The organism is Rhizobium johnstonii 3841, assembly GCF_000009265.1.
Lineage (GTDB): Bacteria > Pseudomonadota > Alphaproteobacteria > Rhizobiales > Rhizobiaceae > Rhizobium > Rhizobium acaciae.
This window is the reverse complement of the sequence record NC_008380.1, coordinates 4,887,086-4,944,756: the sequence shown is the minus strand read 5'-3', so window position 1 is coordinate 4,944,756 and position 57,671 is coordinate 4,887,086. Positions and strand designations below refer to the sequence as shown.

Annotated in this window: 47 protein-coding genes, 1 pseudogene and 1 riboswitch (2 of these 49 running past the window's edge); of the genes and pseudogenes, 33 read left to right on the top strand and 15 right to left on the bottom strand. The window is 61.3% G+C overall.

Annotated elements, in window-relative coordinates; genetic code table 11:
* Window positions 1-6,104: the 3' portion of a GH36-type glycosyl hydrolase domain-containing protein gene (locus tag RL_RS23915; RefSeq protein WP_011653989.1), read on the top strand. The gene continues 2,416 nt to the left of window position 1, outside the view; only the last 6,104 of its 8,520 coding nucleotides appear in the window; its start codon lies off the left edge, out of view; the stop codon is at window positions 6,102-6,104.
* A gap of 100 nt (window positions 6,105-6,204) precedes the next feature.
* Entirely contained in the window at window positions 6,205-7,443 is a 1,239-nt protein-coding gene (locus tag RL_RS23910; RefSeq protein ID WP_011653988.1) for an OpgC family protein, read from the top strand.
* Between the two features lie 49 nt (window positions 7,444-7,492).
* Here the strand turns inward: RL_RS23910 and RL_RS23905 are convergent, their stop codons facing one another.
* From RL_RS23905 to RL_RS23895, 3 genes and pseudogenes are all read right to left on the bottom strand, one after another.
* Entirely contained in the window at window positions 7,493-7,846 is a 354-nt protein-coding gene (locus tag RL_RS23905; protein WP_011653987.1) for a VOC family protein, read from the bottom strand.
* 547 nt (window positions 7,847-8,393) lie between these two features.
* Window positions 8,394-8,802 (bottom strand): annotated as a pseudogene (locus RL_RS23900) (IS5 family transposase); the annotation flags it as partial.
* Between the two features lie 119 nt (window positions 8,803-8,921).
* Window positions 8,922-10,685 carry a glucan ABC transporter ATP-binding protein/ permease gene (locus RL_RS23895; protein ID WP_011653986.1) on the bottom strand — a complete coding sequence of 588 codons (1,764 nt, stop codon included), beginning with the start codon at window positions 10,683-10,685 and terminating at the stop codon, window positions 8,922-8,924.
* Window positions 10,686-11,004: 319 nt separating this feature from the next.
* On the opposite strand from RL_RS23895, the gene RL_RS23890 reads away from it, so the two are divergent.
* The 3 genes from RL_RS23890 (at window position 11,005) to RL_RS23880 (ending at window position 16,182) form a co-directional block, all read left to right on the top strand.
* Complete coding sequence (locus tag RL_RS23890) at window positions 11,005-11,760, top strand: helix-turn-helix transcriptional regulator (RefSeq protein WP_011653985.1); 756 nt, start codon at window positions 11,005-11,007, stop codon at window positions 11,758-11,760.
* A gap of 215 nt (window positions 11,761-11,975) precedes the next feature.
* Window positions 11,976-15,440, top strand: a complete 3,465-nt coding sequence (gene pyc, locus RL_RS23885; RefSeq protein ID WP_011653984.1) for a pyruvate carboxylase — start codon at window positions 11,976-11,978, stop codon at window positions 15,438-15,440.
* A gap of 169 nt (window positions 15,441-15,609) precedes the next feature.
* Window positions 15,610-16,182 (top strand): NADPH-dependent FMN reductase, encoded by a 573-nt coding sequence (locus RL_RS23880; protein WP_041936515.1) that lies wholly within the window; start codon window positions 15,610-15,612, stop codon window positions 16,180-16,182.
* A gap of 157 nt (window positions 16,183-16,339) precedes the next feature.
* On the opposite strand, the gene RL_RS23875 is transcribed toward RL_RS23880, so the two are convergent.
* The 4 genes from RL_RS23875 to RL_RS23860 all read right to left on the bottom strand — a co-directional run bounded on the left by RL_RS23875 (window position 16,340) and on the right by RL_RS23860 (window position 19,787).
* Window positions 16,340-17,101 carry an amino acid ABC transporter ATP-binding protein gene (locus tag RL_RS23875; protein WP_003543845.1) on the bottom strand — a complete coding sequence of 254 codons (762 nt, stop codon included), beginning with the start codon at window positions 17,099-17,101 and terminating at the stop codon, window positions 16,340-16,342.
* Window positions 17,098-17,778 (bottom strand): amino acid ABC transporter permease, encoded by a 681-nt coding sequence (locus tag RL_RS23870; protein ID WP_011653982.1) that lies wholly within the window; start codon window positions 17,776-17,778, stop codon window positions 17,098-17,100. The genes RL_RS23875 and RL_RS23870 overlap by 4 nt, the downstream gene beginning before the upstream one ends.
* Before the next feature lie 213 nt (window positions 17,779-17,991).
* A complete protein-coding gene (locus RL_RS23865) occupies window positions 17,992-18,765 on the bottom strand; it encodes an amino acid ABC transporter substrate-binding protein (RefSeq protein ID WP_011653981.1) in 774 nt (257 codons plus the stop codon).
* A gap of 152 nt (window positions 18,766-18,917) precedes the next feature.
* On the bottom strand, window positions 18,918-19,787 hold the full coding sequence (locus tag RL_RS23860; protein WP_011653980.1) for a DMT family transporter: 870 nt from the start codon (window positions 19,785-19,787) through the stop codon (window positions 18,918-18,920).
* A gap of 210 nt (window positions 19,788-19,997) precedes the next feature.
* Here RL_RS23860 and RL_RS23855 point away from each other — a divergent pair, with 210 nt between their 5' ends.
* The 4 genes from RL_RS23855 (at window position 19,998) to hisC (ending at window position 24,453) form a co-directional block, all read left to right on the top strand.
* A complete protein-coding gene (locus tag RL_RS23855) occupies window positions 19,998-20,774 on the top strand; it encodes a DeoR/GlpR family DNA-binding transcription regulator (protein ID WP_027668541.1) in 777 nt (258 codons plus the stop codon).
* A gap of 63 nt (window positions 20,775-20,837) precedes the next feature.
* Window positions 20,838-22,028, top strand: coding sequence for an MFS transporter (locus tag RL_RS23850; RefSeq protein ID WP_011653978.1), 1,191 nt, complete (start codon window positions 20,838-20,840; stop codon window positions 22,026-22,028).
* 96 nt (window positions 22,029-22,124) lie between these two features.
* A complete protein-coding gene (gene ispG / locus RL_RS23845; protein ID WP_011653977.1) occupies window positions 22,125-23,375 on the top strand; it encodes a flavodoxin-dependent (E)-4-hydroxy-3-methylbut-2-enyl-diphosphate synthase in 1,251 nt (416 codons plus the stop codon).
* 16 nt (window positions 23,376-23,391) lie between these two features.
* Window positions 23,392-24,453 carry a histidinol-phosphate transaminase gene (gene hisC, locus RL_RS23840; protein ID WP_011653976.1) on the top strand — a complete coding sequence of 354 codons (1,062 nt, stop codon included), beginning with the start codon at window positions 23,392-23,394 and terminating at the stop codon, window positions 24,451-24,453.
* A gap of 9 nt (window positions 24,454-24,462) precedes the next feature.
* On the opposite strand, the gene RL_RS23835 is transcribed toward hisC, so the two are convergent.
* A complete protein-coding gene (locus tag RL_RS23835) occupies window positions 24,463-25,377 on the bottom strand; it encodes a polyprenyl synthetase family protein (RefSeq protein WP_011653975.1) in 915 nt (304 codons plus the stop codon).
* A 135-nt stretch (window positions 25,378-25,512) separates the two neighbouring features.
* Between RL_RS23835 and mtgA the strand changes: the two genes are divergently transcribed.
* The 5 genes from mtgA (at window position 25,513) to RL_RS23810 (ending at window position 28,685) form a co-directional block, all read left to right on the top strand.
* The gene (gene mtgA / locus RL_RS23830) at window positions 25,513-26,250 is read left to right on the top strand and encodes a monofunctional biosynthetic peptidoglycan transglycosylase (protein ID WP_011653974.1); all 738 of its coding nucleotides are present in this window, start codon (window positions 25,513-25,515) and stop codon (window positions 26,248-26,250) included.
* Between the two features lie 157 nt (window positions 26,251-26,407).
* Window positions 26,408-27,130: a DUF1868 domain-containing protein gene (locus RL_RS23825; RefSeq protein ID WP_041936514.1), complete on the top strand. Its 723-nt coding sequence runs from the start codon at window positions 26,408-26,410 to the stop codon at window positions 27,128-27,130.
* A 13-nt stretch (window positions 27,131-27,143) separates the two neighbouring features.
* Window positions 27,144-27,791, top strand: coding sequence for a glutathione S-transferase family protein (locus RL_RS23820; RefSeq protein ID WP_011653972.1), 648 nt, complete (start codon window positions 27,144-27,146; stop codon window positions 27,789-27,791).
* Window positions 27,792-27,946: 155 nt separating this feature from the next.
* Entirely contained in the window at window positions 27,947-28,132 is a 186-nt protein-coding gene (rpmF, locus tag RL_RS23815; RefSeq protein ID WP_003543812.1) for a 50S ribosomal protein L32, read from the top strand.
* 145 nt (window positions 28,133-28,277) lie between these two features.
* On the top strand, window positions 28,278-28,685 hold the full coding sequence (locus tag RL_RS23810; RefSeq protein WP_003543801.1) for a hypothetical protein: 408 nt from the start codon (window positions 28,278-28,280) through the stop codon (window positions 28,683-28,685).
* On the opposite strand, the gene phaR is transcribed toward RL_RS23810, so the two are convergent.
* Window positions 28,680-29,252, bottom strand: coding sequence for a polyhydroxyalkanoate synthesis repressor PhaR (phaR, locus tag RL_RS23805; protein WP_003543798.1), 573 nt, complete (start codon window positions 29,250-29,252; stop codon window positions 28,680-28,682). The two genes, RL_RS23810 and phaR, sit on opposite strands and share 6 nt — an antisense overlap.
* 238 nt (window positions 29,253-29,490) lie before the next feature.
* Here phaR and RL_RS23800 point away from each other — a divergent pair, with 238 nt between their 5' ends.
* Both RL_RS23800 and RL_RS23795 read left to right on the top strand, forming a co-directional pair.
* On the top strand, window positions 29,491-30,672 hold the full coding sequence (locus RL_RS23800; RefSeq protein WP_011653970.1) for an acetyl-CoA C-acetyltransferase: 1,182 nt from the start codon (window positions 29,491-29,493) through the stop codon (window positions 30,670-30,672).
* Window positions 30,673-30,743: 71 nt separating this feature from the next.
* Window positions 30,744-31,469 (top strand): beta-ketoacyl-ACP reductase, encoded by a 726-nt coding sequence (locus RL_RS23795; RefSeq protein ID WP_011653969.1) that lies wholly within the window; start codon window positions 30,744-30,746, stop codon window positions 31,467-31,469.
* Between the two features lie 592 nt (window positions 31,470-32,061).
* On the opposite strand, the gene RL_RS23790 is transcribed toward RL_RS23795, so the two are convergent.
* Together RL_RS23790 and RL_RS37115 are read right to left on the bottom strand one after the other, a co-directional pair.
* Window positions 32,062-32,322, bottom strand: coding sequence for a YMGG-like glycine zipper-containing protein (locus tag RL_RS23790; protein WP_011653968.1), 261 nt, complete (start codon window positions 32,320-32,322; stop codon window positions 32,062-32,064).
* 27 nt (window positions 32,323-32,349) lie between these two features.
* Window positions 32,350-32,505, bottom strand: coding sequence for a DUF3309 family protein (locus RL_RS37115; protein ID WP_007632343.1), 156 nt, complete (start codon window positions 32,503-32,505; stop codon window positions 32,350-32,352).
* An 811-nt stretch (window positions 32,506-33,316) separates the two neighbouring features.
* Here RL_RS37115 and RL_RS23785 point away from each other — a divergent pair.
* The 5 genes from RL_RS23785 (at window position 33,317) to RL_RS23765 (ending at window position 39,737) form a co-directional block, all read left to right on the top strand.
* Window positions 33,317-36,589, top strand: coding sequence for a helicase-related protein (locus RL_RS23785; RefSeq protein WP_011653967.1), 3,273 nt, complete (start codon window positions 33,317-33,319; stop codon window positions 36,587-36,589).
* 2 nt (window positions 36,590-36,591) lie between these two features.
* Window positions 36,592-36,996 carry an RNA-binding S4 domain-containing protein gene (locus RL_RS23780; RefSeq protein WP_011653966.1) on the top strand — a complete coding sequence of 135 codons (405 nt, stop codon included), beginning with the start codon at window positions 36,592-36,594 and terminating at the stop codon, window positions 36,994-36,996.
* A gap of 194 nt (window positions 36,997-37,190) precedes the next feature.
* Window positions 37,191-37,529 (top strand): ferredoxin FdxA, encoded by a 339-nt coding sequence (gene fdxA, locus RL_RS23775; protein WP_003543777.1) that lies wholly within the window; start codon window positions 37,191-37,193, stop codon window positions 37,527-37,529.
* Between the two features lie 393 nt (window positions 37,530-37,922).
* Complete coding sequence (locus RL_RS23770; protein WP_003543775.1) at window positions 37,923-38,495, top strand: CarD family transcriptional regulator; 573 nt, start codon at window positions 37,923-37,925, stop codon at window positions 38,493-38,495.
* A gap of 378 nt (window positions 38,496-38,873) precedes the next feature.
* Complete coding sequence (locus tag RL_RS23765) at window positions 38,874-39,737, top strand: RNA polymerase factor sigma-32 (RefSeq protein ID WP_012759432.1); 864 nt, start codon at window positions 38,874-38,876, stop codon at window positions 39,735-39,737.
* Window positions 39,738-39,849: 112 nt separating this feature from the next.
* Here RL_RS23765 and RL_RS23760 read toward each other — a convergent pair whose 3' ends face one another.
* Both RL_RS23760 and RL_RS23755 read right to left on the bottom strand, forming a co-directional pair.
* Window positions 39,850-41,394 (bottom strand): M48 family metalloprotease, encoded by a 1,545-nt coding sequence (locus RL_RS23760; RefSeq protein WP_028742650.1) that lies wholly within the window; start codon window positions 41,392-41,394, stop codon window positions 39,850-39,852.
* Between the two features lie 391 nt (window positions 41,395-41,785).
* Window positions 41,786-43,324 carry an MDR family MFS transporter gene (locus RL_RS23755; RefSeq protein ID WP_011653963.1) on the bottom strand — a complete coding sequence of 513 codons (1,539 nt, stop codon included), beginning with the start codon at window positions 43,322-43,324 and terminating at the stop codon, window positions 41,786-41,788.
* A gap of 116 nt (window positions 43,325-43,440) precedes the next feature.
* Here RL_RS23755 and RL_RS23750 point away from each other — a divergent pair, with 116 nt between their 5' ends.
* From RL_RS23750 to RL_RS23735, 4 genes are all read left to right on the top strand, one after another.
* Complete coding sequence (locus RL_RS23750; protein WP_026158935.1) at window positions 43,441-43,968, top strand: MarR family winged helix-turn-helix transcriptional regulator; 528 nt, start codon at window positions 43,441-43,443, stop codon at window positions 43,966-43,968.
* Window positions 43,969-44,025: 57 nt separating this feature from the next.
* Window positions 44,026-44,682 carry a thiamine diphosphokinase gene (locus tag RL_RS23745; RefSeq protein WP_011653961.1) on the top strand — a complete coding sequence of 219 codons (657 nt, stop codon included), beginning with the start codon at window positions 44,026-44,028 and terminating at the stop codon, window positions 44,680-44,682.
* Between the two features lie 3 nt (window positions 44,683-44,685).
* Window positions 44,686-46,503, top strand: coding sequence for an ABC-F family ATP-binding cassette domain-containing protein (locus RL_RS23740; RefSeq protein ID WP_011653960.1), 1,818 nt, complete (start codon window positions 44,686-44,688; stop codon window positions 46,501-46,503).
* Between the two features lie 120 nt (window positions 46,504-46,623).
* A complete protein-coding gene (locus RL_RS23735) occupies window positions 46,624-47,253 on the top strand; it encodes a hypothetical protein (protein ID WP_041936513.1) in 630 nt (209 codons plus the stop codon).
* A 71-nt stretch (window positions 47,254-47,324) separates the two neighbouring features.
* Here RL_RS23735 and RL_RS23730 read toward each other — a convergent pair whose 3' ends face one another.
* Window positions 47,325-49,214 (bottom strand): ABC transporter ATP-binding protein/permease, encoded by a 1,890-nt coding sequence (locus tag RL_RS23730; protein ID WP_011653958.1) that lies wholly within the window; start codon window positions 49,212-49,214, stop codon window positions 47,325-47,327.
* A 114-nt stretch (window positions 49,215-49,328) separates the two neighbouring features.
* Window positions 49,329-49,406, top strand: a riboswitch (SAM riboswitch).
* Between the two features lie 47 nt (window positions 49,407-49,453).
* Here RL_RS23730 and metA point away from each other — a divergent pair.
* The 6 genes from metA (at window position 49,454) to RL_RS23700 (ending at window position 55,488) form a co-directional block, all read left to right on the top strand.
* Window positions 49,454-50,377 carry a homoserine O-acetyltransferase MetA gene (gene metA, locus RL_RS23725; protein WP_003543755.1) on the top strand — a complete coding sequence of 308 codons (924 nt, stop codon included), beginning with the start codon at window positions 49,454-49,456 and terminating at the stop codon, window positions 50,375-50,377.
* 226 nt (window positions 50,378-50,603) lie between these two features.
* The gene (locus tag RL_RS23720) at window positions 50,604-51,626 is read left to right on the top strand and encodes an aldose epimerase family protein (RefSeq protein ID WP_028742645.1); all 1,023 of its coding nucleotides are present in this window, start codon (window positions 50,604-50,606) and stop codon (window positions 51,624-51,626) included.
* 163 nt (window positions 51,627-51,789) lie between these two features.
* Window positions 51,790-52,563 carry a GntR family transcriptional regulator gene (locus RL_RS23715; RefSeq protein WP_041936512.1) on the top strand — a complete coding sequence of 258 codons (774 nt, stop codon included), beginning with the start codon at window positions 51,790-51,792 and terminating at the stop codon, window positions 52,561-52,563.
* Window positions 52,560-53,591: an SIS domain-containing protein gene (locus RL_RS23710; protein WP_011653955.1), complete on the top strand. Its 1,032-nt coding sequence runs from the start codon at window positions 52,560-52,562 to the stop codon at window positions 53,589-53,591. The genes RL_RS23715 and RL_RS23710 overlap by 4 nt, the downstream gene beginning before the upstream one ends.
* Window positions 53,591-54,742 carry an N-acetylglucosamine-6-phosphate deacetylase gene (gene nagA / locus RL_RS23705; RefSeq protein ID WP_011653954.1) on the top strand — a complete coding sequence of 384 codons (1,152 nt, stop codon included), beginning with the start codon at window positions 53,591-53,593 and terminating at the stop codon, window positions 54,740-54,742. Before RL_RS23710 ends, nagA begins: the two co-directional genes overlap by 1 nt.
* Window positions 54,743-54,759: 17 nt before the next feature.
* Window positions 54,760-55,488: an SIS domain-containing protein gene (locus tag RL_RS23700; RefSeq protein WP_011653953.1), complete on the top strand. Its 729-nt coding sequence runs from the start codon at window positions 54,760-54,762 to the stop codon at window positions 55,486-55,488.
* 123 nt (window positions 55,489-55,611) lie between these two features.
* Here the strand turns inward: RL_RS23700 and efp are convergent, their stop codons facing one another.
* Window positions 55,612-56,181 carry an elongation factor P gene (gene efp / locus RL_RS23695; RefSeq protein WP_011653952.1) on the bottom strand — a complete coding sequence of 190 codons (570 nt, stop codon included), beginning with the start codon at window positions 56,179-56,181 and terminating at the stop codon, window positions 55,612-55,614.
* Window positions 56,182-56,329: 148 nt separating this feature from the next.
* Between efp and epmA the strand changes: the two genes are divergently transcribed.
* Both epmA and RL_RS23685 read left to right on the top strand, forming a co-directional pair.
* On the top strand, window positions 56,330-57,391 hold the full coding sequence (gene epmA, locus RL_RS23690; protein WP_011653951.1) for an EF-P lysine aminoacylase EpmA: 1,062 nt from the start codon (window positions 56,330-56,332) through the stop codon (window positions 57,389-57,391).
* Window positions 57,388-57,671, top strand: the start of a protein-coding gene (locus RL_RS23685) for a lysine-2,3-aminomutase-like protein (protein WP_011653950.1). 769 nt of this gene lie beyond the right edge of the window; 284 of the gene's 1,053 nt are visible here — the first part of the coding sequence; the start codon lies at window positions 57,388-57,390; its stop codon lies off the right edge, out of view. The genes epmA and RL_RS23685 overlap by 4 nt, the downstream gene beginning before the upstream one ends.

Genomic DNA, 57,671 nt, shown 5'->3' with positions numbered 1-57,671 from the left:
GCTCGCTGACGCCGATCGCATGGTTCTTCGCCTCAGTGCTCGGCTGGTATTTCATGGGGCCGCTCGGCGCGCTCATCTGGCAGATTCTGCTGATCTTCTGCCTCTTCGTCGCGCCGACGCTCTCGCTCATCAACGGCATCATCCCGCGCACCAGCGATATCATCGCCCGCGCTCATCTCTATACGGTCTGGGCCGACATCACGGCCGCCAATGCGCAGGTTGCGCTGCGTATCGTCTTCATCGCCGATTCGGCTTGCATGATGGCGGATGCCATCGGCCGTTCGCTCTACCGCCTGTTCGTCAGCCGCAAGCTGATGCTGCAGTGGCGGACCGCCGCCAGCGTTCAGGCCGGCGGCCAGGGTACGTTGATCTCCTATTACAAGGCGATGTGGCATGCACCGGTGCTGGCACTGCTGGCGCTCGGTTTTGCTGCCCTTCCCGGCGACAACGCCTTCCTCGTCGGCATTCCCTTCGCGCTGCTGTGGATCCTGTCGCCTGTTGTCGCCTGGTATGTCAGCCAGTCGGCGGAGACCGAGGATCGGCTTGAGGTCGCCGATTCCGTGTCGAGCGAACTGCGCAAGATCGCCCGGCGCACCTGGCGTTATTTCGAGACCTTCACGACGGCCGAGCAGAATTATCTGCCGCCGGACAATATCCAGGAAACGCCGCATGTGATCGTCGCGGCGCGCACCTCGCCGACCAATATCGGCGTCTATCTGCTTTCCGTCGTTTCCGGACGGCATTTCGGCTGGTTCTCCTTCGAGGAGACGCTCGAGCGGCTGGAGCAGACGATCGCGACGATCGACAAAATGGAGAAATTCCGCGGTCACCTGTTCAACTGGTACCACACCGATACGCTGCAGACGCTTGGTCCCCGTTACGTCTCGGCCGTCGACAGCGGCAATCTCGCCGGCCATCTGATCGCCATTTCGTCGGCCTGCCGCAACTGGGCCGAGGCACCGTCCGCCCATATGCAGGGCAATCTCGACGGCGTCGGCGACACGGCCGGCATTCTCGGCGAAGTGCTGGCGGACCTGCCCGACGACCGCAAGACCGTGCGCCCGCTGCGCCGACGCCTAGAGGAGCGTATCGTCGGCTTCCAGAGCGCCCTCGCCGCCGTCAAGCGCGAGCACGAATTCGCCTCGATCCGCATCATCAACCTCGCCGTTCTCGCGCGCGATATCGAGAAGCTCGCCGCCAATCTCGACCATGAGGTCAAGTCGAAGCAGAGCGAAGAGGTCACCTTGTGGGCTGCATCGCTGGTAAAGGTCTGCGAGGCGCATATTTCCGACAGCACCTTCGACCTTTCCAAGGTCGATGCGCTGAGGCCGCGGCTGGTGGCGCTGCGCGACAAGGCACGCGATCTCGCCTTCTCGATGGATTTCGGCTTCTTGTTCCGGCCGGAGCGGCGTCTGCTGTCGATCGGCTACCGCGTCGAAAGCGGTGAACTCGACCAGGCCTGCTATGACCTTCTCGCCTCGGAATGCCGCCTGACCAGCCTCTTCGGCATCGCCAAGGGCGACCTGCCGACGGAACACTGGTACCGCCTCGGCCGCCAGGTCGTGCCCGTCGGCTCACGCGGTGCGCTGGTTTCCTGGTCCGGCTCGATGTTCGAATATCTGATGCCGCCGCTCGTCATGCAGGAGCGCGGCGGGGGGATTCTCAACCAGACGAACAATCTGGTCGTTGTCGAGCAGATGAACTACGCCCGCAAGCTGGGTATTCCCTGGGGCATTTCGGAAGCGGCCTTCAATGCCCGCGACCATAACCTCAACTATCAGTACACGAATTTCGGCGTGCCGACGCTCGGCCTGAAGCGCGGTCTCGGCCACAACGCCGTCATCGCGCCCTACGCCTCGCTGCTCGCCGCCCAGTACGACCCGCCGGCCGCGCTGGAAAACCTGCAGAGGCTGCGCAAGGTCGGGGCACTCGGCAAGTTCGGCTTCCATGACGCCGTCGACTTCACGCCGACGCGCGTGCCGGAAGGCAAGAAATGCGCCGTGGTTTACAATTATTATGCCCACCATCACGGCATGTCGATCGCGGCGGTCGCCAATGTCGCCTTCAATGGTCATCTGCGCGAACTCTTCCACTCCGATCCTGTCATCGAGGCAGCGGAGCTGCTGCTGCAGGAAAAGGCGCCGCGCGACATTCCGGTCATGAGCGGCAAGCATGAATCCGATACGCCGGCCAGCATCCAGGACGATCTCCTGCGGCCGGAACTCAGGAAGATCAGCGATCCGGCTTCGCGCGACCGCGAACTCGTGTTCCTGTCGAACGGCCATTATTCGCTGATGCTGACGGCGACGGGCGCCGGTTATTCCCGCTGGAACAATCTTTCCGTTTCCCGTTGGAAGCCTGATCCGACTGAAGACCGCTGGGGCAGTTTCATCTTCCTGCGCGACACCGCCACCAACGAATGGTGGTCGGCGACATCAGAGCCGAAGGGCGTCGAAGGCGAAAAGATCAAGGTCGAATTCGCCGACGAGAAGGCGCAGTTCACCAAGATGGTCGGCGACCTCACAAGCGAAGTGGAATGCATCGTCGCGACCGAGCATGATGCCGAGGCCCGTCGCGTCACGCTGCTCAACATGGGCACGGAAGACCGTTTCATCGAGGTTACCTCCTATCTCGAACCGGTGATCACCTCCGACGATACCGACAATGCGCATCCGGCGTTCGCCCGCATGTTCGTCAAGACAGAGATCGGCAAGCGCGGCGACGTCATTCGCGCCGAACGCAACAAGCGCGACCCGAACGAGCCGAACATCAGCATCGCACATCTGATCGTCGACAATGCCGGCGATACTCGCCATACCGAATTCGAGACTGACCGGCGCAAGTTCATCGGCCGTGGCCGCAGCCTTGCCGATGCGGCGGCCTTCGATCCGGGTGCAACGCTTTCCGGCAGCGACGGCTTCATGCTCGATGCCGTGATGTCGCTGCGCCGCACCGTCCGCGTGCCGGCCGGCAAGAAGGTCAGCGTGATCTTCTGGACGATTGCGGCGCCAAGCCGCGAGGAAGTCGACAAGGCGGTCAACCGCTATCGCCACCCCGACGCCTTCACCCACGAGCTCGTCCAGGCCTGGACACGCACGCAGGTGCAGATGCGCCATGTCGGCGTCACCTCCCAGCAGGCGGCGGCCTTCCAGCATCTCGGACGCTATCTCGTCTATCCCGACATGCAACTGCGCAAGGACGAGGCGACCGTCGAGGCCGGCCTGCAGTCGCAATCGGCGCTCTGGCCGCTGGCAATCTCCGGCGACTTCCCGATCTTCACGCTGCGCATCAACGACGACATGGATCTCGACATCGCCCGCGAGGCGCTGCTGGCGCAGGAATATCTGCGCTCGCGCGGTGTCACCGCCGATCTCGTCATCATGAACGAACGCGCTTCGTCCTATGCGCAGGACATGCAGCATGCGCTCGACGCCATGTGCGAAAACGTGCGCCGCATGGGCCAGGCCGACGGGTTGCGCCAGCATATCTTTGCGGTTCGCAAGGACTTGATGGAGGAGAGCACCTATCACGCGCTGATAGCGGCTTCCCGCGTCACGCTGCATACAAAGAACGGCAAGGTGGTCGACCAGATCAACCGCGCCGTCGCGCTGTTTGCGCCCTCCAAGGAGGAACTGCAGGAGATGGAACGGGCCGAGCGCAACAAGGCCCCCGTCAAGCGTGTTGCGCCGGTGCCGCCACCTGTCGTGCCCACCGTCGTCATCGAGGAGGAAGGCGATCTCGACTTCTGGAACGGCATCGGCGGCTTTGCCCGCGACGGACGCGAATATGTCGTTCGGCTGCCTGGAGGTCATGCGACGCCGCAGCCCTGGATCAATGTCATTTCCAACGACAGCTTCGGCTTCCACGTGTCGGCCGAGGGCTCGGGCTTCACCTGGAGCGTCAATTCGCGCGACTATCAGCTAACCTCCTGGTCGAACGATGCCGTGGTCAACCGTTCGGGCGAGGCGTTCTATCTCACCGATCTCGACAGCGGTGCCGTCATGACGCCGTTCGCAGCGCTTTCCCGCCGGCCGGACATTCGTTTCGAAGCCCGCCACGGGCTCGGTTATTCCGTCTTCTCCAGCGTTCAGCACGATATCGCGCTGGAGCTGACGCAGACGATCGACCGCGAAAAGCCGGTGAAACTGCAGCGCCTGCGCCTGCGCAACACCGGTTCGACCAGCCGCAAGCTGCGTCTCTACGGTTATGTCGAATGGATCCTCGGCAGCAATCCGGGACGCACGGTGCCTTTCATCCTGTCGAGCCATGATGAGGAGACGGGGGCACTGTTTGCCACCAATCCCTACAGCATCGATTTTTCAAACCGCACCGCCTTCTTCGCGACGAGCGAGACACTTTCGAGTTTCTCGGCAAGCCGGCGCGAATTCATCGGCAAGGCGGGAACGATCCAGACGCCGCAGGCCGTCACCTCCGCCGCCGGCCTTTCCGGTACGACCGATCTCGACGGTGATCCGGCCGCGGCGCTTGCAATCGACATCGAGCTCGGCGCCGGCGAGGAGCGCGACTTCACTTTCTTCCTCGGCGATACCCCTACGGCAGAAGAAGCGCGCATTGTTATCGCCGATATCCGCAAGGCTTCGTTCGACGAGACCGTCGAGGCAAACCGCGCTTTCTGGCGGGATTTCACCGGGAGGCTGCAGATATCGACGCCGGATCGCGGGATGAACAATCTCGTCAACACCTGGCTGCCGTATCAGAGCCTCGGCTGCCGCATCATGGCGCGCACCGCCTTCTACCAGGCAAGCGGCGCCTTCGGCTTCCGCGATCAGCTGCAGGACACGCTGGCCTTCGTGCTGCACGAACCCTCGCTTGCCCGCCGGCAGATCCTGAATGCCGCTTCGCGGCAATTCCGCGAAGGCGATGTCCAGCATTGGTGGCTGCCGGGAACGGGTGCCGGCGTGCGCACGCTGATCTCCGACGACGTCGTCTGGCTCGCTTACGCGATCCATCACTATTGCAACGTCACCGGCGACAAAGACGTGCTCGACGAGGAGATCGCCTTCCTGGAAGGGCCGGCATTGCTCGAAGGCCAGCACGACTCATTCTACAAGCCGGAGATTTCCGAGGACAAGGCGAGCGTCTACGAACACGCGGCGCTGGCGCTCGATCTCGCCATCGCCCGCAAGGGGGCTAACGGCCTGCCGCTGTTCCTCGGCGGCGACTGGAACGACGGCATGAACCGCGTCGGCGTCGGCGGGCGCGGCACCAGCGTCTGGCTCGGCTGGTTCCTGGCGGGCGCATTGCGCTCCTTCATTCCCTATGCCGAAGAGCGCGGCGACACGACCCGGGTAGAGCGATGGTCGGCGCATCTCACCGAGCTGAAGAAGGCACTCGAAACCGCGGCCTGGGATGGCGGCTACTATCGCCGCGGCACGTTCGACGACGGTGCACTGCTCGGCTCCAGGGAAAGTCCGGAATGCCGGATCGATTCGATCGCGCAGTCCTGGAGCGTGCTGTCCGGCGAGGGCGATCCGGCCCGCGCCGTCACGGCGATGGAGGCCGTGCTCGACCAGCTGGTCGACGAGGATGCCCGCATCATCCGGCTGTTCACGCCGCCTTTCATCAATTCCGCTAGGGATCCCGGCTATATCAAGGCCTATCCGCCGGGTGTGCGCGAAAATGGTGGGCAATATACCCATGCCGCAACTTGGGTTGTGATGGCGCTAGCGGAGCTGAAGCGGGGCGACGATGCCTTCCGCTGCTTCCAGATCCTCAATCCGATCACCCACGCGCTCGACAAGGCTTCAGCGGAGCAATACCGCGTCGAACCCTATGTCGTGGCGGCCGACGTCTACGGCCATGATCCCTATACGTCGCGCGGCGGCTGGACCTGGTATACCGGGTCGGCCGGCTGGCTCTACCGCGCCGCCGTCGAGGGCATCCTCGGCATCCGGCTGAAGGACGGCCGGCTCTATGTGCGCCCGTCGCTCCCGTCGGAATGGGACGGTTTTGCGGCAGAGGTGGAGCAAGGCGGCGGCAAATACCGCATTTCGGTCTCAAAAGCGTCCAATGACAGCGGCTACACTCTGTCAATCAACGGCTGCGAAGTCACCGATCCCGAAGAGGGATATCCGCTCGGATAACAGCGTTCTCCACGCTGAAAAACACGGCGATTCGCGATGGCCAAAAGGGAACCCTTTTGGCCATCGTCGCGTTTGCAAATCGGATAATAAGGAGAGACCAATGGCAAGCACGCCGACAGAAGCCATCGTCACGGGGCGCAGTTCCCTATCCGCAGCTGCGCCAGTGCGTGACACGAGGCTCGACGTCTTGCGCGGCGTGGCCCTGATCATGATCTTCATCAATCATGTTCCCGGACAGATCTTCGAATATGTAACGACGAAGAATTTTGGTTTCTCCGATGCCGCCGAAGCGTTCGTGCTGATCTCGGGCATTGCCGTCGGCCTTGCCTACGGGTACCGCTTCCAGCCGGGCAACCGCCTCACGGTGGCGATCAAGGCGGTAAAGCGCGCCTTCACGCTCTATCTCGCTCATATGATCACCACCTTCATGACGCTGGCGCTCTTCATCTGCGGTGCCTGGCTGTTCCATCGGCCGGGATTGCTGGTTGAAATCAATATCCTGGCGGTTCTGATGAACCTGAAGGAAGGCATTCCGGCGCTGTTGCTGCTCGGCCACCAGATCGGCTACAACAATATCCTGCCGATGTATGGCGCGCTGATGCTGATGGTGCCGATCATCCTGCTGTTGAATGCGCGCAGCCCTTGGCTGGCGCTCGGCGTCTCGGCCGCGGTCTGGCTGCTTGCAGGCATCTACCAAGTGGCGCCGCACAACATGCTGATTGAAGACTACTGGTTCCTCAATCCGCTTTCCTGGCAGTTCCTGTTTTCGATCGGCATCGTCTCGATGCTGCATATCAAGCGCGGCGGCACTATCCCGCAGCATCCGCTGCTGCTTGCGGCCGCTGCCGGTTACGTCATGTTGTCCTTCATCTGGGTGACCGGCCATCTCTGGATCTGGGGCAATTCGCTGGCGGCCCTCGGCCTGCCGACTGTTATCACCGGTTTCGACAAGACCTTCCTGTCGCTGCCGCGGTTGCTGCATGTGCTGGCGCTGACCTATCTCGTTATCAGCATCCCGGCGCTCTCACGCATCCTGCGCCGTCCTGCGGACCACCCGCTGACGATCCTCGGCCGTCATTCGCTGAACATCTTCGTCGCCGGCACGATCCTCGCCATGATCGGCCAGGTGGTGCTCTACATAACCAACAAGGATCAGCTTGTCGGTCCGCTTGTCGTGATTGCAGGGATCGCGACACAATTCGCCTATGCCTACTATCTCGAGCGCAAGCGCCAGCAGGGCAAGGTCAAGGGGAAACTTGTCGCCGATACCGCCACCATCCCCGTTCCCGTCCGCATTGGCGGGACCGCGAATGCCTATCGCCAGAACGACCGGAAATAAGGCTTGGATTTCTCCGACATGAAGGAGCCGGTGGCCGATGGCCGCCGGCTCAATTTTTATGGACGAGGATGTTCACCAACTTGCCGAAGGGATCGCGCACATAAAAGCGCCTGACGCCCCACGGCTCGTCGGCTGGGCCGTACTCGATCGGAAAGCCTGAGGCCGACATCGCCTCGAAAGCAGCATCGAGGTCGTCGACTTCGATCGAGACGTCGGGCACCTTCGTTCCGGAACCGCCTTTGCTGGCAATGCTCAGCTGAACGTTCATTGATTGCGCCGCGCCGAACGTCGTGATCCAGCCGTGATCCATGATGACGTCAAGACCGAGGATATCCTGATAGAAGCGCCGGGCCAGGGTGATGTCCGCTGCCTGGATATTGGCGACGATGCGCAGGACCTTCATGGGTTTTCTCCCTATGCTCCGTTGACTGGCGAAGGTTAGGGAAGATCGGCGGGGTGATCAATCCGCCTTGGGAAGCGGAGACGCTGCTGCGTGTGATATCCCCCTCTGCCCTTCCCCACAGGTGGGGAGATTGGATGGAGTGACGGCTTCGCCAAACAACCGGCCGTCACATGAATCTAAACTGAAGGCGATTTGGCACGGCAACCGAAGTGGTTCATGTTTTACGGGGAGCAAGCTCCTTGCCGATCTCCCTCCTTGTTTTAAAGCCCGGATACATACCTGACAGATGTTCGGAGACATGCCTGACACTTCCGCCATGATTTCTCGGGAGGTCGGCATGGTTTGGCGGAGAGATGCCCGGCAGGACGCGACACCGTCTCTCGGTTTCGGGAACGGTTTGAGGTTATGACCGCCTCGGCCTCTTGCTTCGAGATCGTTTGCGCTCAAGGCATTGCTGTCATGCGCTTTATCGCCCAGATGGCCTGACCTGTCTGGCAATTGAGCTTGCGTGATGTCGCGACTTGGCCGGCCATCGCGATGAAGCGCAGGGACGCCCGAGCGTATCGACCAGCATATGGACCTTGGCCGTCAGTCCACCTCCGGAACGCCCCAGCGCCTGATCCTTGGCCCCTCTTTTCCGCTCGCAGCCTGTTGATGGGCACGCATGATGGTGGTGTCGATCATTAAGTACAGATTGTCCCGGTCAGCAGTGAGGGCATCAAAGACCAGCTCCCATACGCCGGCATGGCACCAGCGACTGAACCGGCGATGGACCGTCTTCCACTTGCCGTAGCGCTCCGGCAGATGCTGCCAGTGTGCGCCGGAGCGCAGCACCCACAAACACCCGTTCACAAACAACCGGTTATCTACCCCGTCCGACCTGGATCGCCGGCCCTACCTGGCAACAAAGGCGCAATTCTTAACCACTGCGCCTCGTTCAACTCGTATCGCTTCACGCCCATCAAAGGCCTCCGTGCCCACCGATTTGCGAATGTCGATCGATCCGCGGTCCGAGAGCAAACAAAAAGGCCGGAAGGAGCTACCCTTCCGGCCTTTATCTTGAAACCCGAACCGATCAGGCGGCTTCGGTGGTGTGGGCCTTGCGCACCTCTTCATCCGTCAGGATGCCGCTGGCGCGCAGCAGGGCGGCGAAGCGGCCGTTGCTGTGGCTGAGTTCGTCGAAGCTGCCCTGTTCGACGACGCGGCCGTCATCCAGGAAGAGCACCATATCGGCTTCGCGGACCGTCGACAGGCGGTGGGCGATGATGAAGGTGGTGCGGTTCTGGCGCAGATTGTCGATCGCGGCCTTGACGCGGGCTTCGGTTTCGACGTCGAGCGCCGAGGTCGCCTCGTCGAGCACCAGGATCGGCGCGTCCTTGAGGATGGCGCGGGCGATCGCGATGCGCTGGCGCTCGCCGCCGGAGAGCTTGTTGCCGCGTTCACCAACATGCGTATCGTAGCGATCCTCGCGGGTCTCGATGAAGTCGGCAGCGGCAGCGGCTTCGGCCGCACGGCGCATTTCCTCTTCACTGGCGCCCTCGCGGCCCAGGCGGATATTGTCGCTGATCGAACGGTTCAGCAGGCCCGCATCCTGGAAGACGGTGGCGATGTGGCGACGCAGCGACTTGCGGGTCACCTTGGTGATATCGGTGCCGTCGACGAGGATCTTGCCGCCCTGGGCATCGTAGACACGCTGCAGCAGGTTGACGAGCGTCGTCTTGCCGGCGCCGGTCGGGCCGACGATGGCGACCGTCTGGCCTGCCTTCACCGAGAAGGAGACGTTGTGCAGGCCCTGTGAGCTGTTGCCGAAGCCGAAGGAGACGTCGCGGAATTCGATCGCACCCTTGACGTCCTTGATCTCACCGTTGCCGGCAGGCTCTTCACGTTCACGCACCGAGTCTTCCAGCGCATAGAATTCCTCAAGCTTGGAACGGGCCTCGAAAATCTGCGTAGCGAACTGGCGCATCAGGTCGAGACGGCCGATCAACAGGTTGGCAAAGCCGATGAAGGCGATGACGTCGCCGACGCGCAACTGGCCGGCCTGGACGAGCATGGTGCCGATGATCAGGACCACCATCATCGCGATGGTCGACGCCATGCGGTTCAGCGCGCTGGCGATCGCCCACCAGTCGAGCACTGGATACTGGGCTTCGAGCAGACGGTCGGCAAAGGATTTCAACGCCCTGGTTTCGGCCTCGATGCGGTTATAGCTGTGCAGGACCGAAACGTTGCTGATCGAGTCGCTGACATGCGAGAAGACGGTATGATAATGGTTCTCGACCGAAGCCTGGCCGTCCTTGGTGCGGCTCATCACGACGCGGCCGATCAGCCAGTAGGCGATGGCGAGCACCATGAGCACGGCGGAAAGGCGCAGGTCCATCGACATTGCGGTCGGTATCAGAAGGGCAAGCGCGATGACCGTCGACAGGTGGTTGCGCATGAATTCCAGCCAGAGGCCAAACAGCGTCTCGCAGGCGCGCAGCAATGTATGCAGCGCGTTGGAGGTGCCACGCTGATGGTGCCAGCCAAGCGGCATGGAAATGATGCGGCCGAAGGCTTCCGTCAACAGCGTCGCTCGCCGGCCATGGGCCAGCCGGTCGGCCTCGCGGGCCACCAGAACGAAGGCAATGGTGTTGAAGACGGCGAAAGTCGCCCACATGAAGAGGATGGGCTTGACCTCACCCTTGCCCGAAATCGCATCGATGATACGACCGAACAGGATCGGCTCCGCGATGGTGATCGTCGCAAGAACAATGTTTGCGACAACGACCAGGGATACGCGCAGCTTGTAGGCGCCAAGATAGCGCAGAGCCCTTGCATAGACCTTGAATAGCGTCACGTCGAACCTCTTGTGCATCTGCGAAAACGGGATGATGCGATGCTACAAAAGGCTACCTGAACGGGCGATTAACGGAGTATTCAGGGTTCAACCGATGTGATGATTGATACGATCGTACTATGGCAGGACGCGACGAGATGGCGATGGCGCCGAAATTGCCGTTCGGCTATATCTCGCGACAATTTGCGCTTGCATTTTATTAAATGTTTAGCGCAGCATTAAAATTACAGACTGCATTTATTGAAGACCGTTTCGCGACCAGTTTGACCAGCCGCCGACGGCCTCATGCGGGCATCAGGTCCGGGCAAGGGGCATTTTTGTGAATATTAATTCGTTAATTCAATTACTTGTAATTCTGGAAGAATGCTCAAATCCTGAAGCTGTCGTCACCGAGTTGGAGCAGATCCTCCACGGTTGTGGCTTCGAATATTATGGTCTGCCACGCCATTTGCCGCAGACCCCGATGCAGCAGAATCCGGAGCCCTGGGCTGCGGCGCTTGCCGGCCGCTGGCCGGAACAATGGCCGCATATATATACCGCGAAAAAATATGCTCTGATCGATCCGATGGTGCGCTATCTCGCTCATGCGCAGCGGCCTTTCCGCTGGCGGGAGGCGATGGCGGCCTTCCGCAAGGACGCGTATCATCGCCGCATGGAGCAGATGATGGTCGATGCCTTCGGGCACGGGTTGGAGGATGGCTACATCTTTCCCATCCACGGACGCAACGGCATTCTCGCCAGCCTTAGTCTCGCCGGCAAGCCGATCGAGCTGTCGCCGGTGGAAATCGCATTGCTGGAGGCGGTGGCGCGCAAGGCCTTCTGGCGGTTGCTCGATCTGAAAGGCGAGGCGCAGGCACTGGAAACCGTGCTGCCGGCCGACACGCCGCTGACGCGGCGCGAGATGGAAATCCTGCATTATCTCGCCGAAGGCATGACTTCGATGGAGATCAGCAAGATGCTGAAGATCTCAAACCACACCGTCGACTGGTATATGAACGGCCTGCAGGACAAGCTGAAGGCGAAAAACAGGCAGCAGGCGGTAGCGCTTGCCTTCCGTCATGGCCTGATAAGTTAGAGCAATTCCGCTGTCATCGAAGCGAAACCGCTCTGCTTTTTATTTTTTACGCAACTCGGGACGGAAACCGCTTGGCGCTTTTCCTGGAATTGCTTCAGCATGTCGAAAAATTGCATTTCGCAGTCGCAAGATAAATTGAACTTTCTGTGACAAGAAGTTAAGAATTTCCTTCGCGGGTGCAGCATTCCCGCGTCTGAACGTCTGAGGAGACCGTTTTGCCCATTTCCAAGATTCTCGTTGCCAATCGCTCCGAAATTGCCATTCGCGTGTTCCGCGCGGCCAACGAGCTTGGAATAAAAACCGTGGCGATCTGGGCGGAAGAGGACAAGCTGGCGCTGCACCGCTTCAAGGCGGACGAGAGCTACCAGGTCGGCCGCGGCCCGCATCTTTCCAAGGACATGGGTCCGATCGAGAGCTATCTGTCGATCGACGAGGTGATCCGCGTCGCCAAACTCTCCGGTGCTGATGCCATCCATCCCGGCTACGGCCTGCTGTCGGAAAGCCCCGAATTCGTCGATGCCTGCAACAAGGCGGGCATCATCTTCATCGGCCCGAAGGCCGATACGATGCGCCAGCTCGGCAATAAGGTCGCAGCGCGCAACCTGGCGATCTCGGTCGGCGTTCCCGTGGTGCCGGCCACCGGGCCGTTGCCGGAGGACATGGCCGAAGTGGCAAAGATGGCGGACGGGATCGGCTACCCCGTCATGCTGAAGGCCTCCTGGGGCGGCGGCGGGCGCGGCATGCGCGCGATCCGCGATCCAAAGGATCTCGCCCGCGAGGTGACGGAAGCCAAGCGCGAGGCGATGGCGGCCTTCGGCAAGGACGAGGTCTACCTGGAAAAGCTCGTCGAGCGCGCCCGCCATGTCGAAAGCCAGGTTCTCGGCGATACGCATGGCAATGTCGTGCATCTCTTCGAGCGTGACTGCTCGATCCAGCGCCGCAACCAGAAGGTCGTCGAGCGCGCGCCGGCGCCCTATCTCTCTGAGGCGCAGCGCCAGGAACTCGCCGCCTATTCGCTGAAGATCGCAGCTGCCACCAATTATATCGGTGCCGGCACCGTCGAATATCTGATGGATGCCGATACCGGCAAATTCTACTTCATCGAAGTCAATCCGCGCATCCAGGTCGAGCATACGGTGACTGAAGTCGTCACCGGCATCGATATCGTCAAGGCGCAGATCCACATTCTCGACGGTTTTGCGATCGGGACGGCGGAATCGGGCGTGCCGCGCCAGGAAGATATCCGTCTCAACGGCCATGCGCTGCAGTGCCGCATCACCACGGAAGATCCGGAGCATAATTTCATTCCGGATTACGGCCGCATCACCGCCTATCGCTCAGCGTCCGGTTTCGGCATCCGCCTCGATGGCGGCACCTCCTATTCGGGCGCCATCATCACCCGCTTTTATGATCCGCTTCTCGTCAAGGTCACGGCATGGGCGCCCAATCCGTCCGAAGCGATCGCCCGCATGGACCGGGCGCTGCGCGAATTCCGCATTCGCGGCGTGGCAACCAACCTGACCTTCCTCGAAGCGATCATCGGCCATCCCAAGTTCAGGGATAACAGCTACACGACACGCTTCATCGACACGACGCCGGAACTCTTCCAGCAGGTCAAGCGCCAGGATCGCGCCACGAAGCTCCTGACCTATCTCGCCGACGTCACCGTCAATGGCCATCCCGAGGCCAAGGATAGGCCGAGGCCGCTGGAAAACGCTGCCGAGCCGGTGGTTCCCTACGCCAACGGCAATGCGGTCAAGGATGGTACGAAGCAACTCCTCGACACGCTCGGCCCGAAGAAATTCGGCGAATGGATGCGCAACGAAAAGCGCGTGCTTTTGACCGACACGACGATGCGCGACGGCCACCAGTCGCTGCTCGCCACCCGCATGCGCACCTATGACATCGCGCGCATTGCCGACACCTATGCGCATGCGCTGCCAAGCCTTTTGTCGCTCGAATGCTGGGGCGGCGCGACCTTTGACGTCTCCATGCGCTTTCTGACCGAGGACCCGTGGGAGCGCCTGGCGCTGATCCGCGAAGGCGCGCCGAACCTTCTGCTGCAGATGCTGCTGCGCGGCGCCAACGGCGTCGGCTACACCAATTATCCCGACAATGTCGTCAAATATTTCGTCCGCCAGGCGGCCAGGGGCGGCATCGATCTCTTCCGCGTCTTCGACTGCCTGAACTGGGTCGAGAACATGCGCGTTTCGATGGATGCCATTGCCGAGGAGAACAAGCTCTGCGAGGCGGCGATCTGCTATACCGGCGATATCCTGAACTCGGCCCGTCCGAAATACGATCTGAAATACTACACCGACCTTGCGGTCGAGCTCGAGAAGGCGGGGGCGCATATCATCGCGCTCAAGGATATGGCGGGCCTTCTCAAGCCTGCGGCTGCGAAGGTTCTGTTCAAGGCGCTGCGCGAGGCGACCAGCCTGCCGATCCATTTCCACACGCATGATACATCGGGTATTGCGGCCGCGACCGTTCTTGCCGCCGTCGACGCAGGCGTCGATGCCGTCGATGCCGCCATGGATGCGCTTTCCGGCAATACCTCGCAGCCCTGTCTCGGCTCGATCGTCGAGGCGCTGCGCGGTACGGAGCGTGATCCGGGCCTCGATCCGGAATGGATCCGCCGCGTCTCCTTCTATTGGGAAGCGGCGCGTAACCAGTATGCCGCCTTCGAAAGCGATCTGAGGGGCCCGGCATCCGAAGTCTATCTGCACGAAATGCCGGGCGGCCAGTTCACCAACCTCAAGGAACAGGCCCGCTCGCTCGGCCTCGAGACCCGCTGGCATCAGGTGGCGCAGGCCTATGCCGACGCCAACCAGATGTTCGGCGATATCGTCAAGGTGACGCCGTCTTCCAAGGTCGTCGGCGACATGGCGCTGATGATGGTGTCCCAGGACCTGACGGTTGCCGACGTCGTCAGCCCTGATAAGGAAGTCTCCTTCCCGGAATCGGTGGTCTCGATGCTGAAGGGCGATCTCGGCCAGCCGCCGTCAGGATGGCCAGAAGCGCTGCAGAAGAAGGCGCTGAAGGGCGACAAGCCCTATACCGTGCGCCCCGGCTCGCTGCTCAAGGAGGCGGATCTCGATGCGGAGCGCAAAGTCATCGAGACGAAACTCGAGCGCGAGGTCAGCGACTTTGAATTTGCCTCCTACCTGATGTATCCGAAGGTCTTCACCGACTTCGCGCTCGCCTCCGATACCTACGGTCCGGTCTCGGTGCTGCCGACGCCCGCCTATTTCTATGGTCTCAAGGATGGCGAGGAGCTGTTTGCCGATATCGAGCGCGGCAAGACGCTCGTCATCGTCAACCAGGCGATGAGCGCCACCGACAGCCAAGGCATGGTGACCATCTTCTTCGAGCTCAACGGCCAGCCGCGCCGTATCAAGGTGCCGGACCGGGCCCATGGGGCGACGGGTGCCGCCGTCCGCCGCAAGGCCGAACCGGGCAATGCCGTTCATGTCGGCGCGCCGATGCCGGGTGTGATCAGCCGTGTCTTCGTCTCGCCCGGCCAGGCCGTCAATGCCGGTGACGTGCTCGTCTCGATCGAGGCGATGAAGATGGAAACGGCGCTGCATGCGGAAAAGGATGGGACGATTTCCGAAGTACTGGTGCGGGCTGGCGATCAGATCGATGCCAAGGACCTGCTCGTCGTCTACGCAGGCTGAAGGCGCCCATCAGCCGACTTTGTGAGCGGGCTCCATTCACTCGATTGTGTACGATCGGCCTGTCAAAAAGCTGATTTTTCGAAGCCTTCGCGCCTTGCCCGGTGCGGAGGCTTTCTCATAAAGTTGCGCTCCCACCATCCGCCCCAAGACCCATCAGGAAATGATATCAATGAGCAAGTTGAAGATTGCGGTCATCGTCGGCAGCACGCGTATTGGCCGTTTTGCTGAGCATCCGGCCAAGTGGATTGCCGCTATCGCCGCCGAGCGGCAGGACATCGAGGTCGAGGTTCTCGACCTGCTCGACTACCCCATGCATTTTTTCGGTGAGCAGCGTGCCACGACCGCTGAAAGCGAGACGGCAGAGCGCTGGAAAAAGAAGCTGCGTGAATTCGACGGCTTCATTTTCACCGTCGCCGAGTACAATCACGCTCCGACGGCGGTTCTGAAGAACGCCATCGACCTCGGCGAGTTCATCCACAAACCGGTCGGTTTCGTCGGTTACGGCGGTGTCGGCGGTGCACGTGCGGTCGAGCATCTCCGGCTGATCTTCGTGGAAATGGGGGCGGCTTCGGTGAAAACGGGCGTTCATATCGCGCTTGGCGAATATCTCGGCGTCCTCAAGGAAGGCAAGAGCCTCAGCGATTACGCGCATCTCAACGAAGCGGCGAAGAACCAGCTCGACCAGCTCACCTGGTGGGGCAATGCGCTGAAGGCGGCGCGCGCCGTCGTCACGGCCTCCTGATTGGCGTTCCAGCAATGCCGGGATGTTCGCATCCCGGCATTAGATCCGGATGATTTTAGGCCAGGTCGGCCTAAAATCTGAATCCGGATCTAAATCAAAAAAATAGAGCATGATGTCGTCCGAAAACCGCTCACACTTTTCGGCATCATGCTCTAGCTCAGATATCGTAAGTATGGGCGGCGTTGATCGTCGAGATGAAGCGTTTGGTGCGTTCGCGCTCGGGCGCACTGAAGATTGCTCTGGCGCTGCCCGTTTCCACCACGCTGCCGGCTTCCAGGAAAACCACGTCATTGGCGATCTTCGAGGCGAGCCGGAGATCGTGGGTCGCCATCACCATCGTCGTGCCTTCGCTGGCAAGCTTGCCCAGCACATCGACCACTTCGGCCGAAAGCTCGGGATCGAGGGCGGATGTCGGCTCGTCGCAGAGAAGCACGCGCGGCGAGGGCGCCAGCGCGCGGGCGATCGCGACGCGCTGCTGCTGGCCGCCCGATAATGTTGAAGGCCAGGCATCGGCCTTGTGGGTCATGCCGACCTTGGTCAGCAATTCCATCGCACGCTCGCGAGCCTTTTCCCTCGGCCATCTCAGCACCGTCACCAAGCCTTCCATGACATTCTCGATCGCGGTCTGATGCGGGAAGAGCTGGAAGTTCTGGAAGACCATGCCGGTCTGGCGGCGGATCTTCTGGATCGCCGGCCAGCTCGTTCGTTTGCCCGGTGCAAAGGCCAGCGTTTCCTCTCCGAGGCGGATGGAGCCGGCGGTCGGAATTTCGAGCAGGTTGATGCAGCGCAGCAGCGTGCTCTTGCCGCCGCCGGAAGGACCGACGAGCGCGGTAACGCTGCCTTCGGGAATGCGGATGCTGATATCCTTGAGGATAACGGCGTCGCCGAAGCGCTTTTCGATGTTGGAAAGCTCGATCATGCATTTGCCTCCAGCATGCCGCCATACCGCGCGAAGCGGCGTTCCAGCCGCACCTGCAGCTGTGAGAGGACGGAGCTCAGGACGAGATAGATCAGCGCCGCCTCGATATAGAGGATCAGCGGCTCATAGGTGGTGGCGACGATGCGCTGTGCCGCCTGGAAGAGCTCGGGCACGGTGATGGCGGCGGCAAGCGAGGTGTCTTTGACCAGTGAGATGAAGGTGTTCGACAAAGGCGGCACGGCGACGCGGGCGGCCTGCGGCAGGATGGTGCGGCTCATCGCCTGCCGCCAACTCATGCCGATCGAATAGGCGGCTTCCCACTGGCCCTTCGGCACTGAGGAAATGACGGCGCGGATGATCTCGGAGCTATAGGCGCCGATATTCAGCGTGAAACCGATGAGGGCGGCCGGAAAGGCATCGAGCAGGATGCCGAGGCTCGGCAGGCCGTAGAAGATGACAAAGAGCTGCACGAGCAGCGGCGTGCCGCGGATGACCCAGACATAGAAGCGCGCGACGGCCGAAAGCGGCATCGGCCCGAAGAGCCGGCCGATCGCCGTGGCGAGCCCGAGCGTCAGCCCGAAGGCGAAGGATAGCAGAGTCAGCGGAATGGTGAAGATCAACCCCGCCCAGAGGAGCGAGGGCAGCGATTCCGCCATCAGTTGGAGCCAGTGCGGCAAGGGCGTTCTTTCTGGTCGGTTGGGTGGTGATGTCTCGGAATACCCCTCCCCAACCCCTCCCCACAAGGGGGAGGGGCTTATCTAGCCTCTCGCCTCAACGAAATAGCGACCGAAGCGCCAGCCGAAACGGTTATTTTGAGATGAGGCGGTCCGCCGCCAAAGCCCCTCCCCCTTGTGGGGAGGTTGGGGAGGGGACTTTTTCTTGAACGAAGCTTACTTGGAAACGTCCTGGCCGAAATACTTGTCGGCGATTTTCTTGTAAGTGCCGTCGGCTTTGATGTCGGCAAGCGCCTTGTTGATTTCGGCCAGAAGCTCCGGCTCGTTCTTGCGGATGATGATGCCGGAGTAGTCGGCATTTTCCTGCTCGGCGACGATCTTCACCGGCGCGTCCGGCTTGTGTTTTTTGAAATCGAGGAAGGAGAGGCTGTCGTTGATCGTGGCGTCGGCGCGCTTGGTCAGCACCAGCTGGATCGATTGATCGAAACCGTCGGTGCCGACGAGTTCGGCACCGGCTTCGGTTGCGAGCTTGCCGAAGTTGCTGGTCAGCGACTGGGCGGCCTTCTTACCCTTCAGGTCGGCGAAGGACTTGATGCTGTCGTCGCCGTCGCGGGCGATCAACACGGCCTTGGAGGCGATATAGGGCTCGGAGAAATCGTATTTCTGCTTGCGGGTTTCGGTGATGCCGACCTGGTTGATGACGGTATCGTAGCGTTTGGCGTCGAGGCCGGCGATCAGACCATCCCACTTGCCTTCGACGAACTCGGCCTTGACGCCGAGCTTGGCGGCGATCGCTTCGCCGATCTCGACATCGAAGCCGACGAGCTTGCCGCTTTCGTCATGATAGGTGAAGGGCGCATAGGTGCCTTCGGTGCCGATCTTGAAGACGCCGGCCGATTTGATGGCGGCGAGGTTTTCACCGGCATGGGCAGGCAGGAGGGCCGCGGCCTGAATGAGCGCAGCGGCGGCGACGGTTTTCAACCAGTTCATTGTTTTATCCATCCTTGGGAGGTTGTTATCGGATGGGGATAGTTGGCAGAAAATAAGGGCGCCGGAAGCGTAGAAAACTGCGAATAAAAGCAGCAACTGCAAATATTTTTCTCAAACGGCCGCTCGAACCATGAAACATGCAGAAACAGGCATCAGGCCGTGATGCGGCGGCGCAGTTTTTCGCTGACGATGATGATCAATCCGGCGCCGAGGATCATCGCCGCGCCGACGACCACATTGGGCGTGGGGATATCGGCCCAGATCAGATACCCCAGGAGGAAGGCCCAGATGAGAGAACTGTATTCGAATGGCGCAAGCACGGAGACGGGCGCCTGGCGCATGCCTTCGAAAAGGGCGAACTGCGCGCAGCCGGCAACGACGCCGGTGGCGATGAGAAGGGCGAGCTGCGTCATATCGGGTGTCCGCCATGTCCAGATCACGGCAACGCCGGTCATGGCAAGAAAAAAGACGTTGGAAACGGCGAGCTGGATAATCGTCTTTTCGTGCAGCGAGGTCTTGCGCAGCAGCACCATGGCGCAGGCCCAGAGCACGGCTGCCTGCAGCGCCAGATAGACCGGCCAGGAGATGGTGAGACCGATCGGATTGCAGGCAATGAGAACGCCGACGAAGCCGACGCCGACGGCCAGCCAACGCGCTGGCGTGACTTTCTCCTTCAGGATGAACCAGGCAAGCAAGGTGCCGACGACAGGTGCGGCGTAATAAAGCGTGGTCACTTCGGCAAGCTGCAGGCGGCTTGCGGCGGAATAATAGGAAAGCCAGGCGCAGAGCAGAAGGATACTGCGGGCAATCATCGGCTTGATGATCGGCGACCTCATCGTCTGGCGGACGAGCTTGCCGCGACCATAGGCGAGACACCCGACGAGGATCGTCAGACTGCGGAAAAACAGGATCTGCCAGACTGGAATGGTTGAAGCCAGGACCTTGATGATCGCGTCATGGAAGGTGAACGCCATATAGGCGAGGGTCGTGAGCAGGATGCCCAGGCTGACGGAGTTTTTCACGGGGAGGACGCACCAGGTGGCGGATATGCCGGCGGGAATCGGGAATGTCCAATCGATATTCCCGCCTCTCGGACCGGTCAATAGGGCATATTTGCTCTGGTGGTGGCTTTGTTTCGAAACGTCAGAAAACGTGTGACCGTGCATATTGCCTGCATGATCATAAGCGGTTATGCACGTTTTCAGTTTATGAGGTCTCGATCCGGTAGGAACATGCAGGATTTTCTGTTGCGAGAGCGCCAAGGCGTGATTTCCGAGAGGCTGCGGCTGAATGGCCGCGTGCTGGCGACGGAGCTTGCGCTCGAATTCGGTGTTTCCGAAGATACGGTACGGCGGGATCTGCGCGAGATGGCGGCGGCAGGGCTCTGCGAGCGGGTTTATGGCGGCGCATTGCCGGTCTCGCCGGCGCACGGAAGCATGACGCAACGCATCGGCTTTGCCGCTGACCGGAAACAGGCGCTGGCGCGCGCTGCGGCAAAGCAGATTGCCGCCGGTTCGACCGTGTTTTTCGATGCCGGCAGCACCAATCTGGCGATTGCCAACGCATTACCGGCCGAACTTGCGCTCACGGCTGCGACGAATGCGCCGGCGATTGCCGCAGCGCTGATCGACAAGCCTGGCGTCAACGTCATTCTGATCGGCGGGATGGTCGACCGGCAGACGGGCGGTTCGCTCGGCGCCAAGGCCTTGCGGGATATGGAACAGATTTCGCCCGATCTCTGCATTCTGGGCGCCTGCGGTGTCGATCTCGAGGCCGGCATAACGGTGTTCGGCTTCGAGGATGCGGAGTTCAAGCGGTTTGCGACGTCGAGGAGCAGAAAAGTGTTGGTGGCTGCAACCTCGGAGAAATTCGGTACTGCTGCCCCCCATAGCATCCTGCCGGTTGCCCATTGCGAATGCCTGGTCGTCGAGCACGATGCCGATCCGGCCATTCTCGCCCGTTACCGCGAGCGCGGATGCAGAACTGTTCTCGCCGAGAAAACGAACTGAGCGACGTCGTAGAGTTTAGGGAAATCGGGCGGGTGGAAGCCCGGCAATGAGGAAGACCGAAAAATGGATAGTCACGTGAGTACGCCGGGGGTCCGGAGCGGCTTCATTACCAGAAGCAGGGGGGCGGTTTCCCTGCTCTTTCTCATGAATGGTTTTGTCGTCGGCTGCTGGGCGCCGAAGATCCCGGATTTTGCCGAGCGCCTGGCGCTGAGCAAGTTCGAGCTTGGGCTGATGATCCTCGTTTTCGGCGTCGGCTCGCTGGTCATGATGCCGATCGCCGGTGCGCAGATCGCCAAACATGGCTCTCGTGTCGTCGTTCAAGTCCTGGCCGTCTGCGTGCTGCCGTTGCTGTTGGCATTGACGCTCGCGCCAAATGTGATCACCGGGGCGATTTCGCTTTTCCTGTTCGGCGGCTTTATCGGCGCAATGGATGTGGCGATGAATGCCAATGCGGTCTCGGTCGAGAAATCCATGCGCCGCGCCATCATGTCGTCGTGCCACGCTTTCTGGAGCCTTGGCGGACTGATCGGCTCAGGTCTCGGCGGCATCGTGATCTCCAGGCTCGGCATTCTCGGCCATGCGCAACTGGCGACGGTGCTGGCGGCAATCTTCCTTGCCGTCGCCTGGCCGATGATCCTTGCGGATCCGCCGCATCCAGACACCAAGAGGGAAAAGACGAAGCTGCCGATGGTGCCGCTGCCGTGGCTGCTCGGATTGATGGCGCTGTTCAGCATGGTGCCGGAAGGTGCTGTTCTCGACTGGGGCGCGCTCTATCTTCGGCAGGAAATGGATGCGTCCGTCGCGCTTTCCGGTCTTGGTTTCGCAGCCTTTTCGGCCACCATGGCCATCATGCGCTTTGCCGGCGACCTGGTGCGCGACCGTCTGGGCGGCGTCAAGACGCTGCGCATCTGCACTTTGTTTGCCATTGTCGGCATGCTGCTTGCTGGCCTAGCGCCCAATGCCGAGCTTGCCATCCTGGGCTTTGCCTTTTGCGGTATCGGCATTTCCAACATGGTGCCGATCGCTTTCTCGGCGGCGGGCAATATTCCAGGACTCAAGCCCGGCATCGGTATCTCGGTGGTCACGACCATGGGCTATTCCGGCATGCTGGTTGCGCCATCGTTGATCGGCTTCGTCGCCGAGCATATCGGTTTTGCCGTCGTTTTCATGGCGCTGCCGGTGCTGCTCATCGTCGTTCTGCTGCTGTCCAACCTGGCCCATTATGCCGATGAGACCTCCGGAGGCGGTCACTGAGCCGCCTCCCAACAAAAGTGATATCAGGGGCGGTTGACAAGCAGCCGGCCTTGATCCACCTGAAAAGCACTGTTTTTAGGGGTGCAAGAACTCTCCATGTTGTCAGCCGCCGATTTTGATCCGAAACCGCGCCGCGCTTCCGTTGCCGTCGATGTCGGCGGCGTCATCGTCGGCGGCGGGGCGCCGGTCGTCGTGCAGTCCATGACGAACACCGATACGGCCGATATCGATTCCACCGTCGCGCAGGTCGCCGCTCTCCACCGGGCGGGTTCGGAACTGGTGCGCATCACCGTCGACCGCGACGAGAGTGCTGCGGCCGTCCCAAAGATCCGAGAGCGGCTGCTGCGCCTCGGCATGGACGTGCCCTTGATCGGCGACTTCCATTATATCGGCCATAAGCTGCTCGCCGATCATCCGGATTGTGCCGAAGCGTTGGCGAAATACCGCATCAACCCCGGCAATGTCGGCTTCAAGGACAAGAAGGACAAGCAGTTCGCCGAGATCATCGAGATGGCGATCCGCTATGACAAGCCGGTGCGCATCGGTGTCAACTGGGGCTCGCTCGATCAGGATCTGCTGACGGCGCTGATGGACCGGAACGCCGAGGCTGGGTCGCCGCTTTCGGCCCGGCAGGTAACGCGCGAGGCGATCGTGCAGTCAGCGCTGCTTTCGGCAGCCCTTGCCGAAGAGATCGGCCTGCCGCGCAACCGCATCATCCTGTCGGCCAAAGTCAGCCAGGTGCAAGACCTGATCGCCGTCAATTCCATACTCGCCGAACGCTCCAACCATGCGCTGCATCTCGGCCTGACCGAAGCCGGCATGGGCACCAAGGGCATCGTCGCCTCGTCGGCGGCGATGGGCTTCGTGCTGCAGCACGGCATCGGCGATACGATCCGCGTGTCGCTGACCCCCGAGCCGAACGGCGACCGCACGCGCGAAGTCCAGGTGGCGCAGGAAATCCTGCAGGTCATGGGCTTCCGCCAGTTCATACCCGTGGTTGCTGCCTGTCCGGGCTGCGGACGCACGACGTCGACGGTATTCCAGGAACTTGCCCAGAACATCCAGAACGACATCCGCAAGAACATGCCGGTCTGGCGCGAGAAATATCCCGGCGTCGAGGCGCTGAACGTCGCCGTCATGGGCTGCATCGTCAACGGGCCGGGCGAAAGCAAACATGCCGATATCGGCATTTCGCTTCCGGGCACCGGTGAAACGCCGGCCGCCCCCGTCTTCATCGACGGCCGGAAGGCGCTGACGCTGCGCGGTCCCAATATCGCCGCCGATTTCGAGGCGCTTGTTGTCGACTATATCGAGAAGCGTTTCGGTCAGCGGACGGCGGCGGAATGACTGCCCGCAATTTCGGATGAGCCAGTACTGGTCGCCAATCGTCAGCAAGCTTCGGCCCTATGTCGCGGGCGAGCAGCCCCGTATCGCGAACATGGTCAAGCTCAATACCAACGAAAATCCTTACGGGCCGTCTCCGAAGGCGCTCGCGGCGATCCGGGAGGCGGCGGACGATCGTCTGCGGCTCTATCCCGATCCCTCTGCCACGGAATTGCGCGAGACGATCGCGGCCCGTTTCGGCCTGACGGTCGAGGAAGTATTCGTCGGCAATGGCTCCGACGAGGTTCTCGCGCATGCGTTCCAGGCGCTGCTGAACCACGAGCGGCCGCTTCTCTATCCCGATGTGACCTACGCCTTCTATTCGACCTATAGCCTGCTATACGGCGTCGAAGCGATCGAGGTGCCTGTTGACGATGGGTTCCAGATCCGGCTGGCGGATTACGACAGGCCATGCGGCGCAATCATCATCCCCAATCCGAATGCGCCGACCGGCATCGGCCTGCCGCTCACCGGCATCGAGGCACTTCTTGCCGCCCATCCGGATGCGGTCGTCGTCATAGACGAGGCCTATATCGATTTCGGCGGAGAGAGCGCCGCCGGGCTCGTTTCAACCTATCCCAACCTACTGGTGATCCAGACCCTGTCGAAGTCCCGTTCGCTTGCCGGTCTGCGCATCGGCTTCGCGCTGGGGCAGCGGCCGCTGATCGAGGCGCTGGAGCGGGTCAAGGACAGTTTCAATTCCTATCCGCTCGATCGTCTGGCGCAGCTTGCCGCGACGGCGGCGATCAAGGACGAGGCGTGGTTCGAGACAGGCCGGCGGAACATCATCGCCAGCCGGGAAAGCCTTGTTCGGGAACTCGAAGCACTGGATTTCGAGGTTCTTCCGTCCCAGGCGAATTTCGTTTTCGCAAGGCACCAAAGCCGTTCGGGCGCAGCATTTCAAGCCGCTCTGCGGGAGCGTGGCATCCTCGTCCGGCATTTTGCCAAGCCGCGTATTTCGGACTTCCTGCGGATCAGCATCGGCACGGATGAGGAGTGTGCCCGTCTGGTATCCGCTCTCAATGAGATACTGGCGGCCTGACCTGCCGCTTCAGCTCTTCCGGTCGGCGATGAAATGCGCTGCAGCAATGAGGATCGAGGCGCGGGCGCCGTAAGGGGCAAGCAGCGCTTCGGCATCGCGGACGTGCTCACGGAGCTGGGTCTCGGCCCATTCCATGCCGCGCAGGGCGACGAGTGTTCCCTTGCCGCGGGCCGCATCCTTGCCGGTCGCCTTGCCCATGGTCGCTGCATCCGAAGTCAGGTCGAGAATGTCGTCGGCAAGCTGGAAAGCAAGACCGATCTTTTCGCCGAAGGCGCGCAGGCGGCGGCGATCTTCGGCCAAGCTTCCCGAGATGACGGCGCCGGCTTCGCAGGCGAAGCGGATCAGCGCGCCCGTTTTCATCGCCTGCAGGCGGATGATGCCGGCCTCGTCGGGCGCCTGCTTTTCCGCCGCGAGATCAAGCGCCTGGCCGCCGGCCATGCCGCCGAGACCGGCTGCGCGGGCAAGGGCCAGCACCAGCGATGCCTTGCTCGTATCGGCAAGGGTCGTTTCCGGCGCGGCGATGATGTCGAAGGCATAGGTCAGCAGGCTGTCGCCGGCGAGGATCGCCGTCGCTTCGTCGAACTTGATGTGTACTGTCGGTTTGCCGCGGCGCAGGTCGTCATCGTCCATGGCCGGCAGGTCGTCATGCACGAGGGAGTAGCAGTGGACGCATTCGAGTGCGGCGCCGACGCGAAGTGCCGCCTCGGCGTCGCCGCCGAGAAGGGCGGCACTTTCGACGACCAGAAACGGGCGCAGCCGCTTGCCGCCGTTCAACACGGCATAATGCATGGCATCGCGCAGCGTCTCGGGCCTGGCGATTTCATCGGAAAAGGCACTCGGTGAAAGCAATGCGTCGAGCAGCGCCTCGATGTCGCGGGCGTTGTTCTTCAGCCTTGTCTCGAAAGTATCCCGGTTCGCGTCCATGGGCGCTGTTTGGCATGAGCGCCCCCGGGCTTGCAACGGAATTGTCGATGGCGGCAGCAAGATTCGCCGCGCACTCTGGCATAAGCTCCGCACAGGCGTTATGAGAACGACAGGAGCGAAATCGGACTGGGGACATTGGATATAGCGCCGGAGAGAGAGGACAGCGTCGACATGCCGGCTCGTCGGCGATGGTTCGAAGACAGGCGTGTGTTGAAACGCATTGTTCTTGCCGTGCTGATCGTGCTGATCCTTCCCTATGCGCTGATCGTTTTCTATCTGCTGCCGTTCATTCATCCCGTCTCGACACTGATGCTGCGCGATCTCGTGCTGTTGCGTGGTTACGACAGGCAATGGGTGTCGCTTGATAACATCGCCCCTGTTGTGGTGCAGTCGGTGATGATGTCGGAGGACGGGCAATATTGCTTTCACGGCGGCGTCGACTGGGCGGAAATGCGCATGCTGGTCGAGGATACTCTGAAAGGTCAGGCGACGCGCGGCGGCAGCACGATCCCGATGCAGACGGCGAAAAACCTCTTCCTCTGGAACGGCCGCTCCTTCGTGCGCAAGGCGCTGGAACTTCCGCTCGCGGTGACCACGGATTTCGTCCTGTCGAAACGGCGGCTGATGGAAATCTATCTCAATATCGCCGAATGGGGTCCCGGCATCTACGGCATCGAGGCGGCGGCCCGGCACCATTTCAAGGTGCCGGCCTCGAAGCTGACGCGGCGCCAGGCATCGCTGCTTGCCGTCTCGCTGCCGAACCCCATCGACCGCAATGCCGGCAAGCCCGGACGAGGTCTTCGCCGGCTCGCCGGCGTGATCGAGAGGCGTGCACAAGGTTCGGGCGATTACATCAAGTGCATCTATGATTGAGATCAGAACTTGTCGTTAGGACAGGATGATTTTAGGCCGGGTCCGCCCAAAATCTGAATCCTGTTCTAAATTATAGAGTTAGAGCGGCAAGCGTCATCTGACAGTCTTGGTTCTGCCATATGGGCGATGCAGTCCAATCAAAGCCCCCGAGTCGCCCATGACCATCACGACGTTTTCGCCCGAGCTTCTCCTTTACTCGAAGACGCATAATCCGATCCCGCCCACCCATCTCGGCAGCCGCTATCGCAAGGTCGGCGGCTTTCTGCCGGAAGCCGGCAACACCATCGTCTGCCATCTCGAGAAGGGCTCGCAAACGCAGGCGGTGCTGATCGAGGCGCGTGAGAAATATCTGGCGATGCCCGAAGCCCCGCAGTTCCTCTTCACGCCGATATCAAGCATTCACATGACGCTTTTCGAAGGTGTCATCGAGACCAGGCGCCGCCAGGATTGCTGGCCGGGCGATCTTCCTCTCGATGCGCCGATCGACGACATGATAGCGCTGATGGCGGCCCGGCTCGAAGGCTTCTCGATGGCCGATCCCTTCAAGGTCGCCATCGTCGAAGCTCGCCCCTCGGGTCTGCTGGTCGACGGGGCGACGGAGAACGACCGCAAGGTAATGCGCGCCTGGCGCAATGCGCTGGCCGAGCTTCTGGGCTATCGCCAGCCGAACCATGACGACTATAAGTTCCACATGACCTTCGCCTATGCGATCGAACGGCTGGAGGACGAAGCCTTGCCACGCTGGCAGGCGATGCTCGATGACGTGGCCGACGATATCCGCCGCAAAGCCCCTATTCTCGAGCTGACCCCGCCGGCATTCTGCGTGTTCGAGGACATGAACCATTTCCACGAATTGCTGATCTTCGATTTTGAAGCCTGAACGGGAGAAGCCCATGGATAGACCGACGCTCTACATCGCCAACAAGAATTATTCCTCCTGGTCGTTCCGGCCGTGGATGGCGCTGACGGGCGCCGGCGTCGATTTCGAGGAGGTCCTGATCCCCTTCGACTATCCTGGTGGCAATCCCGATATCAAGGCGATTTCGCCGACCGGGCGGGTGCCGCTTCTCAAGCACGGCGTTTTGAAGATCTGGGAATCGCTGGCGATAATCGAATATGTCGCCGAGCTTTATCCGGACGCCGGCCTTCTGCCGAGGGATCGCGCCGGGCGGGCGCTCGCCCGTTCGGTTTCGATGGAAATGCTGTCGAGCTTCCGGGCGCTGCGCAGCGCCTGCCCGATGAATATCCGCCGGCCGAAGGGCAGGATCGCGTTGCCGGATGGTGTCGACGCCGATATCGGCCGCATCGAGACGATCTGGCACGACCTCCTGCAGCAATCCGGCGGACCGTTTCTGTTTGGCGCGTTCAGCGGGGCGGATGGGATGTTTGCGCCTGTCGTCAACCGGTTCGACATCTATGATCTCGTCAGCCGAAACGATACGCTGGCCTATATGGAGACCATGAAGGCGCATCCGGCCTGGCGGAAATGGGAAGAGGCCGCCCGCGCCGAGCCCTGGATCGTGCCGGAAGACGAAGTCTGAGCCGGGAATCATCGGCTTTGCAAAAAATACGCATGGGGACTGGTCAAGGTCACCCCTTGCATGTATAAGCGCGCCAAATTCCGAAATCGCGACATGTCCGTTTCGGCCGCCGGTGTGGCCGTGGGAATGTTTTGCCCGCAAGTGGAGTAAGAGAAATGGCTGTACCCAAGAGAAAAACAAGCCCGTCCAAGCGCGGTATGCGCCGTTCGGCAGACGCCCTGAAGGCTCCGACCTACGTCGAAGACAAGAACTCCGGCGAACTGCGCCGCCCGCATCATATCGACCTGAAGACCGGTATGTATCGCGGCCGCCAGGTTCTGACGCCGAAGGAAAGCGCATAATTTCCCGATCCGGCTTGTCCGATCGAAGTTTCAGGGCCGGCGTCATGCCGGCCTTTTGCATTTCGACAATATAATATTTGCAATGACTTGCGGTGGAGCAAGGGTTTGCGGCAGTATTCTTCCATGATGCGCTGGGAGATTGCCGATGATAGCCGCCATGCCCCTAATGATTATCCCGTTTATTCTTTACAATCTTGCGATGCTGGGCCTGATGGGCGATGGCGGCATTCCGGCGCTGCAACATGATATCATCGTGCTGTCGATGATCTCGGGCGCGATCTGGAGCATGGCGCTCGGCGATCTTTTCATCGTCATCGCACTTGTCGTGCTGTTCTTCGAAATCCTCAAAGCGACCAGAACCGGTCCCGGCAATCTCGTCAACCACATGCTGTCGATGCTGGTGTTCATCGCCTTCCTGGTCGAGTTTCTGCTCGTCCGGGATGCAGCGACGCAGGTCTTCTTCATTTTGATGACGATCGCTCTGATCGATGTCATCGGCGGTTTTGCCGTGTCGATCCGGAGTGCCGGGCGGGATGTCTCGATCGGATTATAGGTTGTCGAGCTTGTTCTGAAGGGCGCGGAGCTGTTCCTTCAGCTCGTCGATATCCTTGGCCTCGGCCTTGCGGCTTTCCTTGGCGGGCGGCGTCATGAAGGGCGAGAACATCTGCATCGCCTGCTGAAACAGCTCGGTGTTGCGGCGAACATGGTCCTCGACCATCTGCATCGGCAACTGCAGGTTCTTGCCGAGCGGCGTTTCGCCGAAGGCGCGGGTTACCTGCTCGCGCATCTGGGCCTGCTGTTCGGTGAAGGAGCGCATCGAATGTTCGAGAAAGCTCGGCACGACCATCTGCATCTGGTCGCCGTAATAGGTGATGAGCTGGCGCAGGAAGGAGATCGGGAGCAACGTGTTGCCGGTCTTCGATTCCTGTTCGAAGATGATCTGGGTCAGCACCGAATGGGTGATGTCATCTCCGCTTTTTGCATCCTGTACGGTAAATTCTTCGCCCTTCTTCACCATCTCCGCCAGGTCTTCCAGCGTCACGTAGGTGCTGGTGCCCGTGTTGTATAGGCGGCGATTGGCGTACTTCTTGATAACGATCTGACCCTCATGCTTCGCCATATCAGTCTCCTGAACCCCCGTCTGATTTATGGATATTCCTCCATTTGAGACTGTAAACGCAAAAGAAGCCCGGTGACAATCTCTTTGTGCGATGCGGCAAACCTTTAACAGAGCAGATGAATCGGGCTTTGAAGAGCTTTACCTAAAAATGACGGCGGCCGGTCTTCGCGTTTGACTTGTGCTCCAAGCTTTGCCAGTTTCCACTTATGTAAGTGAGACGAAAACGAGGAGCGTCCCCATGAGCAATCCATCCATCGTCATCGCCAGTGCAGGGCGAACAGCAGTCGGCGCCTTCAACGGTGCTTTCGCGACGGTCCTCGCGCATGAGCTCGGGGCGGCTGTCATCAAGGGCGCGCTCGAGCGCGCCGGCGTCGATGCCGGCGAGGTGGATGAGGTGATCCTCGGCCAGGTGCTTGCCGCCGGCGAGGGTCAGAACCCGGCCCGCCAGGCGGCGATGAAGGCCGGCATTCCGCAGGAAGCAACGGCCTGGGGCGTTAACCAGCTTTGCGGCTCGGGCTTGCGCGCCGTCGCGCTCGGCATGCAGCAGATCGCCACAGGCGATGCCAAGATCATCGTTGCCGGCGGCCAGGAATCCATGTCGATGGCCCCGCATGCCGCGCATCTGCGCGGCGGCGTCAAGATGGGCGACATGAAGATGATCGACACGATGATCAAGGACGGCTTGACCGACGCCTTCCACGGCTACCACATGGGCATCACCGCCGAGAATGTCGCGCGCCAGTGGCAGCTTTCGCGCGACGACCAGGATCAGTTCGCGGTCAGCTCGCAGAACAAGGCCGAGGCGGCCCAGAAGGCCGGCCGCTTTACCGACGAGATCATCCCTTATGTCATCAAGACACGTAAGGGCGACGTTACGGTCGACGCCGACGAATATATCCGTCACGGCGCGACGATAGAGGCGATGGGGAAGCTGCGCCCGGCCTTCGACAAGGACGGCACGGTCACGGCCGCGAACGCTTCCGGCCTCAACGACGGTGCCGCTGTGGCGGTGCTGATGAGCGAAGCTGAGGCAGTCCGGCGCGGCATCCAGCCGCTCGCCCGCATCGTTTCCTGGGCAACGGCGGGTGTCGATCCGCAGATCATGGGCACCGGACCGATCCCGGCTTCGCGCAAGGCGCTCGAGAAGGCCGGCTGGTCGGTCAACGATCTCGATCTTGTCGAAGCCAACGAGGCTTTCGCGGCGCAAGCCTGCGCCGTCACCAAGGATCTCGGATGGGATCCGTCGATCGTCAACGTCAACGGCGGGGCGATCGCGATCGGCCATCCGATCGGCGCCTCCGGCGCGCGCGTTCTCAACACGCTGCTGTTCGAATTGAAGCGCCGCGGCGCGAAGAAGGGTCTTGCCACGCTTTGCATCGGCGGTGGCATGGGTGTGGCCATGTGCTTTGAAGCGCTTTAAATAGCATACGATCCATGTTTGATTGAAGATCCCGCCGAGCGGCGGGGCAAAAAACAAAAGGGGAGCGGAACATGAGCAGAGTGGCTTTGGTCACCGGGGGTACGCGCGGCATCGGCGCGGCAATATCCATGGCACTGAAAAATGCCGGATACAGGGTCGCCGCCAGCTATGCCGGCAACGACGAGAAGGCCAAAGCCTTCCACGACGTTACCGGCGTTCCGGTGTTCAAATGGGATGTTTCGGATTACCTCGCCTGCGGCGAGGGAATTGCCAGGGTCGAAGGCGAGATCGGCCCAGTCGAAATCCTCGTCAACAATGCCGGCATTACCCGCGACGCGATGTTCCACAAGATGACGCAGCAGCAGTGGCACGAGGTGATCAATACCAACCTCACGGGGCTGTTCAACATGACGCATCAGGTCTGGACCGGCATGCGTGACCGCAACTTCGGCCGTATCGTCAATATCTCGTCGATCAATGGGCAGAAGGGCCAAATGGGCCAGGTGAACTATTCGGCGGCCAAGGCGGGCGATCTCGGCTTCACCAAGGCGCTGGCCCAGGAAGGGGCGAACAAGAACATTACCGTCAACGCTATTTGCCCCGGTTACATCGGAACGGAAATGGTGCTTGCCGTGCCGGAGAAGGTGCTGAACGAACGCATCATTCCGCAGATCCCCGTCGGCCGTCTAGGCGAACCGGAAGAGATCGCGCGCTGTGTCACCTTCCTAGTCTCCGACGACGCAGGCTTCATCACCGGTTCGACGCTGACGGCCAATGGCGGACAGTTCTTCGCCTAGGCATTTCTGTCTTCGAGTCGACAGTAGAGACTAAAGCGCGTCGCGATCTTTAGGATTCGCTCGTCGCGCTTTAGGTCTTTGTTTTTACGCATGTCGTTGTCGCAAAACCGCTGCACACTTTTGCGCGACATGCTTTAGATTCAAAGCGATAGCGCGTCCGACAGGACGCGCTATCGCTGTTTTTGGACGTATCTCGTTATGCCGGTTCGTGGCCGGAGTAGTGGTGCGTTTTCGGGAAGATCAAGAGCGGCGGTCTGTGTTCGGATGTCGCTGTGGCCGAACTCTGGCCGGCACTTTGCGCAGCGAAAGCTCATTGGTGGTGAGGGCTGATATTGCGGTTGTCAGGAAAGCCGACGCGATGAGAACGGCGACGAGGGAATTCAGAAAAATCTGGATCATGGAAGCGTTCCTTTTACGGTGCGCCGGGCGGCTCTGCCTGCTCTTTGCGCTCGTGAAGGAAATATGTGCCTGCCCGTTGGGCGGCGCTAGATTTGACTTTCGCAACCGATTGTCAACGTCTCGTTGACGGATGGGGCAGGCCAAAAGAAAACGGGCGCCGAAGCGCCCGTGGGAGTCCGATATGCTTTGCCGATCAGTAGCGGCAACGGGCCTCGTAGCGGCGGCCGTAGCGGTCGCGATAGACGCAGTAGCCGCGTCGTTCGACCGACTGGCCGATGAGAGCGCCGGTCAGGCCGCCGGCAACGGCGCCCACGGCGGCACCACCCCAGCTGTTGGTGACGACACCGCCGATAACCGCGCCGGTGCCGGCGCCGATCGCCGTACCTTGCTCGGTCGCTGTGCAGGATGCCAAGGCGCCGACGAGGGCACCAATAAGAACAATCTTCTTCATCATGTCGTAACTCCCCAGGTTAGTTGGCCTTTAGACGCGGCCCATTAGTACAAGGATAATGATAATCACGAGAACTAGCCCCAAACCGCCAGAAGGTCCATAGCCCCAGCCACGGCTATAACCCCAATTCGGCAAGGCTCCGATCAAGAGCAGAATGAGGATAACAAGTAGTATCGTGCCAAGCATGGTGTGTTTCCTTCATTTCATCCGCAATTTGGATGGACGAGAAACACACATTGGCGATTTTTGTTCCCGGTTCAGCGTTGGAAATGTGACGGAGCCTGATTCACGGTCTAAGTTCCGTCATTTTCGGAAATTTGCCGCTATGGTTAAAAAGACATGTAAATACAATATGTTGAGGTGAACAAAGCGGGAAAATCGCGATGTCGCCGATTCGTCAGCGATTCGTTCCGTTTTTGATCGGCGTGCCACAATTGGCCGTCCCGCCTTAACGCCGTCTGAATCCGGCTCCCAAAAAGATTAATGTTGGTGCGGCGGAGCGGGACGAAGGGCTCTGCCGCCGATCCGCATCTCGTGCCTGGGCCTGTTAGCGCTACCAGATTTGGCCGTGAACGAAAGGCGAAAACGATAGAGTGAGCGATTCGTCTCCGATTCGTTCAGGCTTTGGTCGAGAGGTTAATTTCGGGCGGATTTTTGGCGGTTCAAAATCGGTGCGGGAATCGTCACCCACAATAACAAAAATGCGAACAGGAGAGAGTCTCGCGATTCAGCATCTAGTGGGAAAAAGTGATTCAAAATCAACACTTAGCCGTGAACAAAAGCTGAATCAGCGTGAGTCATCGATTCGTCGCTGATTCGTTCTCACGCTGTTCCGAATCGGAAATTCGGGCGTTCCGGGCGACTCGCAAAGGTCGTAATCGCCGGTGCATTTTGAAATCTGCCCTTGCGTTTGCGGCGGCAGCTGTCCATGTGTTGTCCAGCTCCATCGAGGAGCCGAGATTTTCCTGGGGCCACCCCGCCTCATTTGCATGGACCCATGACTCTGACTTCGCAGCCGATGATTCTGAGTGGGCGCGGTGTGACCGCGGTGCTCGGACCGACCAATACCGGCAAGACCCATTATGCCATCGAGCGCATGGTCGCGCACGGGACGGGCGTGATCGGCCTGCCGCTCCGGTTGCTGGCGCGCGAGGTCTATACGCGGGTGGTCGAGAAGGTTGGCGCGCACAACGTGGCGCTGGTGACCGGCGAGGAAAAGATTTCGCCGCCCAATGCGCGTTTTTCTGTCTGCACGGTCGAGGCGATGCCGCGCGAGACCAAGGCCGCCTTCGTCGCGATCGACGAGGTGCAGCTCGCCGGCGATCTTGAGCGCGGCCATATCTTCACCGACCGCATCCTGCATCTTCGCGGCCGCGAGGAAACGCTGCTGCTCGGCGCGGCGACGATGCGGCCGATCCTGCAGCAGCTCCTGCCCGGCATCACTATCGTCGAGCGGCCGCGGCTTTCGCATCTTTTCTATGCCGGGCAGAAGAAGATCACCCGGCTGCCGCAGCGCTCGGCCATCGTCGCCTTCTCCGCCGACGAGGTCTATGCTATCGCCGAGCTCATCCGCCGGCAGCGCGGCGGCGCGGCGGTCGTGCTCGGCGCGCTCAGCCCGCGCACCCGCAATGCGCAGGTGGCGCTTTATCAAGCGGGCGACGTCGAATATCTGGTGGCGACCGATGCGATCGGCATGGGCCTCAACCTCGATGTCGATCACGTCGCCTTTGCCCAGGACCGGAAATTCGACGGTTACCAGTTCCGCAATCTCAATCCGGGCGAACTCGGCCAGGTCGCCGGGCGCGCCGGGCGGCATGTGCGGGACGGGACCTTCGGCGTCACCGGCCAAGTCTCGCCCTTCGACGACGAGCTGGTGCAGCGCATCGAAGGACACGAGTTCGACAATGTCAAGGTTTTGCAGTGGCGGACGACGGAGATGGACTTCTCCTCCATCGCGTCGCTGCGCGCCAGCCTCGAGGCGGGTCCGCGCGTGCCGGGGCTGACGCGGGCGCTGCCTGCAGTCGACCAGCAGGCGCTGGAACAGCTTTCGCGTTATCCCGAGGTCATCGATCTCGCCGACAGGCCGGCGCGCGTCGAAAAACTTTGGGAGGCTTGCGCGCTTCCCGACTATCGGCGTATCACCCCAGCACAACATGCCGATCTTATCTCGACCCTCTTTTCCGATCTCGTCCGCTATGGCACGGTGAATGAGCAGTTTCTTGCGGAGCAGGTTCATCGCTCCGATCGAACAGATGGCGAAATTGACACGCTTTCGGCGCGAATCGCGCAGATAAGGACCTGGACCTACGTTTCGAATCGGCCCGGTTGGCTTGCCGATCCGACACACTGGCAGGAAAAGACGCGGGAAATCGAAGATCGATTGTCCGACGCGTTACATGAAAGGTTGACGAAACGCTTTGTTGATCGCAGGACATCTGTGCTCATGAAGCGCCTGAGAGAGAATGCGATGCTGGAAGCTGAAATCAGTGTGAATGGCGATGTCTTCGTTGAAGGACATCATGTAGGGCAGTTGAGCGGATTCCGTTTCACGCCGGTGGCGGGAACGGACGGACCGGATGCCAAGGCGGTTCAGGCCGCGTCGCAGAAGGCGCTCGGGCTCGAGTTCGAAGCCCGCGCGGCCCGGATGCATGCTGCCGGCAACAGCGATCTGGTGATCGGTTCGGATGGGTTGATCCGTTGGCTGGGCGACCCGGTGGCGCGGCTTTCGGGCAGCGATCACATCATGCGTCCGCGCGTGATCCTGCTCGCCGACGAACAACTGACGGGCAATGCCCGTGATCACGTCGCCGCCCGCATCGAGCGCTTCGTCAATCATCATATCAGCACGGTGCTGAAGCCGCTCGACGACCTGTCGCGCGCCGAGGACCTGCAGGGTCTTGCCAAGGGGCTTGCCTTCCAGCTCGTCGAGAATCTCGGAGTGCTGTTCCGCCGCGACGTGACCGAGGAGGTGAAGTCGCTGGACCAGGAGGCCCGTGCCTCCATGCGCCGCTACGGCGTGCGTTTCGGCGCCTATCATATCTTCGTTCCCGCACTTCTAAAGCCGGCGCCGGCCGAACTCATCACGCTGCTCTGGGCGCTGAAGAACGACGGTCTCGACAAGCCGGGCTACGGCGATCTCATTCCGGTGCTTGCCGCCGGCCGCACCTCCGTGGTCACCGATCCGAGCTATGAGCGGATGTTCTACAAGCTCGCTGGCTTCCGTTTCCTTGGCAAGCGTGCCGTGCGCATCGACATCCTGGAACGGCTTGCCGATATCATCCGTCCGCTGCTGCAGTGGAAGCCCGGTCAGAACAACCGTCCGGAGGGCGCCTATGACGGCCGCCGCTTCACGACGACGACGGCGATGCTGTCGATCCTCGGGGCGACGCTCGAGGACATGGAAGAAATCCTCAAGGGTCTCGGCTATCGCGCCGATGCCGTGAAGGCGGAAGAAGCATCAGTCCATCTTGCGGCGCAGGATGCGGCCTCCGTGCCTGCCGCCAGCCCGCAAACGTCTGCGGAAGAGACAGCCGAGAAGGCCGATCACGACGATGCCGATGGCGCCGCGGAAGAGACTGCTGCCGAGCCATCCGCAATCGAGGCGGCTTCGGCGGTCGCCGACGCGCCCGTGACGGAAGCGGTCGAAACTCCCGCTCCGGCCGAACCGATCGAGACATCCGCTCCTGCGGAAGCCTCAGCTGCCGAAGAAACCTCCGCTCCTGCGGAAGCGGTATCGGCTTCTGAGGAAGCAGGATCTGCTCCTGGGGAAGCCGGCGAGCCGACGGAACCGAAGCCGGTTCTTCTGTGGCGTCTTGGCGGCCGCAACGACAATCAGCGCCAGGCGCGCGGCGGGCATGGCGAACGCCGTGGCGGCCAGGGCCAGGAGCGCGGTCAAAACCAGGAGCGCGGCGACCGCAATCGCCGGCCGGGCGGCGGTGAAGGCGGCGAGGGCAATCGCGGCGGCGACGGCCGCGACAACAATCGCCAGAATCGCGGCAAGGAAGGCGGCGGTCGCGATGGCGGCCGGCCGCAGCAGGCAAGAGGCGACCGCAACAACCAACCACGGGGCGACCAGCCGCGCGGCGACCGACAGGACCGTGGCGATCGCAAGGATCGCGGCGAGCGTAACGATCGCAACGACCGCAACAACAATCGTGGCGGCTCGCAGCCGTTGCGCTTCGAGGCCAAGCCGCCGCGCAAGGAGAAGCCGATCGATCCGGATTCGCCTTTCGCCAAGCTCGCAGCTCTCAAGGAGCAGATGAAGAAGTAGTCATGAGCGGGGAGACACAGCCGACAAGCGGTTCGCGCCAGCGCATCGACAAGTGGCTGTTCTTCGCGCGCATGGCGAAGTCACGCTCGGTGGCGCAGAGCCATATCCAATCGGGCCATGTGCGCATCAACGGAGAGCGTTGCAGCTATCCGAGCCAGATGGTCAAGCCGGGCGACCGTATCGAGCTGACGCTGGAGCGGCGCGATGTCGTTCTCGTCGTGCGCCTTGCCGGCGAGCGGCGGGGTCCTTACGAGGAGGCGCGGCTGCTCTACGACGACCAATCCCCGCCGCCTGATGAGGCAAAACGTCTCACGCCCTACGAGCAGGCGATCCGGGCGACCGGCACCGGCCGTCCGACCAAAAAGGAAAGACGTGCAATTGACAGGCTGATGTCGGACGAGGATTAGAAAACTCTGTCTGCGGCGACGGCTTTTGCAGATCGTTTATCCTTGAAATCCGGCGATAAAGCCGATAGGTCACTGACAACCTGCCGGAAGCGTGCTTGCCTCCCAAGCCTGCTCACGCTTTTCCTCCGGCACGGGGATAGGCGCGACGTTCCAGGTTGCCCGGCCCCATCCGCATGGATATCCTGGAGTTCTTCATGACCTATGTCGTGACCGACAATTGCATCAAGTGCAAATATACTGATTGCGTGGAAGTCTGCCCTGTCGACTGCTTCTATGAGGGCGAGAATTTCCTCGTCATCCATCCCGACGAATGCATCGATTGCGGCGTCTGCGAACCTGAATGTCCCGCCGAGGCGATCAAGCCCGATACCGAGCCGGGCCTCGACAAATGGCTGAAAATCAATACCGAATATGCCACGATCTGGCCGAATATCACGGTCAAGAAGGATCCGTTGCCCGAGGCCAAGGACATGGATGGCGAGACCGGAAAATTCGAAAAGTATTTTTCGGAGAAGCCCGGTTCCGGCGATTGAGACAGCGCCCACATTCGGCCCCGGGATTCGGGCGACCGCAGGGCAAAACGTTTTAAAAGCTGCGTGAGGCATATGGGTGACATGTGTTGCCCGCATGACTCAAGCGAAGCAAATTATTGATTTCCTCATATTTTTATGATAGGTTTCGTCTACTGTTCCATTTGTGGCATAACGCATGCCCAAAACCATCACGAAAGCAAAACAAATCCGTACACGGTTTCCGTGACATATCAACGCTTTGAGCGCCGGGTCCCAAGATCGTGCGCAAGAAGTCTTTGCTTTTGCCCGATGGGACCAGAGTGAAGTCACCCGACGGATACTACCGTCTCACCCGGGCCTGACTGACCCGGCTCCGGCCGCCGCCGGAAGCGTAACAGGGAGTTTTTGAATAGAATGACGACTCAGCAGAAAAAACCTTCTACAGCACGTCACGGCTTCAAGACCGGTGAATCGATCGTCTACCCCGCCCATGGCGTCGGTACCATCACCGCTATCGAAGAGCAAGAAGTTGCCGGCATGAAGCTCGAACTTTTCGTTATCGATTTCGAGAAGGACAAGATGCGTCTGAAGGTTCCGGTCGCGAAGGCGATGAGCATTGGTATGCGCAAGCTTTCGGAAACGGATTTCGTCGAGCGTGCTTTGAAGGTCGTGCAGGGCAAGGCGCGCGTCAAGCGCACCATGTGGTCCCGCCGCGCCCAGGAATATGATGCCAAGATCAATTCCGGCGACCTGATTTCCATCGCTGAAGTCGTGCGCGATCTCTACCGTGCCGAGAATCAGCCTGAACAGTCCTATTCCGAGCGCCAGCTTTATGAGGCTGCGCTCGACCGCATGGCGCGCGAAATCGCCGCGGTCAACAAGATGTCGGAAACCGAAGCCGTCCGCCTCGTCGAGACCAATCTCAACAAGGGTCCGAAGCGCGGCAAGGCCATCGAAGAAGATGATTCACAGGACGAAGCCGCATAAAGCGACCCTGTTTTTTCTGTCAAAAAACCCGGCCTTCGAGCCGGGTTTTTTTATTGGAACTTTTTCCCGACTGCCGCGTTTATCACACGTAATTGCGGACTGCTCGTCGGGCAATGGCCTCACGGGCGAACTGCTATTCCGTCAATGTTCGATGAGGAGCGGATCATGCCTTTTCTATATTGCCCATTCGGCAAGGTGAAGAAACAGATCCTGCCCAGCCGTCTTACCGGCACATGATGAGAAATAGGGCCTCCCCCTGAAAAGTCCAGGGGCGAGGCTTTTATGCATTCAGAACCCCATTCAATCCGGACAGCGATGTTCCGGAAGATGAGTTTTATTGTTCATTTCAGGGCGAGAGGCCTGTTTCGGGAGATCGAAATGAAGAACATGTCTGCAGATCGGCGCATGATCAAAATCGCGATGGCCGCGCCTTACCTCGCCCGTCAGGAAGAGCACGATCTCGCCACTCGTTGGAAGGATCATGACGACCGCGGCGCGCGCAATCAGATCGCCATGGCCCATATGCGCCTCGTGATATCCATGGCCGGCAAGTTCCGCAATTTCGGCTTGCCGATGAGCGATCTGGTGCAGGAGGGCTATGTCGGTCTGCTCGAAGCCGCCGCCCGCTTCGAGCCGGAGCGCGACGTGCGCTTTTCCACCTATGCAAGCTGGTGGATCAGGGCGTCGATCCAGGATTATATCCTGCGCAACTGGTCGATCGTGCGCGGTGGCACGAGTTCGGCGCAAAAAGCGCTGTTCTTCAATCTGCGCCGTCTGCGCGCCAAGCTCGCCAAGGGTGACACGCAGCTGACGCTGCAATCCATTCACCAGGAAATCGCCGCGGCCCTCGGCGTCAGCCTCTCGGATGTGCAGACGATGGATGCCAGGCTTTCCGGCAATGACGCCTCGCTGCAGGCGCCTTCGGTCTCCGGCGATGCCGAGAGCGCGGAGAAGATGGACTTCCTCGTCAGCGACGATCCCCTGCCGGACGAGCAGGTGTCCAACATGATCGACGGCGAGCGCCGCCGCGTCTGGCTCGCCTCGGCGCTGAAACATCTCAACGAACGCGAGATGAAGATCATCAGCGCCCGGCGACTGGCGGAAGATGGCGCCACGCTCGAAGAGCTCGGTGCCGATCTCGGCATTTCCAAGGAGCGCGTGCGTCAGATCGAAAGCCGGGCGATGGAGAAGCTTCGCAGCGCGCTCGTCAGCGCCGATCCGCATATGGCGGCCTACGCCTGAACCGAAAGCGCGTCGCGCTTTCGGTCATTGTCGCAAAACCGCCGCACAGTTTTGCGCGAGATGTTTATCCCCTCCAGCAGCACAGACTGGCCCGGCGCAAGCCGGGCCTTTTTTATTCGGCGATGATCTTGACGCGATCGCCTGTTGCAACGGCTGCACCCGTGGGCAGGGCGTTGATGAGCTTGAAGAGATCGAGCTTGCGGTCTGTGCCCATCATGCGGGCGGCGAGTGTCGAGATGTTCTCGCCCGGCCGGACGGTGACGACACGGATGCGCAGCGGCTTCAGCGAGGCGGCCTCTGCCGGCGTCATGCGCCGGAAACTCGCGCGCAGCACATTGGCCGTTGGCTCGAGGGCGCCGCTACCTTTCGGCACGGCGGTCAGGAAACGGAAGATCTGCGAATTGTTGCGGATCACGGTCACATCGAAATCCCAGCGGTCGGCGCTGGCGCGCGCGGTGGCTGCTTCCATGCCGTTGATGGTGATCGGCTGGATGGTCGACGGGTCGAGGCCGGTCACCCAGCCGCTGGAGATATAGTTGGTGAGGCTCTGGTTCTGATTGTCGGCGACGCCGTCGAAGCGGACGGCAATGTCGTTCGGGCCGGTGGCCATCACCGCTTCGACCTTGTTGTCGATGTGGAAATCCGGCGGCACGTCGAAGCGGATGCCGAGACCGCCATGCAGGAAGGTCTGCCCGCGCACATAGCCTTCCTCTGGGCTGTCGCCGTAGAGCAGTCCGTCTATGCCGTCGAGATAATAATTGCGACCCTTGTCGCCGACCGAGCCTTCCTGGCCGAAGGCGCGGGCGTGGGTGCGGGCAAGTTCTATGCGCTGGGCCGAATTCGGATGGCTCGACAGGAAGTCGAGGCTCTGGTCGGCTTCGGGATCAACAGACATGAAGCGACTGTAAGCGGCCATCGAATCGAGGAACCGGGCGGCGGCATAGGGGTCGTAGCCGGCTTCGCCGAGCATGCGCACGCCGATAACGTCGGCCTGCAGCTCCTGCTGGCGGGAGAAGGCGGCGAGCCGCAGCTTGCCGCGGGCAAGCGCCTGCTTGCCGGCGATGTCGCTGGAGAGGACCTCGGCGACGACGCGGCTGGCGATGACCTCAGCCTCTTCGCGCTTCTGCCGCTCGATGCCGTGGTTTGCCGTCACGTGGCCCATTTCGTGCGACAGCACGGCAGCGACTTCCGAGGCGTCGTTGGCAAGGGCGAGCAGGCCGCGGGTGACGTAGAGATAACCGCCCGGCAGCGCGAAGGCGTTGATCGCCGGCGAATTCAGGATGGTGATGCGGTAGGACTGGCTCGGATTTTCCGACACCGCCGTCAGCGCGCCGGCGATGCGGGCGACGAGGCGCTCGGTTTTGGCGTCCTTGTATTCGCCGCCGTAGCTGGCCACGATGCGCGGATGCTCACGGGCGCCCATCGCCGCGCGCGGGTCGTTCTTCTGCACCTCGTCGACGATCTGCGGATTGGAAGAAGGCGAAACACTGGGCTGATAGGATTGGTCGATCAGCGATTGACAGCCATTCAGCGCCATTGCGAGGGCCGAAAGCAGCAGCATGCGACGCGCGAAGCGCCGCGGCGCGGAGATGGCATCACTGGAAAGCGCGGGCGATTTCCACGTCGTCAAGCTGTCCAGTCTGATTCTCCGCATCATGTCGCTGTTTTGCCGGTTTGCCGCAGATTCGGACCGACCGTGGCAAGGGGAACTCAACAGGTGCGCACCCCTGATCTCGCGCTACACAATCGGCCGATACAAGTCGTTGCTGTAGCTGATTTACGCATCGGTTGCATAGCGAGACTCTGTTTAAATGTGGCGCCGTTGCATTTTAGCAAGCCTCAGGCATTAAGGCTTCCTTTCGCTCGGATGAAATTATGGCGAAAGTTCCGTCACAAAGCCGAGATTCGTCGACGGCGCGGAAAAAGAACGGCCCGATTGAGGCAACCGGCTCGGTAGCGACAGTCCTGCGAGAAAATTGCAACCCTTGATACCGGCATCGAGAGGGAACGCCTCCTGATGAAGCATTCTCTCGCAGGTAACGATTCGACTATTCGGCGGCTTCCGCCGTCGCCGGTTGCGGCTTCGTCGTTTCGCCGGCGCGGGGCAGTTGCACGGGTTTCAGCATAATGGCGGCGGCAAGGCCGATCAGCGCAATGGCGCAGGAAGTCATGAAGAGCGGCGAGAAAGCGGCGGCATAGATATCGGCGACGGCTTGGCGGCTCGCTTCGGGAAGGGCGGCCATCATTTTCGGCGTCAGCTGCTTGATATCGGCGACGCCGGGAATGGAGACGCCGACCTTGCCGAGCTCAGAGGCGATGATGGCGCCGTAGATGGAAATGGCGATCGAGGCGCCGCCCATGCGCGACAGCGTCACCGAGCCGGTGGCGGCGCCGACGTCGCGGGCGGGTGCTGCATTCTGTACGCCGATGACGGGAACCTGCTGGGCAAGGCCGATGCCGATGCCGTGCAGCATCATGACCGCGCCGATGAAGGCGATCGGCGTTCCGGCGTGGATCTGCGACATCAGCGCAAAGGCGATGGCGCTGCAGGTGAGGCTTGCGATGGCGAAGGGCTTATAGCGCCCCGTCTTCGAGATGATGCGGCCTGCGGAAAGCGACCCGCAGACGAGGCCGCCGGTCAGAAGGATGAAGAGCAGGCCGGCGGCAGACGGCGAAAGGCCGGTCGTGGTCTGCAGGAAGAGAGCGAGATAATTGACCATGCCGATGGCGATGGCGCCGCCCATGATCGAGATCACCAGGAGCAGGCTGAAGGTCGAATTGCGAAACAGCTGCAGGGGAACGATCGGTTCGGGCGCGCGGCGCTCGACGAACACCCAGGTGACGGCGCAGACGACGCCGAAGACGACGATGCCGATGCTCTCAGGTGAAATCAATGCACCGAACAGTTCGCTGCTGTCGGTGGCAAGCACGATGCTTGTCGTCGTCATGGCAAGCAGAAGCGCACCGGCATAATCGATCTTGGGGCGGCGATGCGGTTTGCGGTACGGCAGCATGAAGGCAAGGCCGGCGAGCACGATGAAGCCGATCGGCACGTTGACGAGGAAGATCGAGCGCCAGCCGAAGAGATCGCTCATCGTGCCGCCGAGCACCGGGCCGATCGCGCCCGATGCCATCAGCACCAGGCTGGAATAGCTTTGGTAGCGCGCCCGCTCGCGTGGCTCGAACAGGTCGGCGTTGACGGCGAAGATCGACACCATGATGCCGCCGCCGCCAAGGCCCTGCAGCACGCGGGCGGCGATCAGCGTGTCCATCGAGACCGCCAGGCCGCAGACTGTCGATCCGACAGTGAAGATCATGATCGCGGTCATCATCACGTATTTGCGGCCGAACAGATCGCCGAGCTTGCCGTAGACCGGCATGACGGCGCTCAGCGACAGGAGATAGGCCGAGCCGATCCAGCCGAAGCGCTCGAGATGGCCGAATTCGCCGACGATCGTCGGTAGAGCCGTGGAGACGATCTGATTATCGAGCGTCGCCATGAACATGGCCGTCATCAGGAAGAAGAAGAGGATAAGCCGGCGACGAGGATCCGTCACGAGCGGCGCAGGCGCGAGTTGCATGTCCATGGGATGCTTCGTTCCGGGTTGATGCACTTTTATGTGCTAACAGCATATAATTGTCAATGGCACATTAATGACATCGGCATATTCAACTTTTGAATCGGCTCTGTTATGGTCTTGTGATGAGCGACGTTCTGACCAAGACCCCTTCTGCGGAGCCGGCCGAACCGGATCGTGAAAACGTGCCGCGTATCGGCCGGAGCATGGCGCGCATGCGGCTGATGACCGGGCGGCGACTGATCGGCCGGCTCGCGATCCAGAGTGCTGCACCGGGCCTCGAGCTTTCGCATCTCGACGTACTCGATGCCGTGCGCAGGGCACAGCCTGCCGGCGAGGTCACGGTCGGCATGATCGCGGAGATGCTGCGGATCGATCCGTCACGGGCAAGCCGGGTGGTGGCCGACATGGTCGGGCGCAACGTATTGCGCCGCGAGGCCTCGCAGGCCGATGCGCGGCGGATCGTCGTCGTCATGACCGAGGTCGGCCAGGACTTGCTTGCCGAGATCGTCGCGCAGAAGCTTGCGATCATTTCCGAGATCGTTTCCGACTGGCCGCAGGAAGATGTCGAGCGTTTCGCAGCGCTTTTCGAGCGCTTCATCGGCGGCTACGAGGCGGTTTTCCTGTCGCGCGACAAGGATACGCCGGGCTGAGGCAGACGCTGGCGTTCGCCGGCCCTTCCCCTCGACCCCTCGTTTGCGCTAAGGGCAATGCCCATGAGCCAATCCACCTTCACCATTCTCCTTGGCGGCGAACTCAGCCTGACGGAGCGCCTGCGCGATGCCATCGAAGACAGCCGCTTCATTGCGGCCGATGGCGGCATGCGGCATGCGGCGGCACTCGGTATTACGCCGGAACTCTGGGTCGGTGATTTCGATTCGACGCCGGCCGATCTCGCCGATGCATTTCCCGATGTGCCGAAACAGCCTTATCCGGCAGCGAAGGCGGCGACGGACGGCGAAATCGCCGTGGCGGAAGCAATCGCGCGCGGCGCGCGGCGGCTGATCCTCGCCGGTGCGCTCGGCGGCGAACGTTCCGACCACGCGCTTCAGCATCTGCTGTCGGCCGTCAGCCTGGCGGAAGAGGGTTTCGACCTGCTGCTGACCTCGGGCAAGGAAGAGGCGGTGCCGCTGGTTGCCGGTACGATCGAACTGGACCTTCCCAAAGGCAGCCTGTTTTCCGTGCCCGGATTCAGCGAGCTGAGAGGGCTTGCCATCGAGAATGCGCGTTATCCGCTGGCAGATTTCCATCTGCCTTTCGGCTCGTCGCGCACCATTTCCAATGTTGCGGAAGGCAAGGTTCGCTTTTCGCTCCGCAGCGGCCGGGCAATCGTGCTCGCCCGGCCCTATGATCTTTCCGGAGTCTGATTTTTGGCCCCTCCCATTCTGAAACTCGACGATATCTTCCTGAGCTTTGGCGGCGCACCGCTTCTGGCGGGTGCCGGCCTGCAGATCGAGCCCGGTGACAAAATCTGTCTCGTCGGGCGCAACGGCTCGGGAAAATCGACGCTGCTGAAGATTGCCGCCGGCCTGGTCGAGGCGCAGTCCGGCGAGGTCTTCCGCCATCCGTCCTCGACGGTGCGTTATCTCGAACAGGCGCCGGATTTTGCCGGCTTCAACACGGTGCAGGCCTATGCCGAGGCCGGCCTCGGGCCGGGCGATGACCCCTATCGTGTCACCTATCTGCTGTCGCATCTCGGTCTGAGCGGCGATGAAGACCCCAGAATGCTGTCCGGTGGCGAATCGCGGCGCGCAGCTCTTGCCCGGGTTATGGCACCGGAGCCGGACATTCTTCTGCTCGACGAACCGACCAACCATCTCGACCTGCCGACCATCGAATGGCTGGAAGGCGAGCTGCAAAAGACACGCAGCGCCTTGGTGCTGATCTCGCACGACCGGCGTTTCCTCGAAAAGGTCTCGACGGCAACCGTCTGGCTCGACCGCGGCACCTCACGCCGGCTCGACAGAGGCTTTGCGCATTTCGAAACCTGGCGCGACCAGGTGCTGGAGGCCGAGGAGCTGGAGCAGCACAAGCTCGGCAAGTCGATCGAGCGCGAGGAGCACTGGCTGCGCTACGGCGTCACGGCGCGGCGCAAGCGGAACATGCGCCGTCTCGGCGAGCTGCAGACGATGCGCTCGAACTATCGCGGCCACAAGGGGCCGCAGGGCACGGTGCAGGCGACGGTTTCTGACGCGCAGGAATCCGGCAAGCTGGTGATCGAGGCAGATAAAATCACCAAGAGCTTCGGCGAGCGGGCAATCGTCACGCCGTTTTCGATCCGCGTGCATCGCGGCGACTGCATTGGTCTGGTCGGGCCGAACGGCGCCGGCAAGACGACGCTGCTGAAGATGCTGACCGGGCAGCTTTCACCCGATAGCGGCATCGTCAAGCTCGGCACCAATCTGGAGATTGCGACGCTCGACCAGAAACGCGAGGATCTCGACCCCGAGGATACGCTTGCCAACTATCTGACGGATGGGCGCGGCGAAAACCTGCTCGTCAACGGCGAGCAGCGCCATGTCACCGGCTACATGAAGGAATTCCTGTTCCAGCCGGAACAGGCGCGTACGCCGATCAGAAACCTCTCCGGCGGCGAACGCGCCCGGCTGATGCTGGCGCGCATCCTTTCGCGCCCGACGAACCTCTTGATCCTCGACGAGCCGACCAACGATCTCGATATCGAAACGCTCGATCTCTTGCAGGAGATTGTCGCCGGCTTTCCCGGCACCGTCATTCTCGTCAGCCACGACCGCGATTTCCTCGACCGCACCGTAACCTCGACGATCGCACCCGCTGTGCCGGATGCGCCTGATGGTCGCTGGATCGAATATGCCGGCGGCTACTCGGACATGCTTGTACAGCGCAAGGGCGCGCTCGAGGAGCGTAAGAGGGCCGAGAAGGCGGCGGAGAAGCCGAAGACGCAGCAAGCAACAGCTTCAGGCAGCTCGAAGGTCAAGCTCTCCTTCAAGCAGAAATTCGCACTGGAAAACCTGCCAAAGGAAATGGCGAAGGCCGAAGCCGAAATCGCCAAGCGCGAACAGGTGATGGCAGATCCCAATCTTTTCACGCGCGATCCCGCAGCCTTCAACCGGCTTGCCGGCGAGATGGAAAAACTGCGCGCTAGCCTGACTGACATGGAAGAGGAGTGGCTGGAGCTCGAAATGCTGCGGGAAGAGCTGGAAGGCTGAGATTTTCTCAGACCTGAAGGCTCACTTTTCCTTGATTCGTCAGTGTGTCGTCCTGCGGCATAAGGTGCCGTCCGGCAGCCGGGGATATTGCCGATCGCAATGGCGACAAGGAAAAGTCATATGTTTCGCAAGCCTCATCCCCGTTTTCTCACAGCACTTACTGCCGGCAGCCTCGTTGCGCTTGCCCTGTCTCAAGCCGCACAGGCGCAGGATGCCCAGCGCATTCGTGTTCGCGGCGCAATCGAAAGCCTCAGTGGCGATACGCTGGTCGTCAAGACGCGCGAGGGCAGCGAGGCGACGGTCGCGCTGAAAGCCGGCTGGAAGGTCGGCGGCATCAAAAAAGCTTCCGTCGAGGATATCAAGCCCGGCGATTTCGTCGGCGTCGCTTCACTTCCGAAGGGCACGGGCCCGGACGGGGCGATCGAGGTGCTGATCTTTCCGGCGTCGATGAAAGGAACCGGTGAGGGCAACCGTCCCTGGGATGCGCAGCCGAACAGCCAGATGACCAACGCGACGGTCAGCAACGCCGTCAAGTCCGTCGACGGCCACACGATCACGCTGACCTATCAGGGCAAGGAAAAGACCATCACGATTGCCGATGGCACGCCGATCGTGACGTTGGCGCCTGCGACCAAGGATGATCTGAAGGCCGGCGCCGGCGTCGTCGTCACCGGCGAGAAGGCGGCGGACGGCAGCATCTCGGCCAGCCAGATCGCCGTCGGCCTCAACGGCATCACGCCGCCGATGTGATCAGCGGCTCAAATCCTTGTCTTATGCATGCCGTCATCCCGAAACCGCTCCACACCTTTGGGCGGCATGCATTAGAGCGCCGGCGCGGGCACGGCGGCAGCGCCGGCACTGGCGCTGGCGCCGGTCTGGACGGCAGGCGGCTCCTCGGATGCTGACGGCAGCGCCTGCAGATGCAGCACGCGCGGCTTCAGCGCCTCGAGATAGGCCTCGGAGCGGCCGATATAGATCATGCCGCTTTCGGGCATCGAGGTGAGCAGTTTGGCCATTGTTTCCTGCAATTCCGGCTCCATGCCTTCCAGCACTTCGTCGAAGATGATCCAGCGCGGGCGCACGAGAAGCAGCCGGGCAAATCCGATCGCTTTCTGCTGGTCGCTGTCGAGCAGCTTGTCCCAACGGGCGCGGGTTTCGAGCCTTGCGATCAGCGAATGGAGACCAACCTTGTCGAGGGCCGCCTCGACGTCGGCTTTCTCGTAGGCTTCGGGACGTTCGGGAAAGGCCAGCGCCTCGCGCAGTGAGCCGCCGGGGACATAGGCGAGCTGAGGAACGAAGAGCATGTCGTCGATCGGCGGCAGGCCTATCGTGCCGCTGCCGCACGGCCAGAGGCCGGCCATCGCCTGGAAGAGCAGCTTGCGATTGACGCTGTGATCGCCGTTGATCATGATTTTTTCGCCGGCTTTGATCACGACATTGGTTTCACGCAGACGGAAACCGCCGCATTCCTCGATGTCTTCGCCGATCTTGGCGACGATCACCACGTCCTTCAGCGTCAGCGTATCGGGCGCGGCGTTTTCATAGGCGATGCTGTCCTTCAGGTCGAAGTCCTCTTCCATCTCGACCAGCGCCTGGCGGAAATCGGTGACGCGCATCAGCGTGGCGCGCCATTCGGCGATCGGGCCGAAATTGGACACATACCAGCGCAGCGCCGTGTTGACCTGGTTGAAGGCACCGACGGACATCATCAGCTGGCCGAGGGTGAGTCCGCCGGAGAAATAGGCGGGGGCGGCAACGATGATCGGAATGACGATCACCAGCCAGCCATAGCCGGCCGAAACCCAGGTGAGATTGGTATTGGCCATGGCAAGCCGCTTGACGACTGTCAGGACCGAGCTGATATCGGTGTTGATGCGCCGACGCTCGTTCTCCTCGCCGCGGGCAACGGTAATTGCCGGCATGTTCTCATTGGCATGCATCAGCGTGAAGCGAAGCTCGGCTTCTTTCGAAAAACGGTCGGCATTGAGCTTCACCAGCTTGCGCCCGACGACCTGGCTCAGCACCGAGGCGGAAGCGGCATAGAAAATCGCCGCCCAGACCATGTAGCCCGGAATGGAGAAGCTGTGGCCGCTGATGCGGAAGATGAAGCCGCTCGAAAGCTCCCAGAGCACGCCGATGAAGCTCACCAGGAGAATGGTCGACTGCAGCAGGCCGAGAACCAGTCCTGTCGTGCTTTCGGCGAGGTTGCGGGAATCCTCGTGCAGGCGCTGGTCCGGATTGACTCCGATCAGGCCGCTGGAGGCGAGCCGCAGCGCCCGCTTGCGCTTCAGCCACTGGTCGACCAGATCGCGCGACAAGCCTTCGCGCATATAGAGCGCGGTCATCTGGTTCAGCCAGGCCTGCAGCACGTTGAGCAGCAGCAGCGTGCCGGCGATCATCGCGAAGATTTCGAGCTGGTGGAAGAATTCGCCGAGGTCGCGGCGCTCCAGCGAGTCGTAGAAAGGAGCATTCCACTCGTTCAAAATCACCTGGCCGTAGGACGTCGCCAGGATAACGAGGATCAGCACGGTCGCCAGAAACAGCACCCTGCCACGCACTTCCGAATTCCAGAATGCTGAGAACATGACGCCGAGGCGATATGTCAGGCTTAAATCATACCCTACCCTATCCTGCCTCCGGATGCCCGGCCTCCTCTCGATCTTATCTGCCATTACGCTTTTCCAAATCGCCCATGCCCCTATAAATAACATGGTGGCGTTACCGGTCTATCAACAGATTCTATCAGTCATTAAAGTGTGATGATGCTTGCATGAGTCTCCCCTGCATGTATTCGCCAGTTGATTCGCAATCAGACTGGGTCTAATTAAGGCCTCCGTGGTGATTTGGCCGGCCGGCTTGCAGCCACGTTAAAAAAGTCGCTAAAGGGCCGCGTGCGGACCGGTAGCGATTTTTGTCGCCGCCGGTTTTTGTTTTTGATCGAGTGACCGCAATGCCCATCAAGATCCCCGATACGCTGCCCGCCTTCGAAACCCTGGTTCAGGAGGGTGTGCGGGTGATGACCGAGACGTTGGCGATCCGTCAGGATATCCGACCGTTGCAGATCGGGCTGCTCAACCTCATGCCGAACAAGATCAAGACCGAACTGCAGATGGCCCGTCTCGTCGGCGCCTCGCCGCTGCAGGTGGAACTGTCGCTTATCCGTATCGGCGGCCACAAGGCGAAGAATACCTCCGAGGACCATCTGCTTGCCTTCTACCAAACCTGGGAAGAGGTAAAGCACCGCAAGTTCGACGGCTTCATCATCACCGGGGCGCCGATCGAGCTTTTGCCCTATGAGGACGTCACCTATTGGCCGGAGATGCAGGAGATTCTCGACTGGACGGAAACGAATGTCCATTCGACGATGAACGTCTGCTGGGGCGCGATGGCGGCGGTCTATCATTTTCACGGCGTTCCGAAATACGAGCTGAAAGAGAAGGCCTTCGGGGTCTACCGCCACCGGAACCTGAAGCCTTCCTCGATCTATCTCAACGGCTTTTCCGACAATTTCGAAGTGCCGGTGTCGCGCTGGACCGAAGTGCGCCGCGCCGATATCGAGAAATCCGAAAGCCTGGAGATCCTGATGGAGTCCAGCGAAATGGGCGTCTGCCTCGTGCATGAGAAGAGGGGCCGGCGGCTCTACATGTTCAACCATGTCGAATATGATTCCACCTCGCTTTCCGACGAGTATTTCCGCGACGTCAATGCCGGGGTGCCGATCAAGATGCCGCACAATTACTTCCCGCATAACGATCCGGCGCTTGCGCCGCAGAACCGCTGGCGCAGCCATGCGCATCTCCTGTTCGGCAACTGGATCAACGAAATCTACCAGACGACGCCCTTTGATGTGGAAGAGATCGGTACCGATCTCTGACCGTTGCCGATCAACCCGCGAGCCGATGCCGCCGCATCACTGCTGCGGCTTTTCTTTCTGATCCGCCGGTTGCGGATCGAAGCAAATCCGGGCAGGTTCCTGCCCTGAAGCCTACCACACCGCGCGTCTTCGTCGGACGTGCAATGCACACTTTGAATCGCTGCAAATTCCTCAAATCGATTCCGAATTGAGGAATTTTCAGCAGGGACAGAATGGACGGTCGATCATGTCGGATAAGTTGGAGCGGGACGTTTTCGGGCAGACGCAGGCGGGCGAGACCGTCTATCGCGTCGTGATCAAGGGCGGCGGGCTGACGGCCAAGATCATCAGCTGGGGCGCGGTCATCCAGGATCTGCGTCTCGAGGGACATGATGCGCCGCTGCAGCTCGGCTTCGACGATTTCGACAGCTATCTCCTTTATTCGTCCTACTTCGGCGCGACGCCCGGCCGCTGCGCCAACCGCGTCGGCGGCGGCAGGTTCACGCTTGACGGCAAGGACTATCAGCTCGAGCCGAATGAAAACGGCGTCACGCATCTGCATGGCGGCAGCGACAATATCGCCAAACGCAATTGGACGATCGTCGAGCATGACGTCGACCGCGTGGTGCTGAAGATCGTCGATCCCGATGGCCGCGCCGGCTATCCCGGCAATTGCACCATCCAGGCGACTTTCCGGGTGCATGGCAATGGTGAACTGTCGATCACCTACGAATCGACCAGCGACCAGCCGACGCTCGCCAATGTCTGCCAGCACGCCTATTTCAATCTCGACGGCCGCGAAGATGCGCTTGGCCATGACATCATGATTGCCGCCGATCACTATCTGCCGACCGATGAGAAGCAGGTGCCGACCGGCGAGATCCGTCCCGTCGAGGGCACGGAATTCGATTTCCGCGAGATGGCGCCGATGAAGCGTTTCGTCGGCAGCCAACAAGCGTTTTACGACCATAATTTCTGCCTGTCGGGTGAGCGTACCGCCAAGCGGAGCGTCGCGCTTGCTCGCAGCCTGTATTCCGGTGTGTCACTGGAGGTGCGCAGCACGGAGCCAGGCGTGCAGTTCTATGCCGGCTTCAAGCTCGATGTCGCGGCCCCCGGCATCGGCGGGCGCAAATACGGCCCATTCGCCGGCTTCTGCCTGGAGACGCAGATCTGGCCGGATGCCATCAATCACCAAGGTTTTCCGAATGCAGTCCTGCGTCCCGGCGAAGTGCTGCGCCAGGAGACGGATTATATCTTCACCAAGAACTGAGCATCCTCCAGCGCCGCGCGTTTCTAAACGCGCGGCGCTGTCGACGCGCGGCTGTCAAATTTGAGCGTTATGAAACCCTTGCCGGTCCGCCGGCGAGGGTTTTTTCTTTCTGCGCTCGATTCTGTCTTGCCGATTGGTTCTATATAGGTTCTATTGTGTGCCCATGGATAGAACCAGTCTGATAGCGGAACTGAACAGCCGCGGCCTGCGTGACGAGGCGCTGACCGGGCCGCTCTACAAGCGGCTGGCGCAGACGCTGACCGGCCTCATTCAGGAAGGGCTGCTGAAGCCCGGCACCGCACTGCCGGGCGAGCGCGACCTTGCCGAGGCTTTGAAGCTTGGCCGTGTCACCGTGCGCACCGCCTATCGCGACCTGATGGCATCCGGCGCACTGGAATCGCGCCACGGAAGCGGTACTTTCGTATCGAGCAGGGTGGAACGCATGGAACAGTCGCTCTGGCGGCTTTCTTCCTTCTCCGCCGACATGCGTTCGCGCGGGCGTCTGCCGGCCGCACGGATATTGTCGCGGGCGGTCAATACGCCGTCGCCGGAGGAATCCTTCCTGCTCGGTCTCGGCGGCGACGAGCCGGTGCTGAGGCTCGACCGCTTGCGCCTTGCCGACGGCCTGCCGCTGGCGATCGAACGCGCCGTGGTGCCGATCAAGTTCCTGGGGCACGATGCCGGCGGCGAGGGATCGCTTTACGATGCGTTGACGGCCAGCGGCCACAAGCCTGTGCGCGCGCTGCAGCGGCTGACGGCGGTCACGCTCGACCCGTCCTCCGCCGCGATCCTGAACGTCAAATCAGGCGCGCCGGCGCTTCTGATCGAACGTGTGTCGCGCCTGGAAGACCAACGCGTCGTCGAATATACCCGCTCGCATTATCGCGGCGATGCCTATGATTTCGTTGCCGAATTGAGAATCGGAGATGACCTATGAATGACAACCAATCACTGATGCTGCAGGAAGCCGGCCAATCGCCCGAGGTGGTGGCCACGCTGCTCGAAAAGGAAAAACCGGTCTTTGCCGAGATCGCCCGGCTGTTTTCGTCCGCTCGCCCGAGCGTGGTGACGACGGCGGCGCGCGGCTCCTCGGACCACGCCGCCACCTTTTTCAAATATCTCTTCGAGATCACCTGCGGCCTTCCGGTCGCCTCGGTCGGCCCGTCGATCGCTTCCGTCTATGGTGCGGCGCTGCACCTGAAGGGCGGTGTCCACTTCACCGTCTCGCAGTCGGGTGCCAGCCCCGACATCGTCGCGCTGCAGGATGCGGCGAAGAAGGGCGGAGCGACGACGATCGCCGTCGTCAACGTCACCGACAGCCCGCTTGCGAAGCAGGCCGATATTGTTCTCGGTCTCAATGCCGGCGCGGAAAAGAGTGTTGCGGCGACAAAATCCTTCATCGCCTCGGTTGCAGCCCTTTCCGGGGTAACGGCTGCCATCGGCGGTGCGTCCGATCTGCAGGCCGCGCTCGGCAAGCTGCCGGAGGCGCTGTCGGCGACCGCCGGCATCGACACGGCGGCAGCCGAGGAGGTGCTCTTCAACGCGACCTCGCTTTATACGGCCGGCCGCGGCCCAGCCTTCGCGATCGCGCTCGAAGCGGCGCTGAAGACCAAGGAAACCTCCGGCCTGCATGCCGAAGCCTTTTCGCTGGCGGAACTGATGCATGGCCCCATGCGCCTGGTACAGCCGGGCTTCCCGATCGTCGCCTTTGCGCCCGATGATGCGGCCTTCGCCAACAATGTCCAGGCGTTGGAACGCCTGCAGAAACTCGGCGCCACCACCGTCGGCTTCTCGACTCAGCCGCTCTCCGGCGTCCATCTGCGCGTGCCGACGACGGGCAACGGCCTCGTCGATCCACTGGTGTCGCTGCTCGTCTATTACCGGCTGATCGAGTCGGTGACGCGCCGCAAGGGCTTCGACCCCGACAAGCCGGCAAACCTGCTCAAGGTGACGGAGACGGTCTGATGGGACGTAAGATCTTCCTCGGCGCCCGCATATTCGACGGCGAGCGCTTCCATGACGACAAAGCCCTCATCGTTGCCGGCGGCCGCGTCGAAGCGATCGTTGCAAGAAATGATCTGCCGGAAGGCGAAGTGGTAACGTTTGCCGGCGGTGTTCTGTCGGCCGGCTTCATCGATGCGCAGGTCAATGGCGGCGCCGGGCGGATGCTGAACGACGAGCCTTCCGTTGCCTCGATGGACATTATCGCCGGCGGGCACCGGCCCTATGGCACGACGTCGCTGCTGCCGACGCTGATCACCGATACATCAGAGGCCTCCATTGCCGCCATCGAGGCGGCCAAGGAGGCAGTGAAAATGAACCGCGGCGTCGCCGGCCTGCATCTGGAAGGCCCGCATCTGGCGCCTGCGCGCAAGGGCGCGCATCTGGCCGAACTGATGCGGCCGGTGGAGGACCGCGATGTCAAGGCTTTCATCCGGGCGCGCGAGGCGATCGGCACGCTGCTCGTCACCATGGCCGCCGAGCAGGTGACGGTTGCCCAGGTGCGTGAGCTTGCGGAAGCTGGCGTCACCGTCAGCATCGGCCATTCCGATTGTTCGAGCGAGGCGGCGGAAGAACGTTTCGATGCCGGCGCGCGGGGCGTCACGCACCTCTTCAACGCCATGAGCCAGTTGGGACACCGGGCGCCCGGTCTCGTCGGCGCGGCGATCGATCATCCTTCGACCTGGTGCGGCATCATCGCCGACGGCCATCATGTCGATCCGAAGGCCCTGCGCACGGCGCTGCGCGCCAAACGCGGCGAAGGCAAACTGTTTTTCGTCACCGACGCGATGTCGCTCGTCGGGTCGGAAAAGGACTCGTTCACGCTGAACGGGCGCACCGTCCGGCGCGAAAGGGGCGGATTCTGCTCGAAGCTGGTGCTGTCCGACGGCACGCTGGCCGGTTCCGACGTCGACATGATCTCGACGATCCGTTACGGCGTCACCTATCTCGACCTGACGCTCGCCGAGGCCTTGCGTATGGCGACCCTTTATCCGGCCCGGTTCCTCCGGCTTGGCGATCGCGGCCATCTCTCGCCGGGCGCGCGTGCCGATCTCGTGCATCTCACCGATGCGCTTGCCGTCACCGCCACCTGGCTCAGCGGCGAAGCGGCCTGAAATCAAGGATAAGCCGGATGACCGACATTACCGATGCCTATTTCTCCAACCTTATCGGTCGGCTGGAAGAATTGAAGCAGACGCTTGCCGAGCCGATGGCGCAGGCAGCAGCCGTCATCCTCGATGCTGCCCACGGCGATAAGCGCGTCTATGTCTTCGGCACCGGCCATTCGCATATGCTGGCGGAAGAGGTGCACTATCGTGCCGGCGGGCTCGCCTTCACCGTGCCGGTCCTCGTCGGCTCGGCCATGCTGCATGAGGGCGCGGTCATCAGTTCGGTCTATGAGCGCACGCAAGGCCTGGTGCGGCCGATGCTGGAGCGTTACGGCATGCAGCCGGGCGATGTCATCATCATCGCCTCCAATTCGGGCGTGAACGCCGCGCCGATCGAGGCAGCCGACTATTCGCGCGAAATCGGCGCAAAGGTGATTGCCATCACGTCGATCGCCTATTCCTCAGCGATCGCTAATGGCCGCCGGCGGCTTGCCGACGTGGCCGATGTGGTGCTCGACAACGGGCTGCCACCGGGTGACGCCGTTATCGATCTCGAAGGCACAGGGCTTCGGGTTGGGCCAGTCTCGACGGCGGTCGGGGTCACGGTCATCAATGCGATCTTCGCGGAAGTCGCCTCGGAGCTTTCGAAATCCGGCGATGCGCCAATTTATCTCAGCGCCAACATGCCGGGCGCTGCCGAGATCAACCAGAAGCTCGTCAAGAAATACCGGCCGCGCAACCCGCATCTCTAAAGCATGTCGCGCAAAAGTGTGCCGCGGTTTTCGGACGACATCATGCTGTGATTATTTAATTGAGACGGCGGATACAAAAAAAGGCCGGCGTGAGCCGGCCTGTTCGATAGGCTGAAACCAGGATCAGTCCTTGGCGCGTTCGACGTAGGAATTGTCTTCCGTGGCGATGACGACACGGGTGCCGGCATTGATGTGCGGCGGCACCATGGCGCGCACGCCGTTCGACAGTATCGCCGGCTTGTAGGAGGACGATGCCGTCTGGCCCTTGACGACCGGTTCCGTCTCCATGATTTCGAGCGTGACATGGCGCGGCAGTTGGAGCGCCAGCGCAATACCTTCATGCATCGAGAGGATGCAGGACATGCCTTCCTGCAGATAAGCCTTGTCGTCACCCATCGTGTCGACATCGACGACGACCTGATCGTAGCTCGACGGGTTCATGAAGTGGAAGCCTTCGCCGTCTTCATAGAGAAACTGGAAGGAGACGTCTTCGACGAAGGCGCGCTCGACCTGTTCGGTGGTGCGCCAGCGCTCGGAAACCTTCACGCCGTCGACGATGCGGCGCATGTCGACCTGGGTGACCGGCGTGCCCTTGCCCGGATGAAAGTTCTGGGCGGTGAGAACGACGTAGAGCTTGCCGTCGACATCGAGAACGTTGCCCTTGCGGACCGAAGAGGCGATGACCTTGACCATAAGACTTCCTTGTAACTCGGCTTTCGGCGTCGTAGATGACTGTCGAGACGCCCCGAAGACGCAAATGTTTTTCTTTGGGGCGCAACTAACCTAAAATCCGGGAAATAGCCACCCCCCATACCGGCTTCTCCGGCGAAGAAAGCTTGGAATGAACTCTTCGGCGAAAGCGTCCCCCTGGTGGACCCCGTCCGTGCATGCCGACCGCCGTCCGTTCCTGATCGGACGTAATGCGATCCAGGCGGCGTTGCGCGGGTTTTTCGCGCGCGAGGATTTTATCGAGGTGGATACGGCGGTGCTGCAGGTCTCTCCCGGCAACGAGGCGCATCTGCATGCCTTCGCAACGGAAGCGCTGACGACGGATGGGCAAAAGGCGCCGTTCTACCTGCACACCTCGCCGGAATTTGCCTGCAAGAAGCTGCTTGCGGCGGGCGAGGAGCGCATCTCGTGTTTTGCCCATGTCTATCGCAACCGCGAGCGCGGGCCGCTGCATCATCCTGAGTTCACCATGCTCGAATGGTATCGGGCCGGCGAAAGCTACGAGAGCCTGATGATGGATTGCGTGCGGATCCTGGCGCTTGCGACTGAGACGGTAAAGACCGGGAAGCTTGCCTATCGCGGCGCCGAGAGCGACCCCTTTGCCGGGCCGGAGCGGATCAGCGTTGCCGAAGCGTTCGAGCGTCATGCCGGCATCGATCTTCTCGCCTCCGTTGCCGCCGACGGTTCGACCGACCGCGACCATCTGGCGGCCGAGACGAAGCGCGTCGGCATGCGTGTTGCCGATGACGATGGCTGGGCCGATCTCTTCAGCCGGGTGCTGGTCGAAAAGATCGAACCGCGTCTCGGTTTCGGCTGCATCACCATCCTCGACGAATATCCGATTTCGGAGGCAGCCCTTGCCCGTCCCTCGGCACACGACCCCAGGGTTGCCGAGCGTTTCGAGCTCTATGCCTGCGGCGTCGAGCTTGCCAATGGCTTCGGCGAACTCACCAACGCTGCCGAACAGCGGCGACGGTTCGAGATCGAGATGGCCGAGAAGGCGCGGGTCTACGGCGAGACCTATCCGATCGACGAGGATTTCCTCGCCGCGCTGCCGCTGATGCCTGAGGCAAGCGGTATCGCGCTCGGCTTCGACCGGTTGGTGATGCTGGCGACGGGAGCATCACGCATCGACCAGGTGCTCTGGGCGCCGGTGGCGGAGTATGGAAGATGAATGTCGTCAAACCGATCAAGAGCGTCGACGATCTTATGAAGGCGGGGCTGGTCGCGCCTGCCGATCGCGTAGCGCTCGAGGAGGTGGCGGCGCGTTACGCCGTTGCGCTGACGCCTGCGATCAGCAAGCTCATTGATCGAGCCGATCCCGATGATCCGATCGCTCGGCAATTCGTGCCCGATGCAGCCGAACTCACGATCGCCCCGGAAGAACGCGCCGATCCGATCGGCGATCATGCCCACAGCCCCGTCGAAGGCATCGTTCACCGCTATCCCGATCG

What these genes read in the sequence shown, in the direction of transcription:
- RL_RS23910 (WP_011653988.1), top strand. Translation starts at nt 6,205, where the DNA reads ATGGCAAGCACGCCGACAGAAGCCATCGTCACGGGGCGCAGTTCCCTA.
- RL_RS23905 (WP_011653987.1), bottom strand. Translation starts at nt 7,846, where the DNA reads ATGAAGGTCCTGCGCATCGTCGCCAATATCCAGGCAGCGGACATCACC.
- RL_RS23880 (WP_041936515.1), top strand. Translation starts at nt 15,610, where the DNA reads ATGAGCAAGTTGAAGATTGCGGTCATCGTCGGCAGCACGCGTATTGGC.
- RL_RS23875 (WP_003543845.1), bottom strand. Translation starts at nt 17,101, where the DNA reads ATGATCGAGCTTTCCAACATCGAAAAGCGCTTCGGCGACGCCGTTATC.
- RL_RS23865 (WP_011653981.1), bottom strand. Translation starts at nt 18,765, where the DNA reads ATGAACTGGTTGAAAACCGTCGCCGCCGCTGCGCTCATTCAGGCCGCG.
- RL_RS23855 (WP_027668541.1), top strand. Translation starts at nt 19,998, where the DNA reads ATGCAGGATTTTCTGTTGCGAGAGCGCCAAGGCGTGATTTCCGAGAGG.
- RL_RS23850 (WP_011653978.1), top strand. Translation starts at nt 20,838, where the DNA reads ATGGATAGTCACGTGAGTACGCCGGGGGTCCGGAGCGGCTTCATTACC.
- ispG (WP_011653977.1), top strand. Translation starts at nt 22,125, where the DNA reads ATGTTGTCAGCCGCCGATTTTGATCCGAAACCGCGCCGCGCTTCCGTT.
- hisC (WP_011653976.1), top strand. Translation starts at nt 23,392, where the DNA reads ATGAGCCAGTACTGGTCGCCAATCGTCAGCAAGCTTCGGCCCTATGTC.
- RL_RS23835 (WP_011653975.1), bottom strand. Translation starts at nt 25,377, where the DNA reads ATGGACGCGAACCGGGATACTTTCGAGACAAGGCTGAAGAACAACGCC.
- RL_RS23825 (WP_041936514.1), top strand. Translation starts at nt 26,408, where the DNA reads ATGACCATCACGACGTTTTCGCCCGAGCTTCTCCTTTACTCGAAGACG.
- RL_RS23820 (WP_011653972.1), top strand. Translation starts at nt 27,144, where the DNA reads ATGGATAGACCGACGCTCTACATCGCCAACAAGAATTATTCCTCCTGG.
- rpmF (WP_003543812.1), top strand. Translation starts at nt 27,947, where the DNA reads ATGGCTGTACCCAAGAGAAAAACAAGCCCGTCCAAGCGCGGTATGCGC.
- RL_RS23810 (WP_003543801.1), top strand. Translation starts at nt 28,278, where the DNA reads ATGATAGCCGCCATGCCCCTAATGATTATCCCGTTTATTCTTTACAAT.
- phaR (WP_003543798.1), bottom strand. Translation starts at nt 29,252, where the DNA reads ATGGCGAAGCATGAGGGTCAGATCGTTATCAAGAAGTACGCCAATCGC.
- RL_RS23800 (WP_011653970.1), top strand. Translation starts at nt 29,491, where the DNA reads ATGAGCAATCCATCCATCGTCATCGCCAGTGCAGGGCGAACAGCAGTC.
- RL_RS23795 (WP_011653969.1), top strand. Translation starts at nt 30,744, where the DNA reads ATGAGCAGAGTGGCTTTGGTCACCGGGGGTACGCGCGGCATCGGCGCG.
- RL_RS23790 (WP_011653968.1), bottom strand. Translation starts at nt 32,322, where the DNA reads ATGATGAAGAAGATTGTTCTTATTGGTGCCCTCGTCGGCGCCTTGGCA.
- RL_RS37115 (WP_007632343.1), bottom strand. Translation starts at nt 32,505, where the DNA reads ATGCTTGGCACGATACTACTTGTTATCCTCATTCTGCTCTTGATCGGA.
- RL_RS23785 (WP_011653967.1), top strand. Translation starts at nt 33,317, where the DNA reads ATGACTCTGACTTCGCAGCCGATGATTCTGAGTGGGCGCGGTGTGACC.
- RL_RS23780 (WP_011653966.1), top strand. Translation starts at nt 36,592, where the DNA reads ATGAGCGGGGAGACACAGCCGACAAGCGGTTCGCGCCAGCGCATCGAC.
- fdxA (WP_003543777.1), top strand. Translation starts at nt 37,191, where the DNA reads ATGACCTATGTCGTGACCGACAATTGCATCAAGTGCAAATATACTGAT.
- RL_RS23770 (WP_003543775.1), top strand. Translation starts at nt 37,923, where the DNA reads ATGACGACTCAGCAGAAAAAACCTTCTACAGCACGTCACGGCTTCAAG.
- RL_RS23765 (WP_012759432.1), top strand. Translation starts at nt 38,874, where the DNA reads ATGAAGAACATGTCTGCAGATCGGCGCATGATCAAAATCGCGATGGCC.
- RL_RS23760 (WP_028742650.1), bottom strand. Translation starts at nt 41,394, where the DNA reads ATGATGCGGAGAATCAGACTGGACAGCTTGACGACGTGGAAATCGCCC.
- RL_RS23755 (WP_011653963.1), bottom strand. Translation starts at nt 43,324, where the DNA reads ATGGACATGCAACTCGCGCCTGCGCCGCTCGTGACGGATCCTCGTCGC.
- RL_RS23750 (WP_026158935.1), top strand. Translation starts at nt 43,441, where the DNA reads ATGAGCGACGTTCTGACCAAGACCCCTTCTGCGGAGCCGGCCGAACCG.
- RL_RS23745 (WP_011653961.1), top strand. Translation starts at nt 44,026, where the DNA reads ATGCCCATGAGCCAATCCACCTTCACCATTCTCCTTGGCGGCGAACTC.
- RL_RS23735 (WP_041936513.1), top strand. Translation starts at nt 46,624, where the DNA reads ATGTTTCGCAAGCCTCATCCCCGTTTTCTCACAGCACTTACTGCCGGC.
- RL_RS23730 (WP_011653958.1), bottom strand. Translation starts at nt 49,214, where the DNA reads ATGTTATTTATAGGGGCATGGGCGATTTGGAAAAGCGTAATGGCAGAT.
- metA (WP_003543755.1), top strand. Translation starts at nt 49,454, where the DNA reads ATGCCCATCAAGATCCCCGATACGCTGCCCGCCTTCGAAACCCTGGTT.
- RL_RS23720 (WP_028742645.1), top strand. Translation starts at nt 50,604, where the DNA reads ATGTCGGATAAGTTGGAGCGGGACGTTTTCGGGCAGACGCAGGCGGGC.
- RL_RS23715 (WP_041936512.1), top strand. Translation starts at nt 51,790, where the DNA reads ATGGATAGAACCAGTCTGATAGCGGAACTGAACAGCCGCGGCCTGCGT.
- RL_RS23710 (WP_011653955.1), top strand. Translation starts at nt 52,560, where the DNA reads ATGAATGACAACCAATCACTGATGCTGCAGGAAGCCGGCCAATCGCCC.
- nagA (WP_011653954.1), top strand. Translation starts at nt 53,591, where the DNA reads ATGGGACGTAAGATCTTCCTCGGCGCCCGCATATTCGACGGCGAGCGC.
- RL_RS23700 (WP_011653953.1), top strand. Translation starts at nt 54,760, where the DNA reads ATGACCGACATTACCGATGCCTATTTCTCCAACCTTATCGGTCGGCTG.
- efp (WP_011653952.1), bottom strand. Translation starts at nt 56,181, where the DNA reads ATGGTCAAGGTCATCGCCTCTTCGGTCCGCAAGGGCAACGTTCTCGAT.
- epmA (WP_011653951.1), top strand. Translation starts at nt 56,330, where the DNA reads ATGAACTCTTCGGCGAAAGCGTCCCCCTGGTGGACCCCGTCCGTGCAT.